This window comes from Arthrobacter terrae (assembly GCF_015708085.1).
In the GTDB taxonomy this organism is placed as follows: Bacteria; Actinomycetota; Actinomycetes; order Actinomycetales; family Micrococcaceae; genus Arthrobacter_M; species Arthrobacter_M terrae.
In genome coordinates this window covers 1-56,587 of record NZ_JADNYM010000020.1, presented here as the reverse complement: position 1 = coordinate 56,587, position 56,587 = coordinate 1, and the positions used below count along the sequence as shown (strand labels likewise).

Sequence of the window (56,587 nt, the reverse complement as noted above, 5' to 3'; positions counted from 1 at the left end):
GGCCGATGGGGCGGCGTTGGAAGTACTTTTGACCCGTGATGGTCACGTCGCGGTCTGCCAGCGAGACCAGTCCCACCATGAAATACAAGGTGCTGCCCGAACTGCCGGCGGAGACTGCATCCGAGCGGGGGTGGTACGGGCCGCCATGGACAATGAAGGTGTCTGCCTCGATCTCGATTCGGGTGCCGAGTGAGCGAAGCAGTGAGACTGTATAGTCCACATGCCGGGCGTCGCTGAGCCCGGAAATATGGCTGACGCCAGGTGCCAGTGAGGCAAGGATCAGGGCCCGATGGGCATGATATTTGGAGTTGGGGACCTGAACGTCCCCACGGATAAGATCGTCGGAACCAATGACGGATAATTGCACGATGCCAACCCGTTTCCACGCTTTGAAGACGGAATATAACGTCTCTAGTTCTGTTCTCCTGTGGTGAATCCAGTCTTTGACCCCTATGGCAGGGCCGTTGCTAGTGAGCATACGTGATTTGAATCCCGGCGGGGCCGGCGGAACACAATATTGCAGAAATTGTTGCCTTAAGCAGCTAGAGCTCAGGCAGGCAGCTACAGCGAGACGGTGATCCAATCCCCATCGATAGCCGCCTGCAGGGGTACCAGGGGACGCTGGGCAGGACCGGTAATGACGGTTCCATCCGCGGCCTCGAATGACGAGCCGTGACAGGGGCAGTCAAATTTCTTCCCGGCGGCCGCCACCGTACAGCCGGCGTGCGTGCAGACGGCGCTGTAGGCAAGGACCGACGTTTCGTCCGGCCGGTACAGCACGATGTTCTTATTATTGGCCTTTGCGCTGCCGGTGGCGCCGACGGCGAGATCGGCAAGGCGCCCGACGCGGACGGGAGTTCCGCCGCCAGAGGGGACGGCCGACGGCATCTGGGCAGCAGCAGGGGCGCCCTGCTGCGGAGAGCATCCCGTCAGTGCTGCAATAGAGCCGGCGGCGGCACCTGCCGTGAGGACGGAATGGTTCAGCAGGGTGCGGCGGTTTAGCGGAGCGCTCGAGTCCATGAATCCAGTCTGCCAGCTTCGGCTGGGAGATTTCCCACAGCCCGGCCACGTCGTGCCGCGGGCCCGCCGGTCCGCCGGCGGTGGCCCCTAAGGTATGGCCACGGCCGGCAGATTCGCCAGACCCGGATGCGCCAGGGCTTAGGCAGCCAGTTCCGGGTGGAAGAGCTTGCCATTGACGCGCTCGGACGCGCCCACGCGGTCAAGATAAGGGGTAATGCCGCCCAGATGCATCGGCCAGCCGGCGCCGGTAATGACGCACAGATCGATGTCTTCCGGACCGGCCACCACGCCCTCGGCGAGCATCCGGCCGATCTCGTCGGCCAGGGCATCCTGCGTGCGGGTGAGTACTTCTTCGCTGCTGGAGGGGGAGTTGCCCAAGCTCAGCAGAGCCAGCGTTTCCTCGGGCACAAACTGGCTGCCGTCGTCGTTCTTCTCCCACAGGCCCTTCTTGCCCGCATCGATTAACCGCTGCTGGTTCGCGGAGACATAAAAGCGGTCCCCAAAGGCCGCATGCAGGGATTCCTGCACATGCTGGCCCACCGGCAGCCCCACCAGCGCCAGCAGCGTGAACGGACTCATCGGCAGGCCCATCGGACGCAGCGCGTTGTCGGCTGTGACAGCATCGGTGCCCTCGTCAAAGGCAGCGGTGATTTCGCCGAACATCCGGCCCAGGATGCGGTTGACCACAAAAGCGGCGGCGTCCTTGACCAGGACCGCCGTCTTCCGCAGCGCCTTGGCCGTCTCGAAGGCGGTGGCCAGCACGGCGTCGTCCGTCTTCGGGGCGCGGACAATCTCCAGCAGCGGCATCAGGGCCACCGGGTTGAAGAAGTGGAAGCCCACCAGCCGCTCGGGGTGTGCCAGGTCCTCGGCCATTGCGGTGACGGAGAGCGACGAGGTGTTGGTGGCGAGGATGCAGGTCGCCGAAACCACGGCCTCCACTTCGGCGAAGACCTGCTTTTTGACGCTGAGCTCCTCAAAGACGGCTTCAATGATAAAGTCCGCGTCCGCGAAGGCAGCCTTGGAGACGGAACCGGAGACCAGCGCCTTGGTCCGGTTGGCGGCGTCGGGGGAGATCCGCCCCTTGGCCAGCAGCTTGTCCACCTCGGTGTGCACGTAGCCCACGCCCTTGTCCACGCGGGCCTGGTCGATGTCCGTCATGATCACCGGGACCTTGAGCTGCCGGGCGAAGAGCAGGGCGAGCTGGCTGGCCATTAGGCCGGCACCCACCACGCCCACCTTGGTGACGGGACGGGCAAGTTTTTTATCCGGTGCGCCGGCGGGACGTTTGCCGCGCTTTTGCACCAGATCCAGGAAGGCATAAACGGTGGAGCGGAACTCCGCCGTCTGGATCAAATCCGCCAGCGCCAGATCCTCCTGCGCGAAGGATTCGGCCTTGCTGTAGTTCTTTCCCTTTTCCAGCAGGTCGATGAGGCGGGCCGGAGCGGGGGCGGCATTGGACGTTGCGTCTTCGACAAACTTCCGGGCACCGGCGACGGCGGCATCCCAGGCCGCGCTGTTGGCTTCGGAAAGCGGCTCGGAGACGGCGTTGGGCCGGTCCACCGTGACCTCCCCGCTGATGACCTTGGCGGCCCAGGCGAGGGATTGTTCCACGAAGTCGGCCGGTTCGAAGAGTGCATCGGCGATCCCAAGTTTGAACGCGGCTGCGCCGCTGAGCGTGCGGTTGCTGCTCAGTGCGTTCTCGATCATTACCTTCACGGCATTAACCGGTCCGATCAGCCGGGGGAGCAGGTAGACTCCGCCCCAGCCGGGCACCAGCCCCAGGAACGCCTCCGGCAGACCAATGGCGCCGGCACCGGTGGAGACGGTCCGGTAATTCGCGTTCAGTGCGATTTCCAGCCCGCCGCCGAGGGCAACGCCGTTGATGAAGACGAAGCTGGGGACCCCCAGATCGTTCAGAGTGCTGTAGACATCGTGGCCAAGGCTGGCCATTAGGACGCCGGCCTCGCGGTCATGCAGCCCCTTGACGGCGGAGAGGTCGGCGCCGGCGACGAGGAAGTGCGGCTTGCCGGTGACGCCTACACCGACGATGTCCCCTGCCGCTGCCCGGGCCCGCTGGGCCTCCAGCACACCCTTGAGCTCCACCAGCGTGTTGGGTCCAAGGGTGCTGGGGCGCCGGTGGTCCAAACCGTTGTCGAGTGTAATCAGGGCAAAGGTGCCGGCGCCGGGACGGCCATTGACCGCAGGGAGCTGGACATCCTGGAGATATGAGTGGGTGACCACTTCATCGGGGAAGAGCCCGGTAAGGGTGCTGTAATCCTGGGCGCTCATGCTGCGTTCTCCTCTTCGGTGGCGGTGCCGTCCCAATGCGGGTTTTCCCAGACCACGGTTCCTCCCATGCCCAGACCGATGCACATGGTGGTGATGCCGTAGCGGACGCTGTGATCGTGTTCGAACTGGCTGGCCAGCTGATTCATCAGGCGCACACCGGAGGATGCCAGTGGATGCCCCACGGCGATGGCGCCGCCATAGCGGTTGACGCGGGGGTCCTCGTCGGCGATGCCGAAGTGGTCCAGAAAGGACAACACCTGCACGGCGAAGGCCTCATTGATTTCGAAAAGCCCAATGTCCTCGATGCCCAGCCCGGCCATCTTCAGGGCTTTTTCGGTCGCCGGGACCGGGCCGATGCCCATCACCTCCGGCTCGACGCCCGCGAAGGCGTAGGAGACCAGCCGCATTTTTACCGTCAGGCCCAGTTCCTCCGCCGCCTCGGCCGAGGCCAGCAGGGCCGCTGTGGCGCCGTCGTTCAAACCGGCGGCGTTGCCGGCGGTGACCCGGCCGTGGGCACGGAAGGGAGTGCGCAGGGAGGCAAGGTCCTCCACCGTGGTACCCGGACGCGGTGGTTCATCAACGGTATTCAGCGCCCAGCCCTTTTCGGGCTTGAGCGTTGCAACGGGTACCAAGTCCGGCTGAATCAGGCCGTCCTGGTAGGCCTTGGCGAGCTTATTCTGGCTGCCGACCGCGAAGGCATCGGTGCGGTCCTTGGTGATGGTGGGGAAACGGTCATGCAGATTCTCTGCTGTGTTGCCCATATTCAGTGCCGCAGGATCCACCAGGCGCTCGGACATGAACCGCGGGTTGGGATCTGCGCCGGAGCCCATCGGGTGGTTGCCCATGTGCTCCACGCCGCCGGCGATGACGACGTCGTAGGCGCCGAAACCGATGCCGGACGCCGTCGTCGTAACGGCTGTCATGGCGCCGGCACACATGCGGTCGATCGCGAAGCCCGGGACCGATTTCGGTAATCCGGCCAGCAGCGCGGCGGTGCGGCCGATGGTCAGGCCCTGATCGCCGGTTTGCGTGGTGGCCGCAATGGAGACTTCATCAATGCGCGCCGCTGGTAACGAGGGGTTGCGGCGCATCAGTTCCCGGATGCATTTGACCACCAGGTCATCGGCCCGGGTGCCGGCATAAATGCCCTTTTCGCCGGCCCTACCGAAGGGCGTGCGGACGCCGTCCACGAAGACAACATCCCTTACTTGCCTGTTATGGGTCACCTGATACTCCTCGTCGAGACTGTGAATCCGGGTCGGGATGGATGTCCTGCCATGCACCGAATGCCGGTGCTGCACCGGCTTCCACGATGGTGCACTGATCCCAGATGGTGCACGGCGCCAGCGTAACGGCCGACGGCGCCACCTTCCATGTTACTCATGAGTAACTTAGCTAACAAGCGGCGTGCTGCCGTTCCGCCCGCCGGCTACTGGTCAGGCTACTGGTCAGACTACTGGTCAGGCCGCGCCGGAGTGGCCGGCGGCGTCGGTCGGGAACCCGCCGTCGTTCTTGTCCGTTGCGTGCTTCGCTTCCTCGAGGTCCTTGTCTTTGAGGTCCTTGAGGTCCTTGAGGTCCTTGTCCTTCTGGTCCTTGTCTTTGAGGGGCAGCTCGTCGGGGTGCAGGAACGCCTCGGCCAGCAGGGGCGCCAGCAGCTTGACCTGCCAGGGACGAGCGCCCAGCCCTGCAAGCTGCTCGGACACCGTTTCGGTATTGGTCGGGGTCGGCGGCCGCCAGCAGGTCCGGCGGAGGTAGTCAGGGGTCAGCAGATTCTCGACCGGGATGCTTAATTCCTCGGACAGTGCGGCAATACGGGGACGGGCGGTGGCCAGGCGTGCTGCGGCAGCAGGATCCCGGTCCGGCCAGATCCGCGGCGGCGGGGGAGCATTGGTGGGCAGCTGCAGCGGGGGGAGATCCCGAAGATCCCGGGCGGTCGAAATTGCCCTGAGCCAGCGGGGCGCTTCTTTTTTGGCGGCGCGGCCGTTGAAACCCGGCACGGCCAGCAGCTGCGGGACGGTAGCAGGCATCGCCTTGGCGGCGGCGGCAACGGCCGAATCGGGAATCAGGCGCCCGGGAGCCACATCGCGTTTTTGCGCCAGCTGATCCCGCTCCGTCCACAACTCCCGCACGGCGGCCAGCTGGTGCCGGTCACGGAGCTGATGCGCCCCTGATGTCCGGCGCCACGGCTCAACCCGAGGCGGGGCGACGCCGCTGGTCAGGATCGCGGAAAATTCCTCCTGGGCATAACCGAGCTTTCCCTCGGCCGCCAGCAGTTCGATGAGTTCATCGCGCAGTTCGGACAGGACCTCGACGTCCAATGCGGCGTAGCGCAGCCACGGCTCGGGGAGCGGCCGGGTGGACCAGTCCGCCGCCGAGTGCTCCTTGGCGAGGCCGAAACCCAGCAACTGCTCGATCACCGCCGCCAGGCCGACCCGGGGCAACCCGGCAATGCGCGCGGCCAGCTCGGTGTCAAAGAGTCTGTCCGGCCACATTCCCAGTTCCAGCAGGCAGGGCAGGTCCTGGCTCGCAGCGTGCAGGATCCATTCCACCCCGTGCAGCGCTTCGTCGACGATTTTCAGGTCATCGAACGGCTCCGGATCAATCAGCCAGGTACCGGCGCCCTCGCGTCGGATTTGGATCAAAAAGGCCCGCTGCCCGTACCGGTAACCGGAGGCCCGCTCCGCGTCGACGCCTGCCGGACCGGTGCCGGCGGCAAGGGCGGCGGCGCAGCGCTCCAGCCCCTCCTGAGTCGAGATCACCAATGGCACGCCGTCCCGCGGAGTGTCAAGGTCGACGACGGCGGGCAGCCCCGAAATTTCCGCGCTCAGTTCCGCCGGCGTCAAGGTGCCCGGTGCCGTGCCGCCGGCCTCCTGACCGGGTGCCGTGCCCACGATCGGTTCCTCGGTGTGCGGGGACTTAGCCGGCCGCGAAGCTCTGGGGCCGCGGAGTCTGCTGCGTTTTTTGGCTGGGGTGTTTTGAGTATGCGGGGTGGTCATGATTCCTCTAGTCTACCGAGCGCGGATTCCGGGGCCTTCCATCCGTTTTCTGCACCGTCAGTTGAGCCTTTGCCCGGGCAGTGCAGTGACTCCCTCGGGCAGCGGGGGGAGTCCGGCAAAACTGCACACCATCTCGGACCAGGCCTGGAGGTGGGCGCCGACGTCCGCGGAGGCCGGGGTCCAAGAAGCACGGAGTTCCACTTCAACCGAATCCGGCCGTCCCGCCAGGCTGCCATAGCTTTCCGACAGGATTCTCGTGGCGGTGCCGCCCGCGGCACGGTAGGGGGCAGCGTTGTTGTCCAGAGCGTCCACCAGCCACGTCCACGCGACGGAGCCGAGCATCGCGTCGTTGCCGATATCCGCTTCGAGTTCGGCCCGGATATAGGTCACGATCCTGAAGGTGCCATCCCAGAGGTCAGAGCCTTCCGGGTCGTGCAGGAGGATGAATCGGCCGGTTGCCAGCTCCGGCGGCTGCTCGACGGCGGCCAGGACGGCCGGGCCGTGCACGGCCTTTAACGATCGTTCAGCGCCGGATCCGGGGACCCCAAGAGGTGCACCAGCCGGGCCGGCCGCGATGGCGGATCCGGTGACTTCAGCTCCGAGCGCGACGGCGAAAGGTGCCAGCCGCGATGGCGCCGGAATTTCCTCCAAGCGCAGCTCGCTTCGGCATTGGGCTTTCCTCAGGGTTCCCAGGGCCGTCAGGAAATCTGAGGGTACCTGTGCTATGGCGCTCACACTGGCAGGCTATGCCGCCCGGAGCCTGATCACTCGAAGGCGCGCCGGTATCCCGCCGCGCCGGCCCAACTAGGTAGCAGCAGAGGCACGCATAACGCGAAATGAGTGCATCTGCTGCTACCCAGTTGGGGATTAGCCGAGTTCGCTGCGGATGGCCGCGAGGAATGCGTCCACGTCAGCTTCGGTGGTGTCAAACGCGCACATCCACCGCACCTCACGGGCCGCCTCGTCCCAGTCATAGAAGCGGAAGGATTCGCGCAGCCTGTCCGCGGCACCTTCCGGCAGTACGGCAAAAACGCCATTGGATTCCGTGGCCTGGGTGGGCCGGACGGCGGCGATCGAGTCCACTCCAGCGCGCAGCCGTGCTGCCATGGCGTTGGCATGCCGGGCCGAACGCAGCCACAAATCCCCCTCCAGCAGAGCCAGGAACTGGGCGGAGATAAAGCGCATCTTGGATGCCAGCTGCATATTCATTTTGCGCAGATACAGCAGGCCTTTGGTTGCCTCCGGGTTCAACGCCACCACGGCTTCTCCATAGAGCAGCCCGTTTTTGGTGCCGCCGAAGGAAAGCACGTCCACACCGGCGTCGGAGGTGAAGGCACGCAGCGGCACGTCCAGATGGGCCGCGGCGTTGGCCAGCCGGGCGCCGTCCATGTGCACGAACATGCCGCGTTCGTGGACGTGGTCGGCAATGGCACGGACTTCCTCCGGCGTATAACAGGTACCCAGCTCGGTGGTCTGCGTGATGGAAACCGCCAGCGGCTGCGCCCGGTGTTCGTCTCCCCAGCCCCAGGCTTCCTGGTCAATGAGTTCCGGGGTGAGCTTGCCGTCCGGGGTCGCAACGCTGAGCAGCTTCATGCCGCCGACGCGTTCCGGTGCGCCGTTCTCGTCCATATTGATGTGCGCGGTACGGGCACAGACAACCGCACCCCATCTGGGCAGCACTGACTGCAGGCTCAGCACATTCGCTCCGGTGCCATTAAATACCGGGAAGACCTCAACACCGGCGCCGAAGTGGCCGCGCATGACTTCCTGCAGACGCGCGGTGTACACATCCTCGCCATAGGAAACCTGATGACCGTCATTCGCCGCGGCCAGGGCCTGCAGAACCTCCGGATGCACCCCGGAGTAGTTGTCCGAGGCGAACCCGCGCACGTTAGGGTCGTGCAGGCGGGCGGCGGAAGTCTGGCTGTTCACGGTCTCAGTCACGGGGAAGCGGTACCTTTTCTAGAGAATTCTGCGGCTGCCGTTAAGCCCGGCAGCCGGTTGGGTGAAGAGGGCCAATATCTCTTCGGCGAGTAATTTTACATCGGTAAACCCGGGAAAAGCACGCTGTGGTGCCGCCGCCCGCATGCCATCGTCCACCAGCGCCTTGACAGCCAGCACGACGGCGGCGGCCTGGCTTTGGTCCGCAGCGAACCCATCAGCGACGGCTTGGACCCACGCCTCGGCCGCCGCTTTGGCCATCGCATAGTTGGCGTTGCCCGCGGTCGGACGGGTTACCGAGGTGGAAGAGACGATGGCCAGCCGTCCGGTCGGGGAGGCCAGCAGATCCGGGTAGAACGTGCGGCTGGTGTTGCGCAGCGTTGTGATCACATTACGCTGCAGGAAGTCCCAGTCCTCGTCGCTCTGCCCGGTAATGCCTTTGCCGCCGCGCCAGCCGCCCACTAAATGGATCAGCCCGTCAACGGCGCCGAAGTCTCGGTGCACACTGTCCGCCAGCGCCTGAACGTCAGCCCAATCCGCAAGGTTGCAGACCAGCCCGCTGGCGCCGGGAATGCCGGCAACCGCGGACGCGATCCGATCGGCATCCGAACCGACGGAAAGCACCTGATGGCCCTTCTGCGCCAAGGCGCGCGCGGTGGCGATGCCGGCCGGGCTGCTGCCCCCGGCAATGAGTACAGTCAGTTTCTCCGTTTCCAGGCTTTCGGTCATGGCTCCAACCCTAACCACTTACGCCGCGGCACCAGTTATACCGAGGGAGCGGCGTCGGGGCTTTCGCCGGTGATGCCGGCCGTTGATTCAATCACGGTCCGCATCTTCTTCTCCAGCGCCTCATAGAACATGGAGAGCGGGAATTCATCATCGAGCACCTGGTCGGTCAACCCGCGCGGCGGTCCGTCCAGCGGCAAGGCATCCGGGCCCTTGGCCCAGACGGAGGCAGGATTGGGAGTGACTGTGCCGGCGACAAGCTGGTAAGCGGCGAGCCAATGCGCGGTCTTGGGGCGGTCGATCGAGCGCCAGTACAGGTCCTCAATGGCGGTTCCGAGGGCAATGACGACGTCGGTTACTTCGTCCCAGTCGATGGAGAGTTTCGTGTCGGTCCAGTGCAGCACGTGGTGCTGGTGCAGCCAGGCGAAGAGCAGCTGGCCGCCGAGCCCGTCGTAGTTACGGACGCGGCTGCCGGTGATGGCGAATCGGAAGATGCGGTCAAAGATAACGGCGTACTGCACAAGTTTGGCGTGCTTGCGCGCCTGCGGTGAGGCGTCCTCGTCGTGCTGGATGCTCACAGACTCACGGAACGCCGTCAGATCGCAGCGCAGTTCCTCCAGCGAGTACAGGAAGAATGGCATCCGCTGTTTGATCATGAAAGGGTCGAAGGGCAGATCCCCGCGCATATGCGTCCGGTCGTGGATCAGGTCCCACATCACGAATGTTTCCTGCGCCAGCTGCTGGTCATCGAGCAGGGCCGCAGCGTCCGCGGGCAATTCCAGCGACGTGGTGGCGGCTGCCGCGCGCAGGACGCGGCGGAATCGGGCGGCTTCGCGGTCGGCAAAAATGGCGCCCCAGGTGAACGACGGCGTCGTGCGCACCGCAACGCTCTCCGGGAACAGCACGGCGGAGTTGCTGTCATAACCGGCGGTGAAGTCCAGGAAACGGACCGGAACGAATAGCTTATTGGAGTACGCCCCCGATTCAAGCTCTGCGACGAATTCCGGCCAGATCACTTCAATCAGCACCGCTTCCACCAGTCGGCTGGTGCTGCCGTTCTGCGTGTACATCGGGAAGACCACTAAGTGGCCCAGTCCGTCGATGCGTTCGGCGGCCGGTGCGAAGGCGAGCAGGGAATCGAGGAAGTCCGGAACGGCGAACCCGCCGTCCCGCCACCGCTGGAAGTCGGTGACCAGCAGGCGCAGGTATTCATTGTCATGCGGAAAGTGCGGCGCCAAGGCCTTGATGGCGCCGCAGATGATGCCGACGTACTCCGCCGCGGGTCCCTGATCGGCAGCTTCGGGAACGGAACCGTCCTTAATCTGCAGCGGCTGGAGGGCCGTGGCGGCCGCCTTAAGGGCAAGCCAGTCGCTATTGCCGAGCAGATCGGCAGCCCCGGTCCGGTGCCACAGCTGACCGGCGGGCCCGGCTTCGCGCTCCTGCGTCGGAAGGGAATATGCGTTGAGTGTCTCGGTCACCGTGCCAGTCCTTATCTGTCATGGGCCGTTTCTGCCAGGGAAGGGAAACGACCGGTTTACGTCTCCTACGAGCGTATCAACGCGACAGCATTACTTATCCCAGATCCACTCCAACATTAGTAAAGGTTATGCTCGGGGGTGTGGAAACGGCCGACTGGGCCAGCACCGGGAATGCTGGCCCGGCCTCGGCCCCCGTAGCCTGGGAGGCAGGGACGTTGCGTGGGAGGCAGGGACGTTGCCTAGGAGGCAGGAACCAATGTCAAAGAGACAGAATTGATGCAGAAGCGCTGATCGGTCGGATTGTCCAGACCCTCACCTTCAAAGACATGGCCAAGGTGGGAATCACAGTTTGCGCAACGGACCTCGACCCGGTCCATTCCCATTGACCGGTCGTGGATATACCGGACATTTCCCTCTGCCAGCGGTGCCCAGAATGATGGCCAGCCGCAGGAGGAATCAAACTTCTCCCCGCTGGTGAACAGTTCGGCACCGCAGGCCCGGCACTTGTAAACGCCGGCGGTGTGCGAGTCCCAGTATTCGCCGGTGAACGGTCGCTCCGTTCCGGATCGCCGCAGCACGTCGAACTCCGCCGGCGTGAGTTCTTCGCGCCACTGCTGATCCGTTTTGGCCCCGCCGACTCCTGGCTGGTCTGTCACGGCGTCCCCGTCAGCAGTGCCGAGGTTCTTGTTCGTCTGGTCGTTCAACTGATTGCTCATATTGGCATAACGCTTAGGAGTCGCCAATAAATCCCGAGCCGGCGTAAAGATGCAGCACAGGGAGACCAAGCTTGTGCTGTGCCTGGCTGGCCCAATCCTGCCGGAAGGTATCCGCAAGAGCATGCGGACGGGTCACGACGACGGCCTGCCGGGCCTGGGTTTCCCGCACTGCCGCCACCAGAGAGTCAACGGCGTTTCCCTCCGATACCTGTCCGGTGACCCGCGCGCCGGCGTTTTCCAAGGTTGCCAGCGATACGGCGAGAATCTGCGCTGCCTCGGCGCGGACCGTCTTCTTGTCCGGGGCCTTCTCGCGTAGCTCCCGGAGCACTGCCGGCAGGTCCAGCATGGTCAGCCTGTCGACGACGTCCACGAGCAGGTTCCGTTTGGTGTCGGCAGGAACCAGCAGCTGCAGCGCTACGTCGTCGCCGTCGTCGTACAACCGGGTGATGTTTTCCGCGTCGACGTCGCCCAGCGGTTCCTCGGTGAGAATAATGATCGAATCAGTCATTGCCTAAGCGTATGTCAGCAACGCACCCGGCGAGGTCTCTGCAGCCACCCGCCGGAGCAAGCTGCGGTGCGCCGCTCGACGATCCCGGTCCGGTTGGCGACAATGGAAACATGCCGACTTCAGCCCCGCCGACTTCCCAGCGCAGCCGGTCCCTGCCCTCGAACGTATCCCGCCGCCGCCCGCACGCGGTTCCGGCCCAGGCCGCCGCGCCGGCCGGCTGGCTGAAATGGACCCTTGCCGGCATCGGTATCGGTGCGGGTGCGGGCTCCGTCCTGCTGACTGCAACCGCAGCGCTGGCCGCCTACTTTGCCCGCCGGGTGGTGACGCCCGCGAAGGAGCGCGAACAGGATTTGCCCATCCTGGCCGTGATCCGGGACGGCATGGACCTGGAGGTGGTCTTACCGGCGACGGCGGAAACCACGGTGCCGGGGACGTACAGCTTGTTCTTTGACAAGGGAGCCGGACACGCGGTGATTGGCGGGATCCGCTCCTACGTGCCGCGTGAAGGCACGGTGACCCGGGAGGTGCTGCGGGTCAGCGGCTCCGAGCTGGCGCACGCTGCCCGCGGCTGGTGGAGCTCGGCGGTGTACGCCGGCCCCGAGGACGTGGGGCTGACTGCCGAGGACATCACCCTGGAGCTGCCCGTGGGCCCGGCACCAGCCTGGCTCTTCCGCTCCGGGACCGGACAACGTACCTGGGCCATCATGGTGCACGGACGGGGCGCCAGCAGAAACGAGGGGCTTCGGGCGGTCCGGACCGCCCACGATCTTGGCCTGAACAGCTTATTGCTCTCTTACCGCAACGACGGCGAAGCACCCGCCGCGGGGGACGGCCGCTATGGACTCGGTGCCACCGAGTGGCCGGACATAGAGGCTGCCATTGAGTATGCGCTCTCGCAGGGGGCCAAGGACGTGGTGCTCTTCGGCTATTCGATGGGCGGCGCTATTGCGCTGCAGGCGGCCGACCTCAGCAAGCACCGGAACGTGATTCTGGCCATGGTTCTGGACGCACCGGTGATTAGTTGGGTTGACGTGCTGGCGCACCAGGCCGAGCTGAACAGGATTCCAGCCGCCGTCGGCCAGTACGGGCAGCTCATGCTCAGCCATCCCATGGGCCGCCGTCTGACCGGCCTGGCGGCGCCGGTGGATCTGAAAAGTATGGACTGGGTGGCCCGCGCGGTGGAACTGCGCACTCCCACACTGATTATTCACAGTGTGGACGATGATTTTGTTCCTTACGGGCCTTCAGCCGAACTGGCACTGCGCAATCCGGAGATGGTGACGATCGAGCTTTTCAGCCGTGCCCTGCATACGAAGGAGTGGAACGTCGATCCACAGCGCTGGGAAACCGTCGTGACCGATTGGCTGCAGCCGCGGCTGGGGCGCCATGAGCTGCCGAGGGTGTCGGGCCCGGAGGACTAGCCGGCCGCCGCGACCTTGCGCTTGATCCGCCCCAGCATGGCGGACATTCCGCGCATCCGCAGCGGAGTGATCGCCCGGGTCAGACCCAGCAGATCCGGCATGTCATCCGGAACAGCCAGAATCGTCGCGGCCGGAAGACCATCCAGGCCCTCATGCAGGACGCCGGCGAAACCGCGCGTGGTCGGCGCCTCCTGGGGTGCCTTGAAGAAGAGCCGGATCACGTCGCCGTCGTCGCCCTTTTCGGTCTCGACCGTCAGGAACAGCGGGGTCTGGCACTCCACCACCTGTTCCAGCAGCTCCGGATGATCGCTCAAACGCTCTGGAAGAGCCGGCAGCCCGCGGGAGAACTCCAGCAGCAGCAGGAGCCGATCGGGTTCTTCGAGGGCCTGGAAGTCGTCAACAATCTCCGCCAAGGCGGGAGGCAGTGCAGCTGTAGTAGTCATCGAAACCAGCCTACTCAGATTTCCGCCGGCGCGGTTAGCCGGCGGCAATTATTTGGCCGCGGTTCTGGAGGCGCGGTTACTGGGTGCTGGAGTCCGACGGCGGTCAGCCTGCAGTCGGCAGTCCGCCGCGTTCGGGGCCTTTGGCGATCGGGACGCGAACGGCATTGCCCCATTCGGTCCACGAACCGTCATAGTTACGCACCGAGTCGAAACCCAGCAGGTATTTGAGCGCGAACCAGGTATGGCTGGACCGCTCGCCGATTCGGCAGTACGCGATCACGTCATCTCCTGGCTTGAGTCCGGCTTCGCCAAGATAAAGGTTTTCGAGTTCTTCGCGGCTGCGGTAGGTGCCGTCAGCGGCAGCGGCCCGGCCCCACGGGATGGACGCGGCGGTTGGAATGTGCCCCCCGCGCATCGCACCTTCCTGCGGATAGGCGGGCATATGTGTGCGTTGGCCGGTGTACTCCTCCGGGGACCGCACATCGATCAAGGGCTGGCCCAGATGGGCCAGCACATCGTCCTTGAAGGCACGGATCGGGGTGTCGGACCGCTCGACAACGGGGTAGCTGGCCGCGTTGACCGTGGGCGCCGCGGTGGTCAGTTCGCGGCCCTCGGCAATCCATTTATCCCGGCCGCCGTCCAGGAGGCGGACGTCCTCGTGGCCAAAGAGCGTAAAGACCCACAGTGCATAGGCGGCCCACCAGTTCGACTTATCACCGTAGATCACCACGGTGGAGTCCCGGGAGATGCCTTTGGAACCGGCAAGTCTGGCGAAGGTGGCCGCATCGACGTAGTCACGGGTGACTTCATCGTTGAGGTCGGTGTGCCAGTCGATTTTCACTGCACCGGGAATGTGACCGGTTTCATACAGCAATACGTCCTCATCGGACTCGACCAGGACCAGGGAACCATCCCTCTCGGCGCCGGCTTCCAATGCATCGGCGAGCCACTGGGTGGAAACCAGCCGGTCCGGATGTGCATACGCGGCAAATTTTTCGTTGGTCTCTGCTGCAATCGGCATGAGGGTCCTTAATCTCGTGGTGATCTTTCGGCCTTTACCTCAGCTTAACCACCTGCGGGCCGCAAGGCTTCCGCACCCGTTAACGTAACGCAACATCTCCGGCGGTATTCTTGCTGTGCACCCGCACCGCGAAATAGCGGCTGCGGGGGCACCAACCCGCACCGAGATGAATGGATACCGCCCCTTGGCACAGCTTGAGCACCTTTCCGCACGTATGCCGTCTGTGACGGTGGACGAGCTTCTCAAGGGCTTCTATCCCTCTGCGCGCTTTGGCTCCGTTTCGTTCGCCAGCTATCGCCCTGATCCCGCGCAGCCGTCGCAAACCACGGCGGTCAGGGCCATGGAACGTTTCGCGGAGTCCATTAATATCCCGGAGCCCAAAGGGCTGCGGAAGCTCTTCGCAGCGAAGAAGCCCGCCGTGCGGTCCGGCTTCTACCTCGATGGCGGGTTCGGTGTGGGCAAGACCCACCTGCTCGCCTCGCTTTGGCATGCATCCGAAGGCCCAAAGGCGTTTGGGACCTTTGTTGAATACACGAATCTGGTGGGCGCGCTGTCCTTCCGTAAGACGGTCGAAGCGTTGAGCAGCTACAAGCTGGTGTGCATCGACGAATTTGAGCTTGATGACCCCGGCGACACCGTGCTGATGTCCCGGCTGATGCGCGAACTCGCGGACGCCGGAGTCAAACTCGCCGCCACTTCCAACACGCTTCCGGGTTCGCTTGGCGAGGGCAGGTTTGCCGCCGTTGACTTTCAGCGCGAAATTCAGGTGCTGGCCGACCAGTTCGAGGTTGTCAGGATCGATGGGGAGGATTACCGCCACCGCGGCCTGCCCACTCCGCCGCAGCCGCTGTCCAACAGCGATCTGAACGCCGTGATCAAAGCTGAATTCGCGGAGAAGACCGTGGCCCTGGATGATTTTAAAACCTTGGTGAATCACTTGTCGGCGGTCCATCCCAGCCGCTACCGCCAACTGCTGGACGGCATCGACGCCGTCGTATGGCGGGACGTGGAAACCATCAGCGAACAGTCCGTTGCACTGCGCTTCGTGGTACTTGCGGACCGCCTCTATGACCGCGACGTACCGATTCTGGCCAGCGGGGTTCCCTTCGATTCGCTGTTCACGCCGGAAATGATGGCCGGGGGATACCTGAAGAAGTACTACCGTGCGGTCTCCCGGCTGACTGCACTGGTTCGGGAGGGCCAAAAGCAGGAGGCCAGCTGACCTGCCTCCGGCCTAAAGCTGCCCCAACGTCTTAAACGCCAAAGCGCTGGCACTGCCTCTCGGCAGGGCCAGCGCTCCTTTGACGCAATTCTCAGGCTAAGGGAGTTCTAAGCGGGACGATCCCCAGTGCTTTCGTCGGTATTGGTGTTCGGGTTACCGCCCACCTTGCCGACGAAGCCGTGCGCAGCGTTCTGGACGCCGTCGACCTTGTCCTTGAACTTGTCACCGGTCTTACTATCGATGAAGTTCCCGGCCTTGTCGATGCCGTTCCTGATCGCAGCCTCGTTGCCGTTGACCAGTCCCGCGGCCTTGCCCTTGATGTCGTCAAAAACACTCACGGGCACCTCCCTTCACTCGTGGGAGCTATTTTGCTCCAGCTCAATAAGTCTAAGCGCAGATCCCGGCCGGTGCCAAGGCTGCCAAGCGCGTGTCCGGGCAACAAAAAAGCAGCTTCTTCACGAAGCTGCTTGCTGTGGTGGGCGATACTGGGATCGAACCAGTGACCTCTTCCGTGTCAGGGAAGCGCGCTACCGCTGCGCCAATCGCCCAGATCAGCACCAGGAAAACCTGCTGAAACCTGTTTACTGCGGTGAAGTGGAGGTGGGAACGGGATTCGAACCCGTGTACGCGGCTTTGCAGGCCGCTGCCTCGCCTCTCGGCCACCCCACCGTGTTTTGGTCCGGAAACCCAGAATTGAGCAGATTATTCAATCCACCCAACCATAATGCTCCGAACACTTTCCGACAGTGTCCTGCGAGCGGATGACGAGATTCGAACTCGCGACCCTCACCTTGGCAAGGTGATGCTCTACCACTGAGCCACATCCGCATAAGGAACAACGTTGATCCCTCAATAACTGAGTTCTCTGCAGTTTCCATTCCCGCTTCGTTCCTGCTGAAGCGTTCGTGGCGTTCCTTGCTAGAAAAACTGTACAGAAGGTTCAGCCAAACACCAAATTGAGCGGCCGCAGGGGTACCAGAAGGGAGACAAGTGCACCCTGCAGGCCCGCAACGGCGGGGAATTTGTGGATTACATCCCTGTAATTTTGTAGCTCTTCAAGGCCGGAGGTGAAGCGGGTACCGGGCCGCGGGAACGCTGCCGGGCAACGCCGTCCCGGCGGAGCAGCCGCTGCTTCGTGGGCCGGCGTCGGCTTGATTATGAGCCCACGCCGGTATCCGTTAGGATTTTGATGCAACGCAGTGCTTGAGTGGCCTTCCCGGCCGCCGGGTCATGCGGGCGATTGGCGCAGTGGTAGCGCGCTTCGTTCACACCGAAGAGGTCACTGGTTCGAACCCAGTATCGCCCACCCACGAGAAAGCCCCGCTGACCAGCTCAAATGCCGGTCAGAGGGGCTTTTCTCATTTCTCAGGAGACTTAGAGGAACCCGGCATATGCCGCAGCGACTATGCACCCTGCCGGTATCCCGACGAGGACTTGGGCCGTGGAGTGGTCACTGAGCTTCACCCGGGACCAGCCGACTGCGGCGGGAATCAGCAGCGCGGGCAGGAAGCCTGATCCGAGGGTCAGAACCGAAGCGACGGCTGCAAACGTGACCACGGATACATGGACTGACAATTTCCAGAACGCGTTCACGGCACCGACAATCACCATTCCGAAGATTACGCTCAGCAGTCCAACAATCGAGACGCGCGGGGCTCCGAGCAGGAGCAGGAGTACCAGTCCACAGAAACCCGAGACCATGGCGCCCAGAAGTATGGGCAGCCGTTGCCGGCGGTTTCCAACGTGATGATCGGAGACTTTACCCAGTCGGGTCGCGAGGACAACGCCGGCAAACGGTCCTACGGCGGTAAAGAACGCTGCCAGCAGTCCAAACCAGAGACCGCGCCACCCGTCAGACACCGCTCCGGTGGTCAGCAAAAACGCGGAAACCACAACGGTGGGAGAAAAGACTTCGGTTAGGACCCTGGCTAGTCGTTGCATCCGTCAAGCTTATGAAGTCCCGCCGCTGCTGAGGCCAATTGGAAGGCGGCCAGGCGCTACTGTGACTCCATTCCGGGCATGCTGGAACGGATCAGCTCCATGACGGTGGAATCCGCCAGCGTGGTCACGTCCCCGATTTCGCGGTTCTCCGCCACGTCCTTGAGCAGCCGCCGCATGATCTTTCCCGAACGGGTTTTCGGCAGCTCGGCGACCACCATGATCTGCCGCGGCCGGGCCATTTTCCCGATTTCCTTGGCCACGTGCTGACGGAGCTGCTGGACGACGTCCGGACCGCCGTCGCCGGCTTCGCTGCGCAGGATGACAAAGGCGACGACTGCCTGCCCGGTCATGTCGTCGGTGGCACCAACGACGGCGGCTTCGGCCACGATGGGGTGGGAGACCAGCGCGGATTCGATCTCGGTGGTGGAGAGCCGGTGACCGGAAACGTTCATCACATCGTCCACCCGCCCCAGGACCCAGATGTCGCCGTCGTCGTCCTTCTTTGCACCATCACCGGCAAAATACAGCCCGGGGAAACGGGACCAATAGGTGCTGACGTATCGATCGTCGTCGCCCCAGATGGTGCGCAGCATGGCCGGCCATGGCTGGGTGAGCACCAGGTAGCCGCCGGAGCCGTTGGGCACGGGCTGGCCCTCGTCGTCCACCACGTCGACTCGGAAGCCCGGCAGCGCCTTCATGGCCGCCCCGGGCTTTCCGGCGGTGACTCCGGGCAGTGGGCTGACCACAATCGAACCGGTTTCCGTCTGCCACCACGTGTCCACCACCGGCGTGCGGCCATGCCCTATCGTGTCGCGGTACCAGATGTAAGCGGCCGGATTGATCGGCTCGCCCACGGAACCGATCAGCCGCAGGCTGGCGAGACTGTACTTGTCGGGGATCTGCGCTCCCCATTTCATGAATGTCCGGATGGCGGTCGGCGCGCAGTACAGCAGCGTGACCTTGTATTTGTCGATGATTTCCCACCAGCGGCCCTGATGCGGCGTGTCCGGAGTGCCCTCGTACAGGACGGAGGTTGCGCCGTTGGCCAGCGGTCCGTAGACGATGTAGCTGTGCCCGGTGACCCAGCCGATGTCCGCCGCCGTCCAGAAAACGTCCGTCTCCGCCTTGAGATCGAAAACCGCCCAGTGGGTGTAGGCGCAGCCCGTCAGGTAGCCGCCGGTGGTGTGCAGGATGCCCTTGGGCTTTCCCGTGGTGCCGGAGGTGTACATGACGTACAGCGGATGTTCGGCGTCGAAGGGCTCGGCGTGGTGGTGCGTGCTGGCCTGCTCCACCGAGTCATGCCACCAGATGTCGCGCCCGTCCTCCCATGCGACGTCCTGTCCGGTGCGCCGGACCACCAGCACGCTGCGCACATCCGGGCAGTCGAGCAGCGCTTCGTCGACGGCGGACTTCAGGCCAGCCGGCTGCCCGCGCCGGTAGCCGCCGTCGGCGGTAATGACAATGCGTGCGTCACAGTCGTGGATGCGGGTGCGCAGGGCGTCTGCGGAGAATCCGCCGAACACGACGGTGTGCGGCGCGCCGATCCGGGCGCAGGCCAGCATTGCCACGACGGTCTCCGGGATCATCGGCATGTAGATGGCCACCCGGTCACCGGCTTTAACTCCGAGGTCAGCCAGGGTGTTCGCGGCCTGGCAGACCATGTCCGTCAGCTGCGCATAGGTAATGGTCCGGGTGTCTCCGCCTTCGCCCTCGAAGTAGTAGGCCACCTTGTCCCCGCGCCCGGCCTCGACATGCCGGTCAAGGCAGTTGTATGCGGCGTTGAGTTTGCCGCCGACAAACCATTTGGCGAACGGCGGGTTGGACCAGTCCAGTACGTTTGTCCATTGCTGTGCCCAGGCCAGGCGGCCGGCCTCGCGGTCCCAGAACGCCTGATAATCCGCATCTGCCTGGGCGTACGCCTCTGCGGTGACGTTGGCCTGCGCCGTGAAGTCCGACGACGGCGGGAACCGACGCTGCTCGTGCAGCAGGTTTGCGAGCGTCCCGGTCCCGGACGATGCGTTTGTCGGCGTTGTTTTGCCGCCGCCGTTCAGATTGTCCTGGTCGTTTCCTGACGCACCGGGCACGGGAATCACCGAGTCCCTACTGGTATTATCGGCCGCTTAAACGTGGAGTTTGTCACCACGGCAAACGAGGCGTACCAGGCGATGAGGGCCGTGATGATGCCGAGCCAGCCGCCTATGACGGTCAGCGAGTCGGAGCTGGTGAACGCGCCAATGGCCAAGGCAATGTAGGTCAGGGTCAGGAAAATGAAGACGCCGAAGACCGCCATGCTGACCCGGGATGCGGCGACAGTCATATAAGCCGTGAAGATGGCCCAGGCCAGCAGGAACAGACCAATGCCCTTGCCGGCATCGGCAGGCGGCAGATCGGCGGCCCGGAACTGGACCAGGAACCAGAAGGAGAGCCAGAAAGCACCATATGAGCAGAACGCCGTTGCTCCGAAGGTATTCCGGTTCGCGAATTCCCAGATGCCGGCCGCAAACTGGGCCACCCCGCCATAAAATAGGGCCAGACCGAGCACCACGGGTTCGTCAAGTTTAGGGATAAGACCGGCGTTGACCACACTGAGCACAAAAGTGGTCAGCGCGAAGGCGCCCAGTCCCAGTGCAGCCGGATCGGCGAACGGAAGGGTCGCAGCGGGCGCCCCCGCAGGCAGTACCTGCCCAGGAACAGCCTGTGCGGGGATGGGGCTGGGTTCTGTGCTCATGGTTCGTCGCTCATGACATGACTCCTCGTCCGCACCAGCGCCATCGCTGGCTACTGCCTCACAGGCTACGCCGGTAAAGGCAAGGGTGCTGTTGAATATTGTGTGGTTAATATCACACGAAGCCTCGGGTTGGTCAGAGTCAGAGTTCGTCGGCCACAATCGGTTCCGGTCCCGGTCCCGGTCCCGATCCCGATGCCGATCCCGATGCCGATCCCGATACCGGTGAGCTATGGCTGCCGGTGCTCTCTGACCCCGTGTCGGTGCCGGATGCAATAGTGGAGGCATGACTCAGCCAGCCTTAGCCCACGCCACCGAATTCGGCCGGATGTACGCCCGGTCCCTGTCGGAGCCGCCCCTCATGCCGTCCATCACCACGGTGATTTCCCAGCAGTCCGGGACGCTGGACGGTTGGTTCGGCTATATGGCCGCCAATTCCCTGGCCAAGCATCCGGCCCTCCCGGGAGCCCTGGCCAACCCCTCCCAATTGCGGGGGATGGTCAATGATGCTTCCAAAGCGGCGGAGAGATTCCGGGATGCAGCCGCAGCCCGGGGAGACCGCGTTCACTCATACTGCGAACAGGTCTCGCTGCGGGCGCTGGGCCGGGCGCATCGGATGCCGGAGACGCGGGCCGCGTTGGCGGAAAACGGCGAAGAAAAGTTTGCGGCGCGCTTCGATGAATGGTGGGACCTATACAAGGTAGAGCCTGTTGCGCCCGAGGTGACGGTTTGGAACCATACCGTCGGCTACGCAGGGACGCTGGATTTGGTGGCGCGGATCGGAGGGAGGTTGTGTCTGATCGATTACAAGACCAAGGGAACGGACCGCAACGGCGGGGTGAAGGCGCTGGATGACAAAGTGGTTATGCAATTGGTGGCCGGGATGAAGGCCGAAGAGGGCCTGGTTGACGCCGGCGCCGGAAGCTGGGAGCCATGGCTTTACGGTGCGGATCCGATCCTGCTGGGCGTGGCTATCGGGGAGACAGAGGTCCGTGCGCTGCGGGCCAACCCGGAGGTGCTCAAATATCACTGGTACAAGTTCGCCGCGCTGCGGACCGTGTGGAAAACAGCAGCGGACGTCCGTGCCGCCGGTGCGGCGCTGCTGCCCATTTCTCCGCCCCAGCCCGACGCGTCCACTGCGGGTCCGCCGCAGCCCGCTGAAACCGCAGCCCAATGAAACCACGGCCAATGCAACCGCAGCCCGCTGAAACCGCAGCCCAACTAGACTTAGGACGCGAAGCTATAAAAATTCCGTTCATTCAACGTCCCGCACTGAAGTGAGGCTCCTTCCGCATGGCCATTTTGAGTATCCGTATTATCGGCGATCCGGTGCTGCGGACCGTGGCGGATCCGGTGCTGGAGTTCGGGCCGGAATTGGCGAAGCTCGTGCAGGACATGATGGAAACCATGGATGATGTTGACGGTGCCGGGCTGGCGGCCCCGCAGGTGGGCGTGAGCAAACGGGTCTTCACCTACCGGATCGGAGCGGACCATGGCCACGTCATCAACCCGGTGCTAATCAACAGCCCGGAACAACAGCCGCCCGGGGTTGAGGGCTGCCTGTCCGTCCCCGGCCTGGGATTCCCGGCACCACGGGCGCTGCGGACAACGGTAAGTGGGGTGAACCTGAACGGCGAGACCATCGAGGTCGAGGCCGAGGGCCTGCTGGCCCGCTGCTTCCAGCACGAGACCGACCATTTAAACGGCAAGCTGTTTGTTGACAGGCTCGACGGCGAGGACCGCAAGGCCGCCCTCCGCGCCATCCGCAATGCCAGCTACGGTGAAGTGACGGAAAAGACAACCGCAAAGCGCGCCCGCAGCGTCGGCTCCAGCTTTGGTGGGACCGGACATGCCGGATCTGCTTTCGGCGGCGGCAGCGTGCGGGGTGGGAGCGGCAGATGAGGGTGCTTTTTGCGGGCACGCCTGCGGTGGCCGTGCCGTCGTTGGACGCTCTGCTGGCTGCCGGCCTGGACATCGTGGGGGTGCTGACCCGCCCGGACGCGCTCGTGGGACGCAAACGTGTGTTGACGCCGTCGCCCGTGGCCCAACGTGCCCAGGAGCTCGGTTTGCCGATCATCCGGGCTGCACGAATTGACCAGCAGGCCTCCGCCGAGATCGCCGCGCTGGCCCCCGAGGTGGCCGCGATCGTCGCCTACGGTGCCTTGATCCCGGCCGAAGCCCTGGTGATTCCGCCGTTGGGCTGGATTAACCTGCATTTTTCGCTGCTGCCCGCGTGGCGCGGCGCCGCACCGGTTCAGCACTCGATCCTGCACGGTGACGATGTCACCGGGGCTTCCACCTTTGCCCTTGAAAGGGGGCTGGACACGGGCCCGGTTTACGGCACTCTTACGGAATCGATCAGACCCACCGACACGGGCTCCGAACTGCTCGACCGGCTTTCCCATAGCGGCGCGGTGCTGCTGGTCCAGACCCTGAGCGCGCTGGAATCCGGGCACGCGAATGCGCAACCGCAGCGCGGTGAGATCACCTTGGCACCGAAACTGAGCATCGAAGACGGCCGGATTGACTGGAGCGAGCCGGCGCTGGCCATTGGACGCAGGATTCGGGCGGTCACAGCGGAGCCCGGCGCCTGGACCATGCTCGCGGACCAGCGGATCAAACTCGGACCGGTACGACTGAGCCCGGATTCCAGCCCAGGCGCCGACCCGGCTCCGGAGGCGAATCCCACCGGGTTGCTGCCGGGCCGGCTTGCAGTGGGGCCCAAATCCGTCCTGGTGGGCACCGGCTCGCATCCAGTTGAACTGGGGCATGTGCAGGCGGCGGGCAAGAAGACAATGCAGGCAACGGACTGGGCACGAGGCCTGGCGGACAGAGAAGACATGGTGTTTCAGTGACGAACGAAAACCACGGCTCCGGACACAGTGGTGCGCGGGACTCCGGGGCACGCAGTCCCGGTGCGCGAAATTCCGGGGGGCAGAATTCCGGCGCGCGGCGGAACGCACAGGGCCGCGAACGAAACCGGACGTCCGCGCCGTCCTTTACCGCCGCGGCCCCTTCGGCACGCACCCGCAAGGCTGACCCGGCCCGGCTGGTGGCCTTCGAGGTCCTCCGGGCGGTTTCCGGCGAGGATGCCTACGCGAACCTGGTCCTCCCCTCCCGGATCCGGCATCATCACCTGGACAAGCGGGACGCCGGATTTGCCACCGAGTTGAGCTACGGAGCGTTGCGCGGCCAGGGAACATATGATGCGATTCTGGCGCGCTGCGTTGACCGGCCGCTGGAGCAGCTGGATCCCGCCGTTCTCGATGCCCTGCGGATCGGCGTCCACCAGCTCCTCGCGATGCGGGTCCCGGCGCATGCCGCCCTGGACCAGACGGTCGGCCTTGCCCGTGCAGTCGTTGGTGCCGGTCCGTCGTCCTTGATTAACGCCGTGCTCCGCCGCGTGACCGCAAAGGATCTGCAGGAGTGGATCGCCACGCTCACGCACGGACAGACGGACGCGTCCACGATCGCCGCGCTGACCTATTCACACCCGGAATGGATCGTCCGTGCACTGCGCCAATCGCTGGTCGCGCACGGACGGGTCGTCACGGAAATCACGGCACTGCTGGAAGCGGACAACGCCGCTCCCGTGGTGAACCTGGTGGCGCTGCCGGGGTTGGGCGACCTTTCCGAGGCCCTGGCTGAGGGCTTTACCGTCGGCCCTCTGGCGCCGGATTCTGCGCTTTCCTCCGGCGGTGATCCCGGCCGGCTCTTAGCCGTGCGGGAGGGCACCAACCGGGTGCAGGACGTCGGGTCGCAGCTGGTGGCCCGCGCGCTGGCGGCCGCTGAGCTGCTCCCGCGTCGGGGCTCAGCTGCGGAGCCCGACGGCGAACGCTGGCTGGATCTGTGCGCCGGCCCGGGCGGCAAGGCAGCCCTGCTGGCAGCCCTGGCGGGCCAGTGCGGGGCAACCCTGCTGGCTAACGAACCCGCGCCGCACCGGGCCAAGCTCGTGAAGCAGGCGCTGGCCGCGGTGCCGCGGGACGTTTGGACTGTGCGGATTGGTGACGGCCGCGAGGTGGGGGAGCAGCGTCCGGAGGGCTTTGACCGCATTCTGGTGGATGCTCCCTGCACCGGCCTGGGTGCGCTGCGCCGCCGGCCGGAGTCGCGCTGGCGCCGCAAACCGTCCGATGTCGGCGAGCTCGGACCCTTACAGCGCGAGCTGTTGGCTTCGGCCATTAAAGCGGTGCGTCCGGGCGGCGTGGTGGCCTACGCAACCTGCTCGCCGCACCCGGCGGAGACTAACGCCGTCGTCGTCGATGCGTTGCGCAAGCGTGAAGATCTGGAGCTGCTCGACGCCGGCGCGGTCCTGGACGGCGTCAGCCTTACCGGAAAGCTGGGCTCTGGACACGAGAAAACGGCTCAGCTCTGGCCGCACATCCATGCCACGGATGCCATGTTTTTGGCCTTGATCCGCAAAAAGGCTTGATTCGCAAGAAAGCGTGATTCTCACGAAAGGTACCCCATGACCGCTAACCGCCCCGTTGCGCGCTGTTGCATCAGCCCCAGCATCCTTTCCGCCGATTTTGTGAATCTTCAGGCGGAGCTGGGCAGGATTGCCAACGCCGACGCTGTCCACGTTGATGTTATGGACAATCACTTTGTGCCGAATCTGACTATTGGTCTGCCGGTGGTGCAACGAATCCAGGAAGTCAGCCCGGTGCCGCTGGACGCGCACCTGATGATTGCCGAGGTGGACCGCTGGGCGCCGGCATACGCCGATGCGGGGTTGGCCTCGGTGACTTTCCACGTCGAGGCGTCCAACGCACCGATCAAGCTGGCGCGCGAGCTGCGCGCCCGCGGCGCCAAGGCGGGCATGGCATTGCGGCCCGCGACACCGGTGGAGCCCTACTTGGACATGCTGGCGGAGTTGGACATGCTGCTCATCATGACGGTGGAGCCAGGCTTTGGCGGGCAGTCGTTTTTGGACGTGACCCTGCCGAAGATCCGTCGCGCGCAGCAGGCCATCGAGGGATCCGGCGTGGACGTGGCTATCCAGGTGGACGGCGGGATCACCGAGGAGACCATCACCCGCGCGGCGGAGGCCGGAGCCACGATGTTCGTGGCCGGATCCGCGGTGTATGGGGCTGCGGATCCGGGGAAAGCCATTGAGCTGCTCCGGGCCAAGGGCCAGCTGGCGATCCGATAAGATTCCATGATGCCGCCGGACACCGAAGATCCTGCTGACGTGGATTCAGTTGCAGCGGCGGAAGTTCACGCCCGACAGATGTCCGCATCCGCCATACGGACGCGGCGCCTGGACCTTGAACCGCTCACGCCCGGGCATGCCCGGGAAATGACCACTGTATTGTCCGGGCCCTCGCTTTATCGCTTTACCGGCGGCGAACCACCGACCGAAGCCGCGCTCAGCCTGCGGTACACGGCACAAAGCGCCGGTCATTCCCCTAAGCGGGACCAGGCCTGGCTCAACTGGATTGTCCGCCACCAGGAAACCGGCGCTGCGCTCGGGTTCGTGCAGGCAACCGTCAGCGTGCAATCGGGGGAGTTAGTTGCGGACGTAGCCTGGGTGATCGCGGTGGTGCAGCAAGGGAACGGTTATGCAGTAGAGGCCGCCGCCGGGATGCTTTGCTGGCTCGGTGAGTGCGGAACGGCGCGCTGCCAGGCGCATATTCATCCAGGGAACGTGGCATCGTGCTCGGTCGCGCGCAAACTCGACTTTGCCCCCACCAGCCTGGTTCATGACGGCGAAGTCCTATGGCAGCGGACCGCACGGCAAAGCAGTGCCATAATAAAGAGGTAACAAGTTTTTAACGTGCTCCGGGGTCGGTGTAAGTCCGAACCGGCGGTTATAGTCCGCGACCCGCACGCAAACGGCCGGCAACGGTTCGAATGCAAACGGTTGAACCGGTGGAATTCCGGTACCGACAGTTAAAGTCTGGATGGGAGAAGCACGAGCAGTTTTGGCCTGCCGCGGCGTCGGCGCTCTTTGTGGAGCGCCCCGCCCGTCCGGGCTCTCTGTCGTTACCCCCGGAGCCACTGCAGATTGGCGAAAGGCAAGTAACGATGGACATGCTCCGGTGGCTCTTCGAAGCGAAACTGGATTTTCCCGGCGGCGGGTTCCTGCTCTGGCGCGAGGTGCTCGGTAATCTCTTTGGCTTGGCCAGTGCGCTGGGTGGAATGCGCCGGAAGGTCTGGGCGTGGCCGGTGGGCATCTTCGGCAATGCGCTCCTGTTCACGGTTTTCATGGGCTCGGTCTTTGGCTCACCGCTGTACGCAAACCTGCTGGGACAGGCCGGGCGTCAGATCATGTTCATCGCCGTTTCCATCTTCGGCTGGTACCGCTGGCGGCAGAGCAAACGGACCGCCGACGGCGCGGCCGTGGAGCCGCGCTGGGCATCCAACCGCGTACGGCTGGGCTTGGTGGTTGCCTTGATCGGCGGCACTGCGGTCTTGACCCCGATTTTCACCGCCTTAGGCTCTTATGCCCCGGTCTGGGCCGATGCCTGGATCTTCACGGGATCCCTGCTGGCGACCGTGGGGATGGCCAAAGGCTGGGTGGAGTTCTGGCTGATCTGGGTGGCCGTTGACCTGGTGGGTGTGCCGCTGCTGTTCAGCGCCGGTTACTACGCCTCTGCCTTCATGTACATTTTCTACGGTGCCTTTACGCTGACCGGCTTCTTTGTCTGGTGGCACGTGCGGAACCGGAATGCGGAAAAAGTGCTGGTGGAGACGGCCTTTCCGGATCCGAGGGTATCCCGATGAACGGCCCGAAGAGCGGCCCGATAAGCCACGAAACCATGACCTTCAGCAGCGCCGAATCGGCGGCCATGAACACCGCCCTGGGTGCGGCAGCTCAGGGTCCGCGCGGGGCGAATCCGCTGGTGGGCGCCGTGCTGCTGGATCCTGCCGGCAAGGTCGTGGCCACCGGATATCACCGCGGCGCGGGAACCGCCCACGCAGAGGTGGACGTCCTGGCCCGGGTTCGGACGGATCTGGCCCAGCGGACCGGCGGAACAGGCAGCAGAAGGGGCAGCACAAGGGGCAACGCTCCGTCCAGCACACTGGCCCGCGCGCTGGAGAACCTGACAATGCTGGTGACGCTGGAGCCATGCAACCACACCGGCCGGACGGGCCCCTGTGCACAGGCAATTATTGACGCCGGCATCCGTAAGGTGATTTACGCCGTTGACGATCCGCACGAGCCGGCGGCCGGCGGGGCTCAGCGGCTGCGGGATGCGGGTGTGCAGGTACGGTCGGGGCTGTTGGCGCCGGAAGCCTTCGAGCTGAACCGTCGCTGGTTCACAGCCGTCCGCGATGACCGGCCGTTTACCACCCTCCATCTCGCGCAGACACTCGACGGCCGGATTGCCGCGGCCGACGGCAGCAGCCAATGGATCACTTCCGCTGCCGCCCGGGCGGACAACCACGGAATCCGTCGCCTGATCGATGCGATCCTGGTGGGCACCGAGACCGTACTCGTGGACAACCCCCGGCTAACGGCCCGGGAAGCAGATGGTGCGGACTCTGTGCGGCAGCCGCTGCGCGTAGTCATGGGACTGCGGAACATCCCCGCGGAGGCAGCCGTTCGTGGCGAGGTTCCCGCCGGACCTGAGGCTGCCGGGACGGGTGCCGGCAGCGCGGGTTTCTGCGGGACGGGTGTCGGCAGTGCGGATCTCACCGTTCCGGCCGGACACACTGGTCCCGCGGGATTCCTGCAGCTGCGCACCCGCGATCCGCTGGCCGCGTCGCGCACGCTGTTCGACCATGGTGTTCGCCATTTGATGGTGGAGGGCGGGTCGAGGATCAGTGCCGCTTTCCTGGCTGCGCAGTTGGTGGATGAGCTCATTGTGTACCTGGCGCCTACGCTGCTGGGCGCGGGCATTCCTGCCTTCGGTGACTTGGGCATCGGCACGCTGGCGGATGCCCAACGGTGGGACTGGGACGCCGCCGGCGGGGCTGCGGTGGCACCGCTGGGGCCGGACCTGAAAATTCGTCTAAAACCTGCGGCAATGGCCGCCGGAACTACGGGAGGAAACTGAAGTGTTTACCGGAATCATTGCCGAGCAGGGCCGCGTTGAGTCGCTGCAGCAAGCGGCCGACGGCGAAAGCGCCACGTTGGTGCTGCACGCACAATCCTCCCTCGAAGGCCTCGGACACGGCGGCTCAATTGCCGTCAACGGCGTTTGCCTCACGGCCACGGCGATCGGCAGCGGGGTGATCAGCGTGGACGTGATGGGAGAAACCCTGGTCCGGACCACCACCGGGTTGCTGAAGACCGGGGACAGCGTGAACCTCGAACGCTGCGTGCCCGCGGGCGGAAGACTGGATGGTCACGTGGTCCAGGGCCACGTAGACGGGGTTGGCACCTTGCTTGAGCGTGAAAACCTCGGCGCTTGGGAGCGGCTGCGTTTCGTAGTTCCTGCGCCGCTGGCCCGGTACATCGCCGAGAAGGGGTCAATCGCCGTCGACGGCGTGTCCCTCACCGTGAGCGCGGTGAGCGACGCGACGCAGGCGAGCCCCTGGTTTGAGGTGGGCCTTATTCCCACCACGCTGGCGGAAACCGGGCTTGGCTCGAAGGAAGCTGGATCCGCTGTCAACCTGGAGGTGGATGTGCTGGCGAAATACACCGAGCGGCTGCTGGCTTTTGGTCCGGCCGGTGGCGAGGGCGGACAGGTCCCGGGAAACGCAGCCGCGTCCATGTCCGAGACGCAGGAGCCGGGAAAATGAGCGAAGTGAACGCCACTGCCCCGGCGGGCCTGCTGGACACCGTGCCGGACGCGGTCGCGGCCATTGCCGCCGGCCGGCCCGTTCTGGTGGTGGACGATGAACGCCGGGAAAATGAGGGCGACATCATTTTTGCTGCGCAGCACAGCACGCCGGCACTGATGGGCTGGACCATCCGGCACAGTTCCGGAGTGATCTGCGTACCGCTGAGCCATAAACGTGCCGACGCACTGGAACTCCCGCCAATGGTGCTGGTCAATCAGGATGCCAAGGGAACCGCCTATACCGTCTCCTGCGACGCCGCCGCGGAAATTACCACCGGCATTAGTGCCACGGACCGTTCGCACACGGCCCGGGTGCTGGCATCTGCGGTCTCGACACCGGCGCAGCTGACCCGGCCGGGACATATATTTCCGCTTCGGGCCGCCGCCGGCGGCGTCCGGCAGCGGGCCGGGCACACTGAAGCCGCCGTTGAGCTGTGCCGGCTTGCCGGCTGCGAACCGGTGGGGGTGATCGCCGAGGTAGTGGACGACGACGGCGAAATGCTGCGGGTGGCTGCCCTGCGGACGTTCGCGGACCAGCACGGCCTGCTGCTGATTTCCATCGCTGATCTGGTGGCCTATCTGGAAGACCCGGGAGCAGTCACGTGAGCGCCCATTCGCTGACCGCGTACCCCATGAGCGCCGGCCCAGTGGTGCAACTGCCGACGGCGTACGGCGACTTCCAGGCGCAGGCCTGGACCGATGAAACAACCGGCGCCGAGCATTTGAGCATCAGCGCTGAGCTGCCGGCGGTGCTGGACCTGCCGGCGGGCGAAGCCGACGGCAGGGTGGAATTGGCGCCCCTGGTCAGGTTGCATTCGGAATGTCTGACGGGAGACGTTTTTGGCTCCTACCGCTGCGACTGCGGGGAGCAGCTGGCCTATGCCCTGCGCAGGATCCACGATTGCGGTGGGACGCTGATCTACCTGCGCGGCCACGAGGGTCGTGGGATTGGACTGGCAAACAAGCTGCGGGCCTACGCGCTGCAGGAGGCGGGTGCAGACACCGTGGAGGCCAACGAGCAACTGGGGCTGCCGGTGGATTCACGCGATTATGCCGCCGCGGCCGGGATCCTGGCCGCGCTGGGTCTGCATCGCATTCGCTTGTTGAGTAATAATCCGCTTAAACAGAGCCAGCTGGCAGCACTTGGCATCGAGGTAGCGCAAATGGTCCCGGTGCAGGTGCCCTCCCGGGCACAGAATGTCCGCTATCTGCGCACCAAGCGCGACCGGATGAACCACACGCTGAATCTGCCCAGTACCTCGGCTATTGCAGTAATTCCGCCGAGCAGCACCACCAGCATCAGCACCAGCACCACCAGCGGCACCACGCCAACCAGCAGCAGCACCCCAACATCGGACGGAAGAGGAGCGCAATCATGAGCGGACACGGAGCACCCAGCATCGGCTTCAGCAGCCAGGACAGGGAACTGGTAAGTGGCCTGCGCCTCGCCATTGTCGCGGCCAGCTGGCATACGGAAATAATGGACGGGCTGCTGGCCGGAGCGCTGCGGGCCGCGGCGGAAGCCGGCATCGACTCGCCCACCGTGCTCCGGGTGCCGGGCAGCTTTGAACTGCCCGTCGCAGCGGCGCGGCTGGCGCCGGACTACGATGCCGTCGTCGCCCTCGGTGTCGTCATCCGCGGCGGCACACCGCACTTTGAATATGTCTGCCAGGCGGCAACCCTGGGCCTGACGGACGTTAGCGTGCGCACCGGAACCCCGGTTGGCTTCGGCGTGCTGACCTGCGACAACGAGGAGCAGGGCCTGGCGCGGGCCGGTCTGCCGGGCTCGGTCGAGGACAAGGGCTACGAGGCGACGACGGCGGCGCTGGCTACCGCGCTGCTGTTCGTCGGGAGTTAAGCTTTGGGTCACACGCCGGCATCGAATCTGGTTGACCCGGGCAGAGCTAGTAGGCTGGAACCCGTGAAGACTTTCGAATCGCTTTTTGCCGAGCTCGGCGACAAGGCCGTCCAGCGGCCGGCGGGCTCCCGGACCGTCAGCGAACTTGACTCCGGTGTTCACGGCATCGGCAAGAAGATCGTTGAGGAAGCCGCCGAGGTCTGGATGGCTGCAGAATACGAATCCACGCAGAACACAGCCGAGGAAATTTCCCAGCTGCTCTACCACGTTCAGGTGCTGATGATCGCCAAAGGACTGGCCCTGGAGGACGTTTACAAGCATCTGTAGCCACGCGCTGCTCTCGCGGCGCTGTGGCCGGCTGCCTATCGTCCCAACGTGAAAATTCCACGCCCGGCGTGAACCGAACGCGAAAGATCCGTCATGCTCAGAGTTGCCGTCCCGAATAAGGGATCCCTGTCCGAAGCCGCATCCGCCATGCTCACCGAGGCTGGCTATCTCCAGCGCCGGGATCCGCGCGAGCTGGTCATGGTTGATCCTGACAATGACGTGGAGTTCTTTTTTCTGCGCCCGCGCGACATTGCCGTGTATGTGGGGGCCGGGACACTGGACGTCGGTATTACCGGCCGGGACCTGCTCCTTGACGCCGAGGTGGAAGCCGAGGAACTGCTGCCGCTTGGCTTCGCCATTTCCACGTTCCGCTTCGCCGGCCCGGCCGGCCAGTACTCCCAGCTCTCCCAATTGGCGGGCAAGCGGTTGGCCACCAGCTACGACGCCCTGCTGCGCCGTTATCTTGCTGACAACAAGATAGCTGCCACCGTAGTCAGGTTGGACGGTGCGGTGGAGTCCTCCGTCCGCTTGGGTGTCGCAGATGCCATCGCCGACGTGGTGGAAACGGGAAGCACGCTAAAGGCTGCGGGGATGGAAGTCTTCGGGAATCCGATCATGAAATCCGAGGCGCTGCTGATTGGCCGCCCCGGCGTGGCGGCGCCGGCCGGACTTGACGTGCTGATCCGCAGGCTGCAGGGCGTTTTGGTGGCGCGCAGGTATGTCCTGATGGATTATGACATTCGCAAGGATCTGGTGGAAACCTCCGCAGCACTGACTCCCGGGTTGGAGTCCCCGACGATTTCGCCGCTGCGTGACTCGGACTGGGTGGCCGTTCGCTCGATGGTACCCAAGAAAGACACCAACCGCATTATGGACGAGCTGTACGAACTCGGCGCACGGGCGATTTTGGTCAGCAGCATTCACGCCTGCCGGATCTAAGGGGTCAATTATGGGTGTAGCAATCCGGGTCATTCCGTGTCTGGACGTCGACGCCGGCCGGGTGGTCAAGGGCGTGAAGTTCCAGGGCCTGCGGGATGCAGGGGATCCGGTGGAGCTGGCGCAACGCTACGACCACGGCGGCGCGGATGAACTGACGTTTTTGGATGTGACGGCGTCATCGGGGAACCGCGAGACCACCTTCGACGTGGTGGCCCGGACGGCCGAAGAGATTTTCATCCCGCTTACCGTTGGCGGCGGCGTCCGCGGGGTGGCTGAAGTGGACAAGCTGCTGCGTTTTGGCGCTGACAAGGCGTCCATTAATACCGCTGCAGTGGCTCGGCCGGAGGTCATCGACGAGATCACGCGGCAGTTCGGATCCCAGGTGCTGGTGCTCTCCGTGGATGCCAGACGGACCCGAGGTGACGTGGTGACGCCGTCGGGCTTTGAAGTCACTACACATGGCGGACGGCAGGGCACCGGGATCGACGCGGTGGCTTGGGCACGCGAGGCTGCCGACCGCGGCGTGGGCGAAATCCTGCTCAACTCGATTGACGCGGATGGAACCAAGCAGGGCTTCGATCTGGAGTTGATCCGACTGGTCCGGGCAGCGGTCCGCGTTCCCATCATCGCCTCCGGGGGTGCCGGCGAGCCGGCGCATTTCCCGCCTGCCGTTGCAGCCGGAGCGGACGCGGTGCTCGCAGCATCGGTCTTCCACTTCGGCCCGGACGACGCGATCGCCCAGGTCAAGACTGCCATCCGCCAGGCAGGCTTCGAAGTCCGTTAGAGTCAGGTTCGCGGTTCGGGGAGGGCGAGGTTCGCGGTTCGGGGAGGGCGAGGTTCGATCTTTACCCCCTGAAGACAGGGTCTAGAGGCCCACTTCGGCGGTCTGCAGCAGAGCGACGGCGTCGGGCTGGCCCTCAAAGGTGACCAGCGCATGGCCGGTTCTACCGTGCGCGTGCATCAGCAGCTCACCGGGTTCGCCCACGATGGCCACGGAAACGGCGGCACGCTTGGCGACGTGCCGGGGGCCGGAGGGCCGAACCAGTACGATGCCCAGGTCAACACCCCGGTACAAAATGGCTGCGCGTTTGACCAGCTCGTCCCAAAGGGCCTCCGAGTAGGCGCGGTCAAGGGCCCGTGGCGCCCAGCGGTCCGTGGCGCGGCGCACGTCTTCGGTGTGGACAAAATATTCGATCAGATTGGAACTTTCCTCCACTGCCTTGATCTTCAGTGGCGAGAGCTTTGGGGGCCCGGCACGGAATTCCGCGACCAACCGGGAGTACGCCTCGACGGTCCCGGACCTTTCCGCCAGCTTGGCGGTCGCCTTGTCCGAGGCTCGGTTCAGGGCTTTGATCAGCACCCCGAGCCCCACACCGGCATGGCGTTCGCGCAGGTAGAGGTGCGCTGCCAGCTCCTGGGTGCGCCATCCGGCGCAGAGAGTGGTAGCGCCGGGCCCGGCTGCGAGCAGGGTTTCGGCCAGTACTTCACGGGAAGGATCTTCAAAATGCATCACTTGTGAAATTAGCACGCCCTCGCATGTTTTAGGGGTGTAAACCGCCGCAGCAGCTCATTACGATCTGTTGCATCGCACTGTTACGGCCGCACGAATGTCAGCTTACGCCGGTGGCACTAGAATTGAAGGCGATGTCTGCACAGCCGAACCCCCCGTCCCTTTCCGGCAGCACTGCCGGGTCCAGTGCCGAATTTGTCCTTCCCGAGGACATTGCGGCGCGGCTCAAGCGCGACGCCGCATCCCTGGTGGCTGCGGTCATCCAGCAGTTTGACAGCCTCGAAGTGCTGATGCTGGGCTGGATGGATGACGAAGCGCTGCGCCGGACGCTTAGCTCGGGGCGGGTAACCTTCTATTCGCGTTCCCGCCAGGAATACTGGCGTAAGGGCGATACCTCCGGCAACGTGCAATACGTAAAATCCGTGGCGCTGGACTGTGACGGCGACGCATTGCTGATCATGGTGGATCAAGTCGGTGCCGCCTGCCACACCGGCACCCGGACCTGCTTTGACGGCCGCGGTCTTAACGCCGTCGTCGGCTAGTTTCCGCAGCCCGCCCCCGGGCAGAGACCGTAATTGAACGCCACCTAAAAAGAAGGTCACCGTACACATGCAGGAGCTAGGCGTGATCAGCCCGACCCTTGTTCAGTTCCGGCTGCTGGCCAGGACCAGGCGCGTGATTCCCGTGCGGCTGAAGGTCCTTGCCGATGCCGAAACGCCGATCGGGCTGTACCGCAAGCTGGCCAAGGGGCAGCCGGGCACGTTTTTGATGGAGTCCGCCGCGATGGGAGGCGTCTGGTCGCGTTATTCGTTCATCGGCGTCCGGTCCCGGGCCACGTTGACGACGGACGACGGCGCCGCATGCTGGCTGGGAGAGGCCCCCGCCGGCGTGCCCCTGGGCGGCAACCCGGTGGAAGCGGTCCGGGCGACGATCAATGAACTGCGCACGGAACGCTTTGCCGGGCTCCCGCCGTTTACCTCCGGACTGGTCGGATTTGTGGGCTGGGAATCGGTGCGGCATTGGGAGAAACTTCAGGCCCCGCCGGAGGATGACCTGCAGCTGCCCGAGCTGGCGCTGAATCTGGTGGCGGATATGGCCGTCCACGACAATGCCGAGGGCAGCGTGCTGCTGATTGCCAACGCAATTAATTACGACGACAGCACGGACCGGGTCGATGAGGCCTGGCATGACGCGGTGGCACGCGTGAACACAATGCTGCAGCAGATCAGCACACCGGTGGCGCAACCCGTCTCCGTGCTGAACAGCACGGACGCGTCATCCTTCGCGGACCGGGTCCGGCAGCGCTGGGCCGAGCCGGAGTATCTGGCCGCGATCGACAGGGGCAAGGAAGCCATCGTGGAAGGGGAAGTTTTCCAGGTGGTGATTTCGCGCCGCTTCGAGATGGATTGCGATGCCTCCGCGCTCGATGTCTACCGCGTGCTGCGCAACACGAACCCGAGCCCGTACATGTACCTCTTCAGCTTTGAAGATGCCAAGGGACGACCCTTTTCCATCGTGGGTTCCTCACCGGAGTCACTGGTGACGGTGACCGGCGACCAGGTCATCACCCACCCGATCGCCGGCTCCCGGCCGCGTGGCGGGAGCGTGGAAGCGGATAAGGCTCTGGCGGATGAATTGCGCGCAGATGCCAAAGAACGCGCCGAGCACCTGATGCTGGTGGACCTGGCGCGCAATGATATTTCCAAGGTTTGCGTGGCCGGGTCGGTGGACGTCACACAGTTCATGGAGGTGGAGAAATTCAGCCACATCATGCACCTGGTTTCCACCGTCGTCGGCACGCTGGGCCCGGAGTACACCGCCTACGACGTGCTGGCCGCGACGTTCCCTGCCGGAACCCTCTCCGGGGCGCCCAAGCCACGCGCGCTGCGGCTGCTCGACGAGCTCGAGCCGCACCGGCGGGGTATTTACGGCGGCGTGGTGGGGTATTTGGATTTTGCCGGCGACATGGACATGGCGATCGCCATCCGCTCGGCGCTGCTCCGCGATGGTCTGGCATATGTGCAGGCGGGCGGCGGAATTGTTGCCGACTCGGACAACGCAACCGAAGCGCTGGAATCCGTGAACAAGGCAGCGGCACCGCTGCGGGCGGTACATGCCGCCGCCTCGCTGCAGACCATTGCCGCGGATTTCAGCCACCCCTCCTTTGACGACAGTCCAAGTAACGACAGTCCAATTAATGACAGGCCAAGCGACTTTCGATGAAAGACCTGAAGATTGTGAGCGAACTAACCATGCGTGAAGAAGCCGTCCATGGGGCGCAGCAAAAGCCTGCCGGTGGGAGAACGGCGGGCCGGCGGGCGGGGCGGCTGGGGCGCAAGTCCACGCTGATCATGCTTGCCGTCATCAGTTCGCTGGTGGTCTTCGGGACCACAACGCAGACCTGGGTGCACGTAAAGCTCGGTGAGGGGGTGGTCCAGCAGGCGGATCTGAACGTTGCCGGCAGCAAAGCGGCGACAGCGGTCACGGCGTTGGCACTGGTGGCCTTGGCGGGCGCGCTGGCGGCCTCGATCGGCCGGCGGATCTCACGCGTCGTGGCGGCGGTCATCATCTTCCTGGGCGCCGTCGGCATTATTGTCTCTTCCGTCGCCGTCGTGCTCAACCCGCAGGCAGCGGCAGCCGGACCGGTGGGGACGGCGACCGGCGTAACCGGCCAGAATTCGGACGTGACGACGACGGCGTTCCCACTGATTGCCGTCGGCGCCGCCGTGATTCTGGCGCTGGCAGCGGTCCTGATCGCCTGGCTGGGCCGGACCTGGAACCAGCGGACCAAATATGATGCCGCAGGGGCCCGCACCGGCGGTGTTTCCGCGGCCCGGCCAGGCTCGGCCACCGAGTCAACGCCTGGGTCAACGACAGGGTCAACGACAGGAGTATCAGCTGACTCAACTGCGGCGCAGCCAATACCCGTGGTGCGTGATGACATTGACAGCTGGGATGAGCTCAGCCACGGCAACGATCCGACAGCTTAGAACGTCCGGCCCGGAACGAGCTGGCCGGAACGAGCTGGCCGGAACGACGGGCCCGGGGGGATACGGGCGGCAACGCGGGGAACTAATGGCAGAATGGAAGCAGTATCAAGTTTGGCGGGATTTAGGATGAGGGAGATTTAGCATGAGCAACAGGAGCACGAGCGGGGCCGGGAGTGCCGCAGCGACGGAAGACATTGACCATTCGGTTGAGTTGGGCCATGGGAACAGCCCCGCGGCATGGACAACCGTAGCCATCATGCTCGTTGGTGCCGCGATTGCCTGCATAGCTTTTGCGCTGGGCTCTGCTGCCACCGTGCTGTTCATCATCGGCGTCGTCATCATGATCATTGGTCTGGGTGTGGGCTACGGCCTGCGGGCGGCCGGCTATGGGGTTGGTGGCCACAAGCTCAAGAGCGACGGACACTAAGCGTGAGCGTTCTCGATGACATCATTGCTGGGGTCCGGGAAGATCTCGAGGCGCGCAAACTAAAGGTCAGTCTGGCTCAATTGCAGGACCTGATCGCGGCCCGGGACCCGGCCTTGGATGCCTGGGCGGCCCTGGGCGGCGATTCACCACGCGCCGGGGTCAAAGTGATCGCCGAGGTCAAGCGGCGCAGCCCGTCCAAGGGCGCGCTGGCCGAGATCGCTGATCCGGCCCGGTTGGCGGGTAAATATGCCGACGGCGGCGCGGCCGTGATCAGCGTGCTGACCGAAGAGCGCCGGTTCGGCGGCTCCCTGGCTGACCTGGATGCCGTTCGTGCCGCCGTCGGCATTCCCGTGCTGCGCAAGGACTTCACCTGCGATCCCTACCAAATTTGGGAGGCGCGGGCGCACGGTGCGGATCTGATCCTCTTGATCGTCGCAGCGCTGGGAGATGCTGAGCTGGCAGAGTATCTGGCGTTGGCGCATGAATTGGGCATGAACGCCCTCGTGGAGACGCACACCAGCGAGGAAGTTCAACGCGCCGTTGCCGCCGGGGCCCGGATCATCGGCGTCAATGTGCGCAATCTGAAGACCCTGGACGTGGACCGCTCCGTTTTTGGTTCGCTGGCCGGCCTCATCCCCGCAGAAGCCTTGGTAGTGGCCGAATCCGGAGTCCGCGATGCCGACGACGTCAGAGCCTATGCCGGTCACGGCGCCAACGCCGTCCTGGTCGGTGAGGCGCTGGTCAGCCATGCCACACCGGGGGAGCGGATCGCCGAGTTCGGTTCCGCCGGTGCCGCTGCCATCAGCGCCGCGGCCATCAGCGCCGAGGCCACTGCCACCGCAGACTCCGGCCGCGCACTTTCCTGATCCACCCGTCGCCCACAGCCAACCTTCGCCCGCAGCCCACCTTCGCCCACAGCCAACTTTTAGAACAGGACGGTCGGACCGATGGCCACTACGCCAGCAGCTTCGCCCCAGGACCATCCCGCGGATGCCTTTCTCAGCGGGGCCACCAGCCCAGCCGGAGGCACGAGCACAAACCCGTCCGCCGGTTCAGTAACCGGCGCCGGGAGCTTTCGACACGCCGCCGGACCGTACTTTGGCAGCTACGGCGGCCGATGGATGCCGGAGTCTCTGATTGCCGCCTTGGACGAGCTGGAGGAAACCTTCGAAAAGGCGAAGGTGGATCCGGAATTCCTGGCGCAGATCGCGGACCTGAATAAGAACTATTCCGGTCGCCCGTCCCTGCTGACCGAGGCAAAGCGCTTCAGCGCCCATGCCGGCGGTGCCCGGATCTTCCTCAAGCGCGAAGACCTCAATCACACCGGCTCGCACAAGATTAACAATGTTCTTGGGCAGGCCCTGCTGGCCAAGCGGATGGGCAAGACCCGCGTCATCGCCGAAACCGGGGCCGGGCAACACGGCGTCGCCAGTGCGACGGCTGCGGCGCTGCTCGGGCTCGAATGTGTGGTGTACATGGGGGCCGAGGACTGCCGCCGGCAGGCGCTGAACGTGGCGCGGATGCAGCTGCTCGGCGCCACTGTGGTCCCCGTGACCAACGGATCACAGACACTCAAGGACGCCATTAATGAGGCCCTGCGGGACTGGGTGGCCAATGTGGACAGCACCCATTACCTGCTGGGAACGGCCGCCGGTGCGCATCCGTTCCCTGCCATGGTGCGGTTTTTCCATGAGGTGATCGGTGAAGAGGCCCGCGGACAGATTCTGGAGCAGACCGGCCGGCTGCCGGACGCGGTGTGCGCGTGCATCGGCGGCGGCTCCAACGCCATCGGCATCTTCCATGGTTTCCTCGACGACGCGTCTGTGCGCCTTTACGGCTTTGAGGCCGGGGGCGACGGCGTCGAAACGGGACGCCATGCCGCTACCATTACGCTCGGGCGCCCGGGTGTGCTGCACGGGGCGCGCTCCTATCTGATGCAGGACGAGGACGGCCAGACGGTCGAGTCGCATTCCATTTCCGCCGGGTTGGATTACCCGGGCGTCGGTCCGGAGCACGCCTACTTGGCGGACATCGGCCGCGTCAGCTACGAGCCAATTACCGATGCCGAGGCTATGGAGGCCTTCCAGCTGCTGTGCCGGACCGAGGGGATCATTCCCGCGATCGAATCGGCGCACGCACTGGCCGGTGCCATTAAGGTGGGCCAGCGGCTCACCGCAGACCAGGCCGATCCCGCGGAGACCATCATTGTGGTCAACCTCTCCGGACGAGGCGACAAGGACGTGGAAACAGCAGCGGCCTGGTTTGACCTGATCGATGCCGAAACGGCAGCCGAAGCGGTGGCGGAAGCGGTCATCCGCGCGGCCGATACGGCGGCGGATGCCGCATCCAATAGCGCACCCAATGCGGCCGAAGCTAACCAGTGGAACGGAAAATGAGCGTGGATCCCACCTTGAATGGTTCGAGCACGAATGGTTCGAGCACGAATGGTTCGAGCACGAATGGTTTGAGCACGGAAGGTTCGGGCACGGAAGGTTCGGGCACAGCAAGCAAGAGTGCCGCAGCCATCGACCGCGCCAAGGCGCAGGGCCGCGCGGCCCTGATCTGTTACATCCCGGCCGGATACCCGGATGTTCAGACCACCATCGATGCCGGCATCGCATTGGCCCGCAACGGTGCTGACCTGATCGAGATTGGTATTCCGTACTCTGACCCGGTGATGGACGGCGCGGTGATTCAGGCCGCGACCACCGAGGCCATCGCTAATGGTTTCCGGGTCTCGAGCATCTTCGACATCGTCGCCGGCATCACGGCCGCGACCGACGCGGCGGTGCTGGTGATGACGTATTGGAACCCCGTTCTGCGCCTGGGCGTGGATGAGTTTTCCCGCCGCTTGGCCGCAGCCGGCGGCGCGGGACTCATTACACCGGACCTGATTCCCGAGGAGGCCTCGCAATGGCTGGAAGCCTCGCAGAAGTACGGTCTGGACCGGGTTTTCCTGGTGGCGCCGTCGTCCACCCCGGAGCGGCTGGCGCGGACCGTTGAGGCCAGCCGCGGCTTTGTCTACGCGGTGTCCATCATGGGTGTTACCGGCACGCGGACGGCAGTGAGCAGTACCGCGGAGAGCCTCGTTGTCAACACGCGTGCGGCGGGGGCCGCGCGGGTCTGCGTTGGCCTGGGCGTGAGCAACGCCGAGCAGGTCCGCGAAATCGCCGGCTATGCCGACGGCGTCATCGTCGGGACCGCCCTCGTGGCAGCCCTGCGCGACGGTGGCGTGCCGGCACTGGCCGAACTGACCACAGATCTCAGTTCCGGGCTCCGGCCCGCCGGCACGGAAGCGCACTGACCCGATGAGAACCGTGTTTGAATCCGCGCTGACAGCGCTGCCCGCCAGCATTCCCGCTCCGGTCTGGTCCGGCTTTGATATTCCGCTCCCCACCGGGACCCTGCGGATCCACGCCTACGCGCTGTGCATTCTGGCGGGGATCATCGCCGCAACCGCCGTGACGTACATTCGCTGGACCAAGCGGAGGGCACCGGAAGGGTCCATCTGGGACATCGCCATCTGGGCCATCCCGATGGGCATTATCGGCGGTCGCCTGTACCATGTCTTCTCCTCTCCGGACGCCTACTTCGGTCCCGGCTACCGCGGAGGGGGAGACCTGTGGCTGATCCCGCAGATCTGGCGCGGCGGCCTCGGAATCTGGGGCGCAGTGGTGCTCGGCGTTGTCGGCGCCTGGATTGGCTGCCGGCGCGCGGGCGTCAAACTGCCGGCCTTTATCGACGCCGCGGCCCCGGGCCTGCTGCTGGCGCAGGGGCTGGGCCGCTGGGGGAATTACTTCAATCAGGAACTCTTCGGCGGGCCCACCACGCTGCCGTGGGGGCTGCAGGTCGATCCCTCGAACGTGAACTTCCCCGTCGGCTACGCGGCGGACACGCTTTTCCACCCCACGTTCCTCTATGAGTCGTTGTGGGATTTGGCCGGCGTTGCACTGCTGTTGCTGCTGGACCGCAGGTTCCACTTCCGCCGCGGCCGCCTGTTCTGGCTCTACGCGATGTACTACACACTGGGCCGTGTGTGGATTGAGCTGTTGCGCATCGACGACGCGGAGCAGATTACGTTCTTCGGAATTACCACGCGGCTCAATGTCTGGACCAGCATCCTGGTCTTTGTGGTCTCTGCAGTCATCTTCCTGGTCCTGACCTTTTACAAGGGCAAGGGTAATAACGACACCGTGCTGCTGGCAGGCAGGGAACCTGTGGCCGTGCACAACGGCGATTCCGAGGGCGGGTCCCATGTGGGTTCCGGCGGCGCGTCCGCGATTGGCGCCAACGGGGGTCCCGAGGTCGGCGCTGACGGGGGTCCGGAGGTCGGTTCCGACACCGGGTCCGGTCGGGGGCCCGGCGATGGAACCGATGGAACCGGCGGTCGGGGTAGCGTGGCCTCCGAGTCGGGCAGGGCTGCGGCGGCCGAAGGCGTGGCGGGCGGCCCCGCCGGCGCAACGCACTCGGTCGGGGTCGTTGACCGTCCCGAAACCGACGACGTCGAACCTTCCGGTCCCGCCGCCGTCGGGCATCCCGATGTTCGGAAGGCGGATGTGCAGAAGTCGGGTATCCAAGAGACGGATGTCCAGAATGTGGACGCTTTGTCCAACACTCGGGAAAAGCCTGCAGCGCGTGATAATCTCGCCGATACCGGGGATGGAGATATCTTCGGTACCAAGGCTCCATAACACTGCGGATTTCCGCGGCCGTGCCGGAGCCAGGGACGGACCGCTTCGGGTTATCCCCCGAAAGTCCATAACCCTGGATGCGGCCCGGAAACCGGCCGGACAGTGGACCCACCTGCAGTCACTGGCATTCTGGAGGCATTGGCAGCGTCGCACGCTGGAACGGGTGTGACCACTGTCATATAATTTGCACTAGAAAAATAGCGCGGTCGGTTATGTACCGACCGTCGCCGTGGGCCAACGTTGTCCCCTCCGTACGCTCCATCAGGGGGAAGGACTTAACACCATGATTCATATCCCATCCGGCGCGCAGGTTCACAGCTGCGCACTGCCAGAGGCCAACCCTGCGCAGGTTCACCCCAGCGCACCGACGGAACCCAACTCTGCGCAGGTTGCACCGCCGGCCCCGCTGCCCGAAGCCGCGTTGCCCGAGTCCCCGTTCCGCCGCTATGCGCTATTGCCCGCAGCGCAGGGTCTCTACCGGCCGGATACCGAAAAAGATGCCTGCGGTCTCGCCATAGTGGCTACGCTGCGCGGCGAACCGGGGCATGACATCGTAGACGCCGCGCTCACCGCGCTGCGCAATCTGGAACACCGCGGAGCCGTCGGGGCGGACGAAGGTACCGGTGACGGCGCCGGCCTGCTCACCCAGATCCCGGACGAATTCTTCCGCGCCGTCACGACCTTCGCGCTCCCCGCCGCGGGTCAGTACGCCGTGGGCACCGCGTTTTTGCCCCCGGAGGCTGCCGAGGCTGCCCTGGCCCGGGCCGGGCTGGAAGCCCTGGCCGGGGACGAGGGTCTCACTGTCCTCGGTTGGCGCGAGGTCCCCATCGTTGACGGGCTGGTCGGCGCGATGGCAAGGGCCTGTATGCCGCACTTTGTCCAGCTCTTCGTGGGCCTGCCGCAGGCTGGTGCCGACGCGGCTGTACATTCGGCCACCGGTCGTCCGGAAACCAGGCGCCCGGAAAGCCGGAACGAAAGCCGGAACCCGGACGACCGGGTCCTGGACGCGAAGGCCTTCCGGCTCCGCAAGCGCGCACAGAACAAGTTCGGCGTCTACTTCCCATCGCTGTCCTCGCGCACCATCGTGTACAAGGGCATGCTCACCACCGCCCAGCTGGAGCCGTTCTACCCGGACCTTTCGGACAGCCGGTTCAAGACGAAGCTGGGGATTGTGCACTCGCGCTTTTCCACCAACACCTTCCCGTCCTGGCCGCTGGCGCAGCCGTTCCGCACCATCGCGCACAACGGCGAAATCAATACCGTCAAGGGCAACCGGAACTGGATGCGTGCCCGCCAGTCCACGCTGAGCGCCCCGCTGCTCGGGGATACCCCGGAGGATCTGTTTCCGATCTGCACACCGGGTGCATCCGATTCCGCGTCCTTTGACGAAGTCGCTGAACTGCTCTGGCTGGCCGGGCGTCCCATCACGCACGCCATCATGATGATGCTCCCGGAGGCCTGGGAAAACCACGCCACCATGGATCCGGCACGCCGGGCCTTTTATGAATACCACTCGATGCTGATGGAACCGTGGGATGGCCCCGCCGCGGTCTCTTTCACCGATGGCACGGTGGTGGGCGCCACCTTGGACCGCAATGGCCTGCGCCCGGGACGGTATTGGATTACCGAGGACGGGCTGGTCATTTTTGCCTCCGAGGTGGGCGTGCTGGACATCGAGCCCGCCAAGGTGGTCAAGAAGGGCCGCGTGTCCCCGGGCAAGATGTTCCTGGTGGACACGGACGCGGGTCGGGTCATCTCCGACTCGGAGATTAAGACCGAGCTGGCCGGTGCCAATCCATGGGGCGAATGGGTGCGCGGTAACGTTATTAAACTCGCTGACCTGCCCGAACGCGAGCATGTAGTCCACACCCGGGCTTCGGTCAACCATCGGCAGCGCACCTTCGGGTACACGCAGGAGGAACTGCGGATCCTGATCGGACCTATGGCCCGCACCGGCGCCGAACCACTGGGCGCGATGGGATCGGACACCCCGATTGCCGTACTGTCCCAGCGTCCCCGGCTGCTCTTTGATTACTTTGTCCAGTCCTTCGCCCAGGTCACCAATCCGCCGCTGGATGCCATCCGGGAGGAGCTGGTCACCTCGCTGAACTCCAGCATCGGGCCGCAGGGCAACCTGCTCTCGCTCAAGGAGGTCCGCCAGCCGCAGCTGGCACTGCCGTTCCCGGTGATCAACAATGACGAGCTGGCCAAAATCGCCAATATCGAAAACGCCGCTGGCGATCGGGTGGCCGTCAAGGTCCGCGGTTTGTACAAGCCCGACGGCGGCGAGGGCGCCCTGCGTGCCAGGCTCGCTGAAATCTGTGAACAGGTTTCCGGAGCTATCAACCGCGGCGTGCAGTACGTGGTGCTCTCCGACCGGGATTCCAGCGCACAGTGGGCGCCGATCCCGTCCCTGCTGCTGCTTAGTGCCGTGCACCATCACCTGCTGCGCAGCGCCACCCGGACCAAGACCGCACTGGTGGTGGAGGCCGGGGATGTCCGCGAGGTGCACCACGTCGCGGCACTGGTGGGCTACGGCGCCGCCGCGGTGAACCCGTACCTGGCGATGGAAAGTGTGGAGGAACTGATCCGCACCGGGGACATCACCGGCGTGAGCGCCCAGGAAGGTGTCTACAACCTGATCAAGGGCCTGGGCAAGGGCGTGCTGAAGATCATGTCCAAAATGGGGATTTCCACGGTCACCTCCTACTGCGGAGCACAGACGTTCGAGGCCCTGGGCCTGTCCCAGGACCTGGTGGACGAGTTTTTCTCCGGTACCAATTCCCAGCTCGGCGGGATCGGTCTGGGAGTGATCGCGGCGGAAGTTGCCGCACGGCATGCCGTGGCGTATCCGGCCGACGGCGTCCAGGAGCCGCACCGTCCGCTGCTCAATGGCGGTGAATACCAGTGGCGCCGCGAGGGCGAACCGCACTTGTTTAACCCGGACACCGTCTTCCGGCTGCAGCATGCCACCCGGGAGCGCCGCTACGACATTTTCAAGCAGTACACCAGCGGCATCGATGATCAGTCCAAAAATCTGATGACCCTGCGTGGTCTGCTGAAATTCAAGGATGGAGTGCGCCCGTCCGTGCCCATCGACGAGGTGGAATCCGTCGCCAGCATCGTCAAGCGCTTCTCCACCGGAGCGATGAGCTACGGCTCCATTTCACAGGAGGCGCACGAGACGCTGGCCATCGCGATGAACCAGCTCGGGGCAAAATCCAACACCGGTGAGGGTGGCGAGGACGTGGACCGGCTGCTGGACCCCCGGCGCCGCTCGGCGGTTAAACAGGTTGCCTCCGGGCGGTTCGGCGTCACGAGTCTGTACCTGACCAACGCCACGGACATCCAGATCAAAATGGCCCAAGGTGCCAAGCCCGGTGAGGGCGGGCAGCTGATGGCACGCAAGGTGTACCCGTGGATCGCCAGCACGCGGCACTCCACGCCCGGCGTGGGCCTGATTTCGCCGCCGCCGCACCACGATATCTACTCGATCGAGGACCTGGCCCAGCTGATCTACGACTGCAAGCGGGCCAATCCCTCGGCCCGGGTGCACGTCAAGTTAGTCTCCGAAGTGGGGATCGGCACCGTGGCGGCCGGCGTGACCAAGGCCAAGGCCGACGTCGTCCTGGTGTCCGGGCACGACGGCGGCACCGGCGCCAGCCCGTTGAACTCCCTCAAACACGCCGGCGTCCCGTGGGAACTGGGCCTGGCCGAGACGCAGCAGACGCTGATGCTCAACGGCCTGCGCGACCGTGTGGTGGTGCAGGTGGACGGCCAGCTCAAGACCGGACGCGACGTGGTGATTGCCGCGCTGCTCGGCGCCGAGGAGTACGGGTTCGCCACTGCGCCGCTGGTGGTCTCCGGCTGCGTGATGATGCGGGTCTGCCACCTGGACACCTGTCCGGTGGGCGTGGCCACGCAAAATCCCGAGCTGCGCCAGCGCTTCACCGGCAAGCCGGAATTTGTGGTCAACTTCTTCGAATTCCTGGCTGAGGAGGTCCGCGAAATCCTCGCGCAGCTTGGCTTCCGCAGCCTCGAGGAGGCCATTGGCCATGCCGACACCCTCGATGCCCGCGAAGCAATCAACCATTGGAAGGCCGAGGGCCTGGATCTGGATCCGATTTTGGCGGGAATGGATTTCGACTCCGACGCCCCGCTTCGCAACCTGGTGCCGCAGAACCACGAGCTGGACAAGCACTTTGACCAGCAGCTGATTACCCTCAGCGCCGAGGCCCTCAGCGACCGGGCTCCGGTGAAGATTTCCGTCGGCGTGGTGAACACGGACCGTTCTGTGGGCACCATGCTCGGCCATGAGGTGACGAAGAAATTCGGCATCGATGTGCTGGGCGCGGACACCATCGACGTCACGCTGACCGGCCAGGCGGGCCAATCTCTGGGTGCGTTCCTGCCGGCCGGCATCACGCTGCGGCTCTTCGGCGATTCTAATGACTACGTTGGCAAGGGGCTCTCCGGTGGCCGGATCATCGTCCGCCCGGACCGCACCAATGTCTTCCCCGCGCAGGACAATGTCATTGCCGGCAATGTAATCGGCTACGGCGCCACCAGCGGGGAAATGTTCCTGCGCGGCCAGGTGGGGGAGCGGTTCCTGGTGCGTAACTCAGGTGCCGTCGCCGTCGTCGAGGGTATTGGTGATCATGGCTGCGAATACATGACCGGCGGACAGGCCCTGATCCTGGGACGGACCGGGCGCAACTTTGGCGCCGGAATGTCCGGTGGAACGGCGTACGTGCTGGACCTGCAGTCGGCCAAGGTCAATATCCAGAGCCTGGATTCCGGGGAACTGCAGCTGCTGCCCCTGGACGCCGCGGACCGCAGCCTGGTCAGGGATCTGCTGATCCGGCATCACGAAGAAACGGATTCGGCCCTGGCCGCACGGCTGCTGGCGGATTTCGATGCCACCGCCGCGCACATCACCAAGGTTTTGCCGCGGGACTACGCCGCTGTACTGCAAACGCGCCTGGACGCCGCCAACTCCGGTCTTGACCCGGACGGGGCCGAAGTCTGGCACAGGATTCTGGAGGTTACCGGTGGCTGATCCACGGGGATTTTTGAAGGTACGTGACCGTGTTACCCAGCCGCGCAGGCCGGTCCCCGTGCGCATCATGGACTGGAAGGAAGTCTATGAGGCGCAGGAGAAAAGCGTCCTGCGCAGCCAGGCCGGACGCTGCATGGACTGCGGTGTCCCGTTCTGCCACCAGGGCTGCCCGCTGGGCAACCTGATTCCGGAATGGAACGACCTCACCTGGCGGGACAAGGGTGAGGAAGCGGTGGAGCGGCTGCACGCGACGAACAACTTCCCGGAATTCACCGGACGTCTCTGCCCGGCGCCGTGTGAATCCTCCTGCGTTTTGGGCATCAACCAGCCCGCAGTGACCATCAAACAGGTGGAAGTCTCCATCATCGAACAGGCCTTTGACCAAGACTGGGTCAAACCGCTCCCACCTGCACGCCTGACCGGGCGGACCGTTGCCGTGATCGGTTCCGGTCCCGCCGGTCTGGCCGTGGCCCAGCAGCTGACCCGCGCCGGGCACACCGTGGCCGTCTACGAGCGCGATGACCGGATTGGCGGACTGCTTCGCTACGGCATCCCGGATTTCAAAATGGAAAAGCACTACCTTGACCGCAGGCTGGAACAAATGACGGCGGAGGGAACGCGGTTCCGTCCCGGCGTGCAGGTGGGCACCGACGTTTCCTGGGAGCAGCTGCGGCGCCGCTATGACGCCGTCGTAATCGCCACCGGCGCCACGGTGCCGCGGGATCTGGACATCCCCGGCAGGGAACTGGCCGGCGTGCACTTCGCCATGGACTACCTGGTGCAGGCGAACCGGGCCGTGGCCGGAGATCCGGTCACCAGCACTGCCGGGCAGCGCCGGATCGACGCGCGCGGTAAGCACGTTGTGATCCTGGGCGGTGGCGACACCGGCGCGGACTGCCTGGGCACCGCGCACCGCCAACAGGCAGCCTCCGTGACCACACTCGCGATCGGCCTGCAGCCACCGGCTGAGCGCGCCGCCCACCAGCCGTGGCCCACGTTCCCCACGCTGTTCGAAGTGGCAGCGGCGCATGAGGAAGGCGGCGAGCGGACTTATCTGGCCTCAACCGTGGAATTTGTTGGCCAGGATGGCGTACTGACGGCCATCAAAGTTGCCGAGACCGAGTTCGTCAACGGCCGCCGGGTCCCCAAAGCCGGCACCGAACGGGAGATCCCGGCGGATCTGGTCTTCCTTGCCCTCGGCTTCACCGGACCCGAACCGGCAGGGATCACCGAACAGATCCAGGCTCCCTTCGACGGGCGCGGAAACGTTGTCCGGGACGGGTACTACATGACCAGCACGGAGGGCGTCTTTGTTGCAGGCGACGCCGGGCGCGGCCAGTCACTGATTGTCTGGGCCATTGCCGAGGGCAGATCCTGCGCAGCAGCCGTGGACAAGTTCCTCTGCGGAGAAACGCTCCTGCCCGCGCCCGTCGCGCCAACCGACGTGGCCGTCAACGTGCTGTAGTGCTGTAACAGGCCGGCACATTCACCCACTGTCAACCTTTCCACGATTGTTAGCCGATGAACTCCATTAGGGTAGGTACATGAGACGCGCAAAAATTGTTGCAACATTCGGACCGGCGATCGCCAGCTATGAGAACACGTTGGCCGTGCTTGAAGCGGGGGTGGATGTTGCCCGCATGAACATGAGCCACGGCGACTACGCGGTGCACGACAACACCTACGAAAACGTCCGGAAGGCCGCGGCCTCCCTGGGCAAACCGGTGGGCATCATGGCGGACCTGCAGGGCCCGAAAATCCGGCTGGGCCGCTTCGTGGACGGGCCCCATGCGCTGGCAGTGGACGATGTCTTCACCATCACCACCGAGGATGTCCCGGGCACCAAGGATATTTGCTCCACCACGCTCAAAAGCCTGCCCGAAGACGTCAAAGTCGGGGACATCCTGCTCATTGACGACGGCAAGGTTTCGCTGCGGGCCACCGCGGTCGACGACGTTAAGGTCACCACCGTGGTCACCGTTCCCGGCATGGTCTCCAATAACAAGGGCATCAACCTGCCCGGTGTTGCCGTTAATGTCCCCGCCCTGAGCGAAAAGGACGAGGACGATCTGCGCTGGGCGCTGGCGCGCGGCGTGGACATCGTTGCCCTCTCCTTTGTCCGCGACGCCTCCGACATCGACCGCGTACACGAAATCATGGACGAAGAAGGACGCCGCGTACCGGTGATCGCCAAGATCGAAAAGCCACAGGCCGTGGAGCACCTGACGGCCATCATCGACGCCTTCGACGCCATCATGGTGGCCCGCGGAGACCTCGGCGTGGAACTGCCGCTCGAAGAGGTCCCGATCGTGCAGAAACGCGCCATCGAACTGGCACGCCGCTGGGCCAAGCCCGTGATCGTCGCCACCCAGGTGCTCGAATCCATGATCGAAAGCCCGCGCCCCACCCGCGCCGAGGCCTCCGACTGTGCCAACGCCGTCCTCGACGGTGCCGACGCCGTCATGCTCTCCGGTGAAACCAGCGTCGGGAAATTCCCGATCGAAACCGTCAAGGTGATGGCCCGGATCATCGAATCCACCGAGGTCCATGGACTCGAACGCGTTCCCGCCCTCGGCACCCAGCCGCGGACCCGCGGCGGCGCCATCACCCGCGCCGCCGTCACCATCGCTGACCAGCTCGATGCCAAGTACATCTGTACCTTCACCCAGTCAGGGGATTCCGCCCGCCGGCTCTCCCGGCTGCGCCCGGTCAAGCCCGTGTTCGCCTTCACCCCGGTGGAGCAGGTCTGGAACCAGCTTTCCATGACCTGGGGCATCCAGCCCCTGCTGGTGCCGATGGTGCGGCACACAGACGAAATGATCGAACAAGTAGACAAGATACTGCTCGAGAAAAAGCTCGCCGAGGAAAACGACGTAGTGGTCATTGCGGCAGGTTCCCCTCCCGGACAGGCCGGTTCCACGAACACCCTTAAGGTCCACAAGGTCGGCGACCTGGCCGACTTCACCCAGTCCGGGACATCCACGAAGGAAAAAGTCGGTCCCTGGCCGACCCACTAACCTTTCCTAGAGACACAACGACGGGCGGCCCGCACCACATAAGGTGCGGGCCGCCCGTTCGTACGCGCCGTCGTCGGCCCCAACTGAGTCGCACTTACGGCACCCAAACGACCGTATGAGTGCCGTAAGTGCGACTCAGTTGACCTGATTGATGATCGTCTCCGCGACCTCGCGCATGCCCAGCCGGCGGTCCATTGACGTTTTCTGGATCCAGCGGAAGGCCTCCGGCTCCGACAGACCCATCTTCGTGGTCAGCAGGCTCTTGGCCCGCTCCACCAGCTTCCGCGTCGCGAACTGCTCCTGCAGATCGCTCACCTCCGCCTCCAGCGCCCTGATCTCCTCATGGCGGGACAACGCAATCTCGATCGCCGGCATCAGATCCGCCGGCGTGAACGGCTTGACCACATATGCCATCGCTCCCGCGTCCCGCGCCCGCTCCACCAACTCCCGCTGGCTGAACGCCGTCAGCAAAACCACCGGGGCGATCCGGGCCTTCACAATCTTCTCCGCAGCCGTAATCCCATCCATCACCGGCATCTTCACGTCCATCAGCACCAGATCCGGCCGCAGCTCCTCCGCCAGCTGCACCGCCTTCTCGCCGTTGTCCGCCTCGCCGACCACGTCATAGCCCTCGCCGCGGAGAATCTCCATAATGTCCAGCCGGATCAGCGTCTCATCTTCGGCGACCACTACGCGGCGGGCCGGAGCGGGGGTGGACGCAGCGGGCGGCGTGGGTTCCGTTTGTTCTGACACGAGAGCTCCTTGAAAGCGGTATTGCTGGGCAACGGGAGTGCGGGGCGCGTCCAACATTCCACGCCGCTGGCTGGAGGTTCCAGTTCTACGATTTAGCCTATCGGCATGTAGAGTAGTTTCTCGCATGGGTGAGGGTTTTTGCTCTTTATCTCACGTTGAAGGCCCGAGTGGCGGAATGGCAGACGCGCTGCACTCAAAATGCAGTATCGAGAGGTGTGTGGGTTCGAGTCCCACCTCGGGCACAGTATTACCGCAGGTCAGCGGCACATTGACCGGCGTGGTGTTCCCAAATCCTTATAAAGTGTTCCCAAACGGCGTAGCATTTAGGCTATGGCCAGCATCGTAGTGCGCCCATCTCGAACCGGACCGAAGGCTTACCAAGTCCGGTGGAGAGACCCGGAGGTAGGGTCCCAGCAGAGCATCACCTTTGTTTCCGAGACGGAAGCAGTCACATTGAAGAAGCTCCTTGACGCCAACGGTCAGTCGTTTAAGGTTGCGCAAGACGCCATCCTCGACGCCCGGCGGAAGGTTCCTTCCGTCACCGAAGTCGTCCAGGAGCACATCGACTTGCTGGTACGGCCGTCTGTCGGCACCGTCCGGACGTATCAAACCATGCTGAACCTCCACATCGTTCCCACCCTTGGTTCTATTGCCGTGGACAGAGTCGACATCCGGCACTTGACCGCGTGGATTAAGTCCATGCAGAAAAAGGGTCGAAGTGCCAAGACGATCAAGAACGTGCATGCCCTTCTTTACTCGGCTATGGAAACGGCTATCGCGCTGAAGTACCGCAGCGACAATCCCTGCCGGCGGGTCCAGCTGCCCACGGGGGAGAAGCCCGAAGACGAGGCCAGATTCCTGACGCACCGCGAATTCGGACTGATTATGGACGGAATGAAGCAGGCATATAAGGTCTTCACCGAGTTCCTCGTCATGACAGGGACGCGCTTCGGGGAAGCGACAGCTGTTACCGTCGCCGACGTGGACCTGTTGGCCAAGCCCGCGACGGTGCGGATCAACAAGGCATGGAAGCGCGGCGCCAACAGCGAGTTTTACCTTGGCGCAACGAAGACGGGGGCCGGCAAGCGTACCGTCGCACTGAACCCGCAGCTGGTGGAAAGATTGATTCCGCTGGTCGCGACTCGGGCAGGCACGGAGCTGCTGTTCCCTGCGCCTCGTGGCGGGCAGTTGCGGCACCGGGTGTTTTGGGCAATTTATTGGCTCCCCGCCGTAAAGGCGGCGCAGGCGAAGGGGTTGGTGAAGGAGCCGCGCATCCACGATCTTCGGCATACCCATGCTTCGTGGCTTATCCAGGACGGCGTCTCGCTGTTCACGATTTCGCGGCGCCTTGGCCATGCTTCCACGTCGACAACTGAGCAAATCTACGGACACCTCATGCCGCAGGCACTTCAGGACGCAGCGGACGCGGTCGAGCGATCGTCGAGGGCCTGGCAGGAGTAGGTCGCTTCTCGCAGCTTGCTATTTGAGCCTGCGTTCGGCTCGTGTGCCGATGACGCGGCGGGTGTCCGCATCGAGAATGTGGGGTTTGACTTCACGGAGGTGGGCGATCTCCTCGAGATGTTCGTCAGTGAAAATGATCTTGCCCTTCCCCCAGGTGAGGTGGGGGAATTCGCAGTTCGCAGCTCCGGCCCGCAGCCAGGCTTCAGAGCAGCGGAGCAGTACAGCGGCCTCATCGGGCTCGTAGAATTCGAGGCGCATGTTGCTACCGTCCGTTTTCCGCGACTTCACTCGATGACGAGGTGCTTGGTTCGGCATGCCCGGCGAGCCAAGCATTGAAGTCGTCGCGGTCAATCCGGATCAGCTTGCCGAAGCGGTAAGCGGGCGGCCCCATGTGCTTCGCCCGCCATTGGTAGAAGGTTTGCCGGGGAATCTGCAGTTGGTCGCAGACGTCTTGGGGCGACATCCACTGTCCCGCCTGGGTCGAGGCATGAGCGGCCAGGTCCTGATTGATCCTCATTGCAAGTCCCTTTCGGTGCGGACAGTGGCGAACTGTGGCCCGAGATTCTGTAATTGGAGCCTTGCACTGTTCATAGTGGTAAGTGCGGCAAGCGACGTGACCTCCCTACACTCCTCTGGCCAGCTCCGAATCCATCAGGGCCGCAGCAATACTCTCTTTCAGATCCGCGATCTCGCGTGTACCCGCCAGGCTGCCCGTCCGGCCAGGAACTTGCAGGTTGGTGGCTGAGATACCCAGGGCCCGAGTTTTGTATGGTTTGGTCATGTCGAAAGAGCCTCGGGAAACGATGAACAGGCAACGGACTAGGGCGTCCGAACGTATCCGGTTGGTGCGCCATTGTCAGAAAGGAGGATGCCATGGCTGAGCATCCGCAAGCCAACGCATTCCATCACGCCGCGGAGCTCATGAGAAACGAACGGTATTGGCATCGGAACGGTGATGAAGACGCGGAGTTTCTTCGTGCGCTGATGGATGTCCTGAAGGAGGTTTCGTACCATCTCGATGCCATCCAGGTCTTGGATCCCGCAGGACTCTCCGCCTACGGTGCCGCAGCGGGGATTACCATTTTTCCCGGCGTCGGCAAGGTAGACGCCAAACTGATCCTGATGACCGCAGCCGACAACGTGCTCGAGCGGCTTATTGCGACGGGAACAACCGCACGGAATACTGGGGTCAGTAAGGGCGCACCGGGCTAAAAGCCCTTGGCGCCGCGATGTCCAGCACCGGGAGCGCGAAGTGGCAGCCGAGGAAAGCGAGGCAGACGTCACTCCGTCGGCCCAACTTATCCTCGCGCGCCGCCTGAACTTGCTGCTCGACGTCGTTATGGCGGAAAGGGGAAGTCCGCTGACGTTCCCCGAGTTGCAGAAGGAGCTGGCCGACCGCGGTGTGAGCCTTTCTCGCGCTCGTTGGTCATACATGAAAGACGGCACTGGCCGCCTGGTGTCGGACCCCCAACTGTTGACGGCCATCAGCGACGTTTTCGACGTAGATCCGGCTTACTTGCTGGGGGACGACGAATCGGAGTTACCGGAGCGTATAGATTCACGGCTTGAGTTTGTAAGGTCCTTGAGGGCCGCGAGGGTGAAAACATTTGCGGCCCGAGCGTTGGGCGATGTATCGCCTGAAACTCTCAAAGCGATCACCGATTACCTCAACAAAGACATCAAACGTCACTCAACCGGTGAGCGCCTAGCCGCGAATTATTCAGAAGATACCGCCGATGGGCAGCCGTCCGCTCCCTAATACGGGCCTTGTTTGTCGAGTACCGCGGCGCCCTTCGCTGCCTGTGAACAAGTTCGACGCCAACCCTCCGGACGACCACTCTCCGTCCGTCGGTAGCGTCCTGTGGGGCATGGGGTCATTCCGCCCCAGGGCTGTCCACAAGCGGGCAGAACGCTCTTGACAATGTTTTAGACATGTCTAACACTGAAATGGTAACTTCATGCGGAGGCGCCCACGGGAACCACAAGGGCTCGCTTCACAGCTGGGAAATCCAGCGTGCTTTCGTCAACGCACCTATCTGCGCGGACGTGAGCCATAGCGGTGGCGCCAGTCGCGACGCCGCTCGTCGATAGTCACCATACGCACGAAAACGGTGAAGATGATGGGCCTCAACTCCAAAGAATCAAGTACCGCCTTCCTCCACAGCAGCATCGACCCGTCCTTGGCACGGCCGCCGGAGTTCGACATTCCCATCGATCAGTTGATGATCGCCGTCGAAGGTGTTCGCCCATATGTGCGCGCCAGACTGCTTCGCATTGGTCACGTCGACGACGTCGACGACGTCATGCAAGAGGTCCGCGTCGCGGCTTGGGATGGACTGGTCAAGCGGCCCTATCGCCAATTGCCCGACGCTTCATTTGGGGGATGGGTTCAAGGAATAGCAGTCCACTTGTGCGCCGATCACGTCAGGCGGACTCTGGCCCATCCGTGGATGTCACTTACCGCTGATCCTGAGGTATCGAAGGCGTCACCGGTCGACTTTGCCACCACGGAGAGCGTCGAGCAGATCGCCGAACGCGAATGGGTTGCCGAGGTCCTGACCGAAGTGCGTCAGCACGTCCCGGCCGAAACTTGGGAGCTGGCGGTCAAGTGCCTGACGACGCCCCGTCAACGGCATGAAGCACACACGCCCGAATGGGAAGAACGCAAGCGCTGGCATGCGGTTACCGTGGTCCGCCAAACAGCCATGACCGTGAAGGCAGCGCTGGAAGTCGATGCACGAACGCTCGACGATTCACCGACTATCATCGCGACGGCGGTGTGCTGCATACCCACGGTGCTACTCCAGGTTGTTGCTGAACGATTGGTCTTGACGGGCATTCGCGGCACAGAGAGAACGGCGGGGATCGCGGACTTATCGGCTGAGACCGGCGTCAGTAAAAAGTACCTTGAGGGCAGGATTGGTTACGCACGCAACCTTTATCTCGCCGCACTGGACGTTCTTGAGCGTGCTGTAGCGGCACACCAACGTTCCGAGGCCGTTCGAGTGGTCATGTCGTAGACCTTCCACACGACCATGAACCAGGTGAGAGGGGGTTCCCGTGTACCGGTTTGTCGAATTGATGCATCATCTGGCCACGCGTCCCCGCTTGTGGATATCACTGCTGGTGACGGTCGTCCTGATTGCCGCCGTCGCGGTCGTCTTCGCACTGCGAACACCCTCCCCGGCCCAATTCGAGCAGCCCGTCCCAGCGGCTACCACAGCGAAGCCGACGCGGGCTGCAATCCCATCTGCCGCCGTCGTCGTTCCGTCCCAAAAACCGGAACTCCCACTCGCACCCAACGAGCCGAAAACGAGGGATTACCGAATGCTGGCTCAGGCCGCAGCGGAGGCGATCTATACGTGGGACGCCAGATCTTCGACCTATTCTGAAGTTTATGAACGGCTGCGTTCATGGTGGGACGTGCTGCCCGACGGAGCGAACCCACTGGTAGTCATGGCCCAGGAATTCCAAGCCACAGGAGTCACCGCGGCATCGTTCGCCTCCTTATCCGGCATGCACGCCTACCGGACGGCCTCGGTTTCAACATCCTCCTGCGACGAACAACTCACCCAGGTGCAGCAACAGCCAGCACCATGGGCGGGCCTGCACGTGTGCACTTTCACGCTCAAGGTCGAGGAACACCAAACGGGCGGGAAAAATGCTTACACCGTACCCGTTAGCGTCATGGTCAACTGCCCGCCAGCGTCGACGGCGCCGGTTGACCGCTGCGCCATGGTCGCCTTCTACGCCTCGGCTGACAGAATCGTCTACTGATGGCCGTGCCGGCGCTGGTGCTGGCAGCGATCAAGCGCCGTGCCCTACTTCGCCTTGTCGCCTACGTTGCCAGCGTTATGGTGCCGGTGCTGATAATGGTCATGTGCGGTGGCTTGGCGCTGGTCGCTTCTGCAGCCGAAGGAAGCACGACGGCGTGCCTCACCGACGCGTCAAGCGTGGCGGAGACGGCGGCCCAACCAGGGACGGCCTCCGGGCTGTCGATCGCGTCGACTTCCGGACCGCCCACTGTCCTCAGTACTGCCCAAGTGAAGGTGGCGCGGGACTACATCGTGGCCGGCAAATCCTTGGGTGTTCCGGATGCGGGGCTCGAGATCGCCATCATAATGTCGCTGCAGGAATCAGGCCTCCGGGTGCTTGCCAACACGTCCGTTCCAGACTCCATGTCGTATCAGCACGACGGAGTAGGGACCGACGATGACTCGCTCGGGAGCGCTCAGCAACGGCCATCGTCGGGGCGGAATTTGTCAAGGTGGATGAGGCCAGTGGGAGTTAGGCTGCTTTCTTTGTCTCGGGTTTTTCTGGTGGCTTGTTGATCCATACCGTTTCGGGCAGGGCCAGGATTTTGGGGTCCTTGGTGGTGG

General features: G+C 64.2%; 56 protein-coding genes, 5 tRNA genes and 1 riboswitch (1 of these 62 cut by a window edge). Of the genes, 35 read left to right on the top strand and 26 right to left on the bottom strand.

What is annotated here, in order from left to right; genetic code table 11:
- The 11 genes from aroA to IV500_RS15170 all read right to left on the bottom strand — a co-directional run.
- Positions 1-367 carry the beginning of a 3-phosphoshikimate 1-carboxyvinyltransferase gene (gene aroA, locus IV500_RS15220; RefSeq protein ID WP_312875946.1) on the bottom strand. 2,705 nt of this gene lie to the left of the window's left edge, so 367 of the gene's 3,072 nt are visible here — the first part of the coding sequence; it begins with the start codon at positions 365-367; the stop codon falls past the left edge of the window.
- Positions 368-561: 194 nt separating this feature from the next.
- Positions 562-1,020 carry a QcrA and Rieske domain-containing protein gene (locus IV500_RS15215; RefSeq protein WP_196397658.1) on the bottom strand — a complete coding sequence of 153 codons (459 nt, stop codon included), beginning with the start codon at positions 1,018-1,020 and terminating at the stop codon, positions 562-564.
- A gap of 138 nt (positions 1,021-1,158) precedes the next feature.
- On the bottom strand, positions 1,159-3,309 hold the full coding sequence (locus IV500_RS15210; protein ID WP_196397657.1) for a 3-hydroxyacyl-CoA dehydrogenase NAD-binding domain-containing protein: 2,151 nt from the start codon (positions 3,307-3,309) through the stop codon (positions 1,159-1,161).
- Complete coding sequence (locus IV500_RS15205) at positions 3,306-4,535, bottom strand: thiolase family protein (RefSeq protein WP_196397656.1); 1,230 nt, start codon at positions 4,533-4,535, stop codon at positions 3,306-3,308. Before IV500_RS15205 ends, IV500_RS15210 begins: the two co-directional genes overlap by 4 nt.
- Before the next feature lie 234 nt (positions 4,536-4,769).
- Positions 4,770-6,305 (bottom strand): HRDC domain-containing protein, encoded by a 1,536-nt coding sequence (locus IV500_RS15200; protein ID WP_196397655.1) that lies wholly within the window; start codon positions 6,303-6,305, stop codon positions 4,770-4,772.
- A 57-nt stretch (positions 6,306-6,362) separates the two neighbouring features.
- Complete coding sequence (locus IV500_RS15195; RefSeq protein ID WP_196397654.1) at positions 6,363-7,040, bottom strand: DUF3000 domain-containing protein; 678 nt, start codon at positions 7,038-7,040, stop codon at positions 6,363-6,365.
- 132 nt (positions 7,041-7,172) lie between these two features.
- A complete protein-coding gene (locus IV500_RS15190) occupies positions 7,173-8,249 on the bottom strand; it encodes a threonine aldolase family protein (protein ID WP_196397653.1) in 1,077 nt (358 codons plus the stop codon).
- Between the two features lie 18 nt (positions 8,250-8,267).
- A complete protein-coding gene (locus tag IV500_RS15185; RefSeq protein ID WP_196397652.1) occupies positions 8,268-8,975 on the bottom strand; it encodes an SDR family oxidoreductase in 708 nt (235 codons plus the stop codon).
- Positions 8,976-9,010: 35 nt separating this feature from the next.
- Complete coding sequence (locus tag IV500_RS15180; RefSeq protein WP_196397689.1) at positions 9,011-10,384, bottom strand: DUF6421 family protein; 1,374 nt, start codon at positions 10,382-10,384, stop codon at positions 9,011-9,013.
- Positions 10,385-10,689: 305 nt separating this feature from the next.
- On the bottom strand, positions 10,690-11,166 hold the full coding sequence (gene msrB / locus IV500_RS15175; RefSeq protein ID WP_196397651.1) for a peptide-methionine (R)-S-oxide reductase MsrB: 477 nt from the start codon (positions 11,164-11,166) through the stop codon (positions 10,690-10,692).
- 13 nt (positions 11,167-11,179) lie between these two features.
- Complete coding sequence (locus IV500_RS15170) at positions 11,180-11,674, bottom strand: hypothetical protein (protein ID WP_196397650.1); 495 nt, start codon at positions 11,672-11,674, stop codon at positions 11,180-11,182.
- Between the two features lie 110 nt (positions 11,675-11,784).
- On the opposite strand from IV500_RS15170, the gene IV500_RS15165 reads away from it, so the two are divergent.
- Positions 11,785-13,095: an alpha/beta hydrolase family protein gene (locus tag IV500_RS15165; RefSeq protein ID WP_196397649.1), complete on the top strand. Its 1,311-nt coding sequence runs from the start codon at positions 11,785-11,787 to the stop codon at positions 13,093-13,095.
- On the opposite strand, the gene IV500_RS15160 is transcribed toward IV500_RS15165, so the two are convergent.
- Positions 13,092-13,538, bottom strand: a complete 447-nt coding sequence (locus tag IV500_RS15160) for a SufE family protein (protein WP_196397648.1) — start codon at positions 13,536-13,538, stop codon at positions 13,092-13,094. The two genes, IV500_RS15165 and IV500_RS15160, sit on opposite strands and share 4 nt — an antisense overlap.
- A 103-nt stretch (positions 13,539-13,641) precedes the next feature.
- Positions 13,642-14,559: a sulfurtransferase gene (locus IV500_RS15155; RefSeq protein WP_196397647.1), complete on the bottom strand. Its 918-nt coding sequence runs from the start codon at positions 14,557-14,559 to the stop codon at positions 13,642-13,644.
- Positions 14,560-14,743: 184 nt separating this feature from the next.
- Here IV500_RS15155 and zapE point away from each other — a divergent pair, with 184 nt between their 5' ends.
- Positions 14,744-15,781, top strand: a complete 1,038-nt coding sequence (gene zapE, locus IV500_RS15150) for a cell division protein ZapE (RefSeq protein ID WP_196397646.1) — start codon at positions 14,744-14,746, stop codon at positions 15,779-15,781.
- Positions 15,782-15,888: 107 nt separating this feature from the next.
- Here zapE and IV500_RS15145 read toward each other — a convergent pair whose 3' ends face one another.
- The 4 genes from IV500_RS15145 to IV500_RS15130 all read right to left on the bottom strand — a co-directional run bounded on the left by IV500_RS15145 (position 15,889) and on the right by IV500_RS15130 (position 16,609).
- Positions 15,889-16,119 (bottom strand): antitoxin, encoded by a 231-nt coding sequence (locus IV500_RS15145; protein WP_312875945.1) that lies wholly within the window; start codon positions 16,117-16,119, stop codon positions 15,889-15,891.
- A gap of 135 nt (positions 16,120-16,254) precedes the next feature.
- Positions 16,255-16,329, bottom strand: a tRNA-Val gene (locus tag IV500_RS15140).
- A gap of 47 nt (positions 16,330-16,376) precedes the next feature.
- Positions 16,377-16,450 (bottom strand) — tRNA-Cys (locus IV500_RS15135).
- Positions 16,451-16,537: 87 nt separating this feature from the next.
- Positions 16,538-16,609 (bottom strand) — tRNA-Gly (locus IV500_RS15130).
- Positions 16,610-17,015: 406 nt separating this feature from the next.
- Here IV500_RS15130 and IV500_RS15125 point away from each other — a divergent pair.
- Positions 17,016-17,087: transfer RNA gene (locus tag IV500_RS15125), tRNA-Val, on the top strand.
- A gap of 68 nt (positions 17,088-17,155) precedes the next feature.
- Here the strand turns inward: IV500_RS15125 and IV500_RS15120 are convergent.
- The 3 genes from IV500_RS15120 to IV500_RS15110 are packed head-to-tail and all read right to left on the bottom strand — an operon-like array spanning position 17,156 to position 20,450.
- Positions 17,156-17,722 (bottom strand): phosphatase PAP2 family protein, encoded by a 567-nt coding sequence (locus IV500_RS15120; RefSeq protein ID WP_196397644.1) that lies wholly within the window; start codon positions 17,720-17,722, stop codon positions 17,156-17,158.
- 56 nt (positions 17,723-17,778) lie between these two features.
- Entirely contained in the window at positions 17,779-19,773 is a 1,995-nt protein-coding gene (acs, locus tag IV500_RS15115; RefSeq protein WP_196397688.1) for an acetate--CoA ligase, read from the bottom strand.
- A 38-nt stretch (positions 19,774-19,811) separates the two neighbouring features.
- Positions 19,812-20,450: an acetate uptake transporter gene (locus tag IV500_RS15110; RefSeq protein ID WP_196397643.1), complete on the bottom strand. Its 639-nt coding sequence runs from the start codon at positions 20,448-20,450 to the stop codon at positions 19,812-19,814.
- Positions 20,451-20,733: 283 nt separating this feature from the next.
- Between IV500_RS15110 and IV500_RS15105 the strand changes: the two genes are divergently transcribed.
- The 15 genes from IV500_RS15105 to hisF all read left to right on the top strand — a co-directional run bounded on the left by IV500_RS15105 (position 20,734) and on the right by hisF (position 33,084).
- Entirely contained in the window at positions 20,734-21,624 is an 891-nt protein-coding gene (locus tag IV500_RS15105; RefSeq protein WP_196397642.1) for a cytochrome, read from the top strand.
- Positions 21,625-21,740: 116 nt separating this feature from the next.
- Entirely contained in the window at positions 21,741-22,349 is a 609-nt protein-coding gene (gene def, locus IV500_RS15100) for a peptide deformylase (protein ID WP_196397641.1), read from the top strand.
- Complete coding sequence (fmt, locus tag IV500_RS15095; protein ID WP_196397640.1) at positions 22,346-23,302, top strand: methionyl-tRNA formyltransferase; 957 nt, start codon at positions 22,346-22,348, stop codon at positions 23,300-23,302. The genes def and fmt overlap by 4 nt, the downstream gene beginning before the upstream one ends.
- A complete protein-coding gene (locus IV500_RS15090; RefSeq protein WP_196397639.1) occupies positions 23,299-24,876 on the top strand; it encodes an RsmB/NOP family class I SAM-dependent RNA methyltransferase in 1,578 nt (525 codons plus the stop codon). The genes fmt and IV500_RS15090 overlap by 4 nt, the downstream gene beginning before the upstream one ends.
- 36 nt (positions 24,877-24,912) lie before the next feature.
- Complete coding sequence (rpe, locus tag IV500_RS15085; protein ID WP_196397638.1) at positions 24,913-25,596, top strand: ribulose-phosphate 3-epimerase; 684 nt, start codon at positions 24,913-24,915, stop codon at positions 25,594-25,596.
- A gap of 39 nt (positions 25,597-25,635) precedes the next feature.
- Positions 25,636-26,208 carry a GNAT family N-acetyltransferase gene (locus IV500_RS15080; protein WP_312875944.1) on the top strand — a complete coding sequence of 191 codons (573 nt, stop codon included), beginning with the start codon at positions 25,636-25,638 and terminating at the stop codon, positions 26,206-26,208.
- Between the two features lie 9 nt (positions 26,209-26,217).
- Positions 26,218-26,363: riboswitch (FMN riboswitch) on the top strand.
- A 108-nt stretch (positions 26,364-26,471) separates the two neighbouring features.
- Positions 26,472-27,170: a nicotinamide riboside transporter PnuC gene (pnuC, locus tag IV500_RS15075; protein ID WP_196397637.1), complete on the top strand. Its 699-nt coding sequence runs from the start codon at positions 26,472-26,474 to the stop codon at positions 27,168-27,170.
- The gene (gene ribD, locus IV500_RS15070; protein WP_196397636.1) at positions 27,167-28,447 is read left to right on the top strand and encodes a bifunctional diaminohydroxyphosphoribosylaminopyrimidine deaminase/5-amino-6-(5-phosphoribosylamino)uracil reductase RibD; all 1,281 of its coding nucleotides are present in this window, start codon (positions 27,167-27,169) and stop codon (positions 28,445-28,447) included. Before pnuC ends, ribD begins: the two co-directional genes overlap by 4 nt.
- Position 28,448: 1 nt before the next feature.
- Entirely contained in the window at positions 28,449-29,135 is a 687-nt protein-coding gene (locus IV500_RS15065; RefSeq protein WP_196397635.1) for a riboflavin synthase, read from the top strand.
- Positions 29,132-29,782 carry a 3,4-dihydroxy-2-butanone-4-phosphate synthase gene (gene ribB / locus IV500_RS15060; RefSeq protein ID WP_196397634.1) on the top strand — a complete coding sequence of 217 codons (651 nt, stop codon included), beginning with the start codon at positions 29,132-29,134 and terminating at the stop codon, positions 29,780-29,782. Before IV500_RS15065 ends, ribB begins: the two co-directional genes overlap by 4 nt.
- A 26-nt stretch (positions 29,783-29,808) precedes the next feature.
- Positions 29,809-30,555 (top strand): GTP cyclohydrolase II, encoded by a 747-nt coding sequence (locus IV500_RS15055; protein WP_196397686.1) that lies wholly within the window; start codon positions 29,809-29,811, stop codon positions 30,553-30,555.
- On the top strand, positions 30,552-31,034 hold the full coding sequence (gene ribH / locus IV500_RS15050; protein WP_196397633.1) for a 6,7-dimethyl-8-ribityllumazine synthase: 483 nt from the start codon (positions 30,552-30,554) through the stop codon (positions 31,032-31,034). The genes IV500_RS15055 and ribH overlap by 4 nt, the downstream gene beginning before the upstream one ends.
- Before the next feature lie 63 nt (positions 31,035-31,097).
- Positions 31,098-31,361 (top strand): phosphoribosyl-ATP diphosphatase, encoded by a 264-nt coding sequence (locus tag IV500_RS15045; RefSeq protein ID WP_196397632.1) that lies wholly within the window; start codon positions 31,098-31,100, stop codon positions 31,359-31,361.
- A 93-nt stretch (positions 31,362-31,454) separates the two neighbouring features.
- Positions 31,455-32,300, top strand: a complete 846-nt coding sequence (hisG, locus tag IV500_RS15040) for an ATP phosphoribosyltransferase (RefSeq protein WP_196397631.1) — start codon at positions 31,455-31,457, stop codon at positions 32,298-32,300.
- Between the two features lie 10 nt (positions 32,301-32,310).
- The gene (gene hisF / locus IV500_RS15035; RefSeq protein ID WP_196397630.1) at positions 32,311-33,084 is read left to right on the top strand and encodes an imidazole glycerol phosphate synthase subunit HisF; all 774 of its coding nucleotides are present in this window, start codon (positions 32,311-32,313) and stop codon (positions 33,082-33,084) included.
- Between the two features lie 81 nt (positions 33,085-33,165).
- Here hisF and IV500_RS15030 read toward each other — a convergent pair whose 3' ends face one another.
- Positions 33,166-33,810 carry a TIGR03085 family metal-binding protein gene (locus IV500_RS15030; RefSeq protein ID WP_196397685.1) on the bottom strand — a complete coding sequence of 215 codons (645 nt, stop codon included), beginning with the start codon at positions 33,808-33,810 and terminating at the stop codon, positions 33,166-33,168.
- A 134-nt stretch (positions 33,811-33,944) separates the two neighbouring features.
- On the opposite strand from IV500_RS15030, the gene hisI reads away from it, so the two are divergent.
- From hisI to pyk, 11 genes are all read left to right on the top strand, one after another.
- Positions 33,945-34,352: a phosphoribosyl-AMP cyclohydrolase gene (gene hisI, locus IV500_RS15025; protein WP_196397629.1), complete on the top strand. Its 408-nt coding sequence runs from the start codon at positions 33,945-33,947 to the stop codon at positions 34,350-34,352.
- A gap of 67 nt (positions 34,353-34,419) precedes the next feature.
- Positions 34,420-36,033: an anthranilate synthase component I gene (locus IV500_RS15020; protein ID WP_196397628.1), complete on the top strand. Its 1,614-nt coding sequence runs from the start codon at positions 34,420-34,422 to the stop codon at positions 36,031-36,033.
- Positions 36,030-36,800 carry a Trp biosynthesis-associated membrane protein gene (locus IV500_RS15015; RefSeq protein WP_230855030.1) on the top strand — a complete coding sequence of 257 codons (771 nt, stop codon included), beginning with the start codon at positions 36,030-36,032 and terminating at the stop codon, positions 36,798-36,800. The genes IV500_RS15020 and IV500_RS15015 overlap by 4 nt, the downstream gene beginning before the upstream one ends.
- 142 nt (positions 36,801-36,942) lie before the next feature.
- Positions 36,943-37,227, top strand: a complete 285-nt coding sequence (locus IV500_RS15010; RefSeq protein WP_196397627.1) for an HGxxPAAW family protein — start codon at positions 36,943-36,945, stop codon at positions 37,225-37,227.
- Between the two features lie 2 nt (positions 37,228-37,229).
- Positions 37,230-38,093 (top strand): indole-3-glycerol phosphate synthase TrpC, encoded by an 864-nt coding sequence (gene trpC / locus IV500_RS15005; protein ID WP_196397626.1) that lies wholly within the window; start codon positions 37,230-37,232, stop codon positions 38,091-38,093.
- A 255-nt stretch (positions 38,094-38,348) separates the two neighbouring features.
- On the top strand, positions 38,349-39,623 hold the full coding sequence (gene trpB / locus IV500_RS15000) for a tryptophan synthase subunit beta (RefSeq protein WP_230855034.1): 1,275 nt from the start codon (positions 38,349-38,351) through the stop codon (positions 39,621-39,623).
- Positions 39,620-40,531: a tryptophan synthase subunit alpha gene (trpA, locus tag IV500_RS14995; protein ID WP_196397625.1), complete on the top strand. Its 912-nt coding sequence runs from the start codon at positions 39,620-39,622 to the stop codon at positions 40,529-40,531. The genes trpB and trpA overlap by 4 nt, the downstream gene beginning before the upstream one ends.
- 4 nt (positions 40,532-40,535) lie before the next feature.
- Positions 40,536-41,918 carry a prolipoprotein diacylglyceryl transferase gene (lgt, locus tag IV500_RS14990; protein WP_196397624.1) on the top strand — a complete coding sequence of 461 codons (1,383 nt, stop codon included), beginning with the start codon at positions 40,536-40,538 and terminating at the stop codon, positions 41,916-41,918.
- 283 nt (positions 41,919-42,201) lie between these two features.
- Positions 42,202-46,977, top strand: coding sequence for a glutamate synthase large subunit (gene gltB / locus IV500_RS14985; RefSeq protein WP_196397623.1), 4,776 nt, complete (start codon positions 42,202-42,204; stop codon positions 46,975-46,977).
- Positions 46,970-48,442 carry a glutamate synthase subunit beta gene (locus tag IV500_RS14980; RefSeq protein WP_196397622.1) on the top strand — a complete coding sequence of 491 codons (1,473 nt, stop codon included), beginning with the start codon at positions 46,970-46,972 and terminating at the stop codon, positions 48,440-48,442. The genes gltB and IV500_RS14980 overlap by 8 nt, the downstream gene beginning before the upstream one ends.
- A 79-nt stretch (positions 48,443-48,521) precedes the next feature.
- Positions 48,522-49,994, top strand: coding sequence for a pyruvate kinase (gene pyk, locus IV500_RS14975; protein ID WP_196397621.1), 1,473 nt, complete (start codon positions 48,522-48,524; stop codon positions 49,992-49,994).
- A gap of 135 nt (positions 49,995-50,129) precedes the next feature.
- Here the strand turns inward: pyk and IV500_RS14970 are convergent, their stop codons facing one another.
- Positions 50,130-50,747, bottom strand: a complete 618-nt coding sequence (locus IV500_RS14970) for an ANTAR domain-containing response regulator (protein ID WP_196397620.1) — start codon at positions 50,745-50,747, stop codon at positions 50,130-50,132.
- A gap of 161 nt (positions 50,748-50,908) precedes the next feature.
- Here IV500_RS14970 and IV500_RS14965 point away from each other — a divergent pair.
- Positions 50,909-50,989, top strand: a tRNA-Leu gene (locus IV500_RS14965).
- Positions 50,990-51,077: 88 nt separating this feature from the next.
- The gene (locus IV500_RS14960) at positions 51,078-52,208 is read left to right on the top strand and encodes a tyrosine-type recombinase/integrase (protein WP_196397619.1); all 1,131 of its coding nucleotides are present in this window, start codon (positions 51,078-51,080) and stop codon (positions 52,206-52,208) included.
- 18 nt (positions 52,209-52,226) lie between these two features.
- On the opposite strand, the gene IV500_RS14955 is transcribed toward IV500_RS14960, so the two are convergent.
- The 3 genes from IV500_RS14955 to IV500_RS14945 all read right to left on the bottom strand — a co-directional run bounded on the left by IV500_RS14955 (position 52,227) and on the right by IV500_RS14945 (position 52,989).
- Entirely contained in the window at positions 52,227-52,466 is a 240-nt protein-coding gene (locus tag IV500_RS14955; RefSeq protein WP_196397618.1) for a hypothetical protein, read from the bottom strand.
- A 4-nt stretch (positions 52,467-52,470) separates the two neighbouring features.
- A complete protein-coding gene (locus IV500_RS14950) occupies positions 52,471-52,725 on the bottom strand; it encodes a helix-turn-helix domain-containing protein (RefSeq protein WP_196397617.1) in 255 nt (84 codons plus the stop codon).
- Positions 52,726-52,830: 105 nt separating this feature from the next.
- Positions 52,831-52,989 (bottom strand): hypothetical protein, encoded by a 159-nt coding sequence (locus tag IV500_RS14945; protein WP_196397616.1) that lies wholly within the window; start codon positions 52,987-52,989, stop codon positions 52,831-52,833.
- Between the two features lie 92 nt (positions 52,990-53,081).
- On the opposite strand from IV500_RS14945, the gene IV500_RS14940 reads away from it, so the two are divergent.
- The 4 genes from IV500_RS14940 to IV500_RS14925 all read left to right on the top strand — a co-directional run bounded on the left by IV500_RS14940 (position 53,082) and on the right by IV500_RS14925 (position 55,985).
- On the top strand, positions 53,082-53,420 hold the full coding sequence (locus tag IV500_RS14940) for a hypothetical protein (RefSeq protein ID WP_196397615.1): 339 nt from the start codon (positions 53,082-53,084) through the stop codon (positions 53,418-53,420).
- A 40-nt stretch (positions 53,421-53,460) separates the two neighbouring features.
- Positions 53,461-53,967, top strand: a complete 507-nt coding sequence (locus tag IV500_RS14935) for a helix-turn-helix domain-containing protein (protein ID WP_312875943.1) — start codon at positions 53,461-53,463, stop codon at positions 53,965-53,967.
- Positions 53,968-54,325: 358 nt separating this feature from the next.
- Entirely contained in the window at positions 54,326-55,228 is a 903-nt protein-coding gene (locus IV500_RS14930) for an RNA polymerase sigma factor (protein WP_196397614.1), read from the top strand.
- A 40-nt stretch (positions 55,229-55,268) separates the two neighbouring features.
- Positions 55,269-55,985, top strand: coding sequence for a hypothetical protein (locus tag IV500_RS14925; RefSeq protein WP_196397613.1), 717 nt, complete (start codon positions 55,269-55,271; stop codon positions 55,983-55,985).
- A 61-nt stretch (positions 55,986-56,046) separates the two neighbouring features.
- On the opposite strand, the gene IV500_RS14920 is transcribed toward IV500_RS14925, so the two are convergent.
- On the bottom strand, positions 56,047-56,232 hold the full coding sequence (locus IV500_RS14920; protein ID WP_196397612.1) for a hypothetical protein: 186 nt from the start codon (positions 56,230-56,232) through the stop codon (positions 56,047-56,049).
- Between the last annotated feature and the right edge of the window lie 355 nt (positions 56,233-56,587).

Excerpts from the sequence above, each read along its gene's own strand:
- trpB (WP_230855034.1), top strand. The coding sequence starts at position 38,349 with ATGCCGGAGTCTCTGATTGCCGCCTTGGACGAGCTGGAGGAAACCTTC.
- def (WP_196397641.1), top strand. The coding sequence starts at position 21,741 with ATGGCCATTTTGAGTATCCGTATTATCGGCGATCCGGTGCTGCGGACC.
- IV500_RS15210 (WP_196397657.1), bottom strand. The coding sequence starts at position 3,309 with ATGAGCGCCCAGGATTACAGCACCCTTACCGGGCTCTTCCCCGATGAA.
- IV500_RS15160 (WP_196397648.1), bottom strand. The coding sequence starts at position 13,538 with ATGACTACTACAGCTGCACTGCCTCCCGCCTTGGCGGAGATTGTTGAC.
- IV500_RS15120 (WP_196397644.1), bottom strand. The coding sequence starts at position 17,722 with ATGCAACGACTAGCCAGGGTCCTAACCGAAGTCTTTTCTCCCACCGTT.
- gltB (WP_196397623.1), top strand. The coding sequence starts at position 42,202 with ATGATTCATATCCCATCCGGCGCGCAGGTTCACAGCTGCGCACTGCCA.
- IV500_RS15020 (WP_196397628.1), top strand. The coding sequence starts at position 34,420 with ATGCAGGAGCTAGGCGTGATCAGCCCGACCCTTGTTCAGTTCCGGCTG.
- IV500_RS15185 (WP_196397652.1), bottom strand. The coding sequence starts at position 8,975 with ATGACCGAAAGCCTGGAAACGGAGAAACTGACTGTACTCATTGCCGGG.
- IV500_RS15215 (WP_196397658.1), bottom strand. The coding sequence starts at position 1,020 with ATGGACTCGAGCGCTCCGCTAAACCGCCGCACCCTGCTGAACCATTCC.
- IV500_RS14950 (WP_196397617.1), bottom strand. The coding sequence starts at position 52,725 with ATGAGGATCAATCAGGACCTGGCCGCTCATGCCTCGACCCAGGCGGGA.
- hisI (WP_196397629.1), top strand. The coding sequence starts at position 33,945 with ATGTCTGCACAGCCGAACCCCCCGTCCCTTTCCGGCAGCACTGCCGGG.
- pnuC (WP_196397637.1), top strand. The coding sequence starts at position 26,472 with ATGGACATGCTCCGGTGGCTCTTCGAAGCGAAACTGGATTTTCCCGGC.
- ribB (WP_196397634.1), top strand. The coding sequence starts at position 29,132 with ATGAGCGAAGTGAACGCCACTGCCCCGGCGGGCCTGCTGGACACCGTG.
- IV500_RS15015 (WP_230855030.1), top strand. The coding sequence starts at position 36,030 with ATGAAAGACCTGAAGATTGTGAGCGAACTAACCATGCGTGAAGAAGCC.
- IV500_RS14960 (WP_196397619.1), top strand. The coding sequence starts at position 51,078 with ATGGCCAGCATCGTAGTGCGCCCATCTCGAACCGGACCGAAGGCTTAC.
- trpA (WP_196397625.1), top strand. The coding sequence starts at position 39,620 with ATGAGCGTGGATCCCACCTTGAATGGTTCGAGCACGAATGGTTCGAGC.
- fmt (WP_196397640.1), top strand. The coding sequence starts at position 22,346 with ATGAGGGTGCTTTTTGCGGGCACGCCTGCGGTGGCCGTGCCGTCGTTG.
- rpe (WP_196397638.1), top strand. The coding sequence starts at position 24,913 with ATGACCGCTAACCGCCCCGTTGCGCGCTGTTGCATCAGCCCCAGCATC.
- IV500_RS15110 (WP_196397643.1), bottom strand. The coding sequence starts at position 20,450 with ATGAGCACAGAACCCAGCCCCATCCCCGCACAGGCTGTTCCTGGGCAG.
- lgt (WP_196397624.1), top strand. The coding sequence starts at position 40,536 with ATGAGAACCGTGTTTGAATCCGCGCTGACAGCGCTGCCCGCCAGCATT.
- IV500_RS15165 (WP_196397649.1), top strand. The coding sequence starts at position 11,785 with ATGCCGACTTCAGCCCCGCCGACTTCCCAGCGCAGCCGGTCCCTGCCC.
- IV500_RS15200 (WP_196397655.1), bottom strand. The coding sequence starts at position 6,305 with ATGACCACCCCGCATACTCAAAACACCCCAGCCAAAAAACGCAGCAGA.
- IV500_RS15010 (WP_196397627.1), top strand. The coding sequence starts at position 36,943 with ATGAGCAACAGGAGCACGAGCGGGGCCGGGAGTGCCGCAGCGACGGAA.
- ribD (WP_196397636.1), top strand. The coding sequence starts at position 27,167 with ATGAACGGCCCGAAGAGCGGCCCGATAAGCCACGAAACCATGACCTTC.
- IV500_RS15155 (WP_196397647.1), bottom strand. The coding sequence starts at position 14,559 with ATGCCGATTGCAGCAGAGACCAACGAAAAATTTGCCGCGTATGCACAT.
- hisG (WP_196397631.1), top strand. The coding sequence starts at position 31,455 with ATGCTCAGAGTTGCCGTCCCGAATAAGGGATCCCTGTCCGAAGCCGCA.
- IV500_RS14930 (WP_196397614.1), top strand. The coding sequence starts at position 54,326 with ATGATGGGCCTCAACTCCAAAGAATCAAGTACCGCCTTCCTCCACAGC.
- ribH (WP_196397633.1), top strand. The coding sequence starts at position 30,552 with ATGAGCGGACACGGAGCACCCAGCATCGGCTTCAGCAGCCAGGACAGG.
- msrB (WP_196397651.1), bottom strand. The coding sequence starts at position 11,166 with ATGAGCAATCAGTTGAACGACCAGACGAACAAGAACCTCGGCACTGCT.
- IV500_RS14955 (WP_196397618.1), bottom strand. The coding sequence starts at position 52,466 with ATGCGCCTCGAATTCTACGAGCCCGATGAGGCCGCTGTACTGCTCCGC.
- IV500_RS14940 (WP_196397615.1), top strand. The coding sequence starts at position 53,082 with ATGGCTGAGCATCCGCAAGCCAACGCATTCCATCACGCCGCGGAGCTC.
- IV500_RS15170 (WP_196397650.1), bottom strand. The coding sequence starts at position 11,674 with ATGACTGATTCGATCATTATTCTCACCGAGGAACCGCTGGGCGACGTC.
- IV500_RS14945 (WP_196397616.1), bottom strand. The coding sequence starts at position 52,989 with ATGACCAAACCATACAAAACTCGGGCCCTGGGTATCTCAGCCACCAAC.
- IV500_RS15105 (WP_196397642.1), top strand. The coding sequence starts at position 20,734 with ATGACTCAGCCAGCCTTAGCCCACGCCACCGAATTCGGCCGGATGTAC.
- IV500_RS15030 (WP_196397685.1), bottom strand. The coding sequence starts at position 33,810 with ATGCATTTTGAAGATCCTTCCCGTGAAGTACTGGCCGAAACCCTGCTC.
- pyk (WP_196397621.1), top strand. The coding sequence starts at position 48,522 with ATGAGACGCGCAAAAATTGTTGCAACATTCGGACCGGCGATCGCCAGC.
- hisF (WP_196397630.1), top strand. The coding sequence starts at position 32,311 with ATGGGTGTAGCAATCCGGGTCATTCCGTGTCTGGACGTCGACGCCGGC.
- IV500_RS15055 (WP_196397686.1), top strand. The coding sequence starts at position 29,809 with ATGAGCGCCGGCCCAGTGGTGCAACTGCCGACGGCGTACGGCGACTTC.